Annotated in this window: 54 protein-coding genes, 1 tRNA gene, 3 pseudogenes and 1 other annotated feature (1 of these 59 running past the window's edge); of the genes and pseudogenes, 49 read left to right on the forward strand and 9 right to left on the reverse strand. The window is 40.4% G+C overall.

Features of this window, described 5'->3' with window-relative positions; genetic code table 11:
- Positions 1 to 833: 833 nt before the first annotated feature.
- Positions 834 to 1340: pseudogene (locus ACFPZG_RS11495) on the forward strand (group II intron reverse transcriptase/maturase); the annotation flags it as partial.
- Here ACFPZG_RS11495 and ACFPZG_RS11500 read toward each other — a convergent pair.
- The 3 genes and pseudogenes from ACFPZG_RS11500 to ACFPZG_RS11510 form a co-directional block, all read right to left on the reverse strand.
- Positions 1334 to 1582 (reverse strand): annotated as a pseudogene (locus tag ACFPZG_RS11500) (DDE-type integrase/transposase/recombinase); the annotation flags it as partial. The pseudogenes ACFPZG_RS11495 and ACFPZG_RS11500 overlap by 7 nt on opposite strands.
- 239 nt (positions 1583 to 1821) lie before the next feature.
- Positions 1822 to 2766: a hypothetical protein gene (locus ACFPZG_RS11505; protein WP_283732352.1), complete on the reverse strand. Its 945-nt coding sequence runs from the start codon at positions 2764 to 2766 to the stop codon at positions 1822 to 1824.
- 68 nt (positions 2767 to 2834) lie between these two features.
- A complete protein-coding gene (locus tag ACFPZG_RS11510; protein ID WP_283732351.1) occupies positions 2835 to 3392 on the reverse strand; it encodes a hypothetical protein in 558 nt (185 codons plus the stop codon).
- A gap of 1143 nt (positions 3393 to 4535) precedes the next feature.
- Here ACFPZG_RS11510 and ACFPZG_RS11515 point away from each other — a divergent pair.
- Positions 4536 to 5246: a M23 family metallopeptidase gene (locus tag ACFPZG_RS11515; RefSeq protein ID WP_283732350.1), complete on the forward strand. Its 711-nt coding sequence runs from the start codon at positions 4536 to 4538 to the stop codon at positions 5244 to 5246.
- Positions 5247 to 5594: 348 nt separating this feature from the next.
- Here the strand turns inward: ACFPZG_RS11515 and ACFPZG_RS11520 are convergent, their stop codons facing one another.
- The 3 genes from ACFPZG_RS11520 to ACFPZG_RS11530 form a co-directional block, all read right to left on the reverse strand.
- Complete coding sequence (locus tag ACFPZG_RS11520) at positions 5595 to 6767, reverse strand: hypothetical protein (protein ID WP_283732349.1); 1173 nt, start codon at positions 6765 to 6767, stop codon at positions 5595 to 5597.
- On the reverse strand, positions 6760 to 7275 hold the full coding sequence (locus ACFPZG_RS11525; RefSeq protein WP_317941133.1) for a sigma-70 family RNA polymerase sigma factor: 516 nt from the start codon (positions 7273 to 7275) through the stop codon (positions 6760 to 6762). The genes ACFPZG_RS11520 and ACFPZG_RS11525 overlap by 8 nt, the downstream gene beginning before the upstream one ends.
- A gap of 118 nt (positions 7276 to 7393) precedes the next feature.
- On the reverse strand, positions 7394 to 7660 hold the full coding sequence (locus tag ACFPZG_RS11530; RefSeq protein WP_283732347.1) for a hypothetical protein: 267 nt from the start codon (positions 7658 to 7660) through the stop codon (positions 7394 to 7396).
- Between the two features lie 108 nt (positions 7661 to 7768).
- On the opposite strand from ACFPZG_RS11530, the gene ACFPZG_RS11535 reads away from it, so the two are divergent.
- From ACFPZG_RS11535 to uvrC, 4 genes are all read left to right on the forward strand, one after another.
- Positions 7769 to 8203 (forward strand): S41 family peptidase, encoded by a 435-nt coding sequence (locus tag ACFPZG_RS11535; protein WP_283732346.1) that lies wholly within the window; start codon positions 7769 to 7771, stop codon positions 8201 to 8203.
- 12 nt (positions 8204 to 8215) lie between these two features.
- Positions 8216 to 8533, forward strand: coding sequence for a S41 family peptidase (locus ACFPZG_RS11540; RefSeq protein ID WP_317941132.1), 318 nt, complete (start codon positions 8216 to 8218; stop codon positions 8531 to 8533).
- A gap of 595 nt (positions 8534 to 9128) precedes the next feature.
- Positions 9129 to 9443, forward strand: a complete 315-nt coding sequence (gene trxA, locus ACFPZG_RS11545) for a thioredoxin (RefSeq protein WP_283732344.1) — start codon at positions 9129 to 9131, stop codon at positions 9441 to 9443.
- Positions 9444 to 9500: 57 nt separating this feature from the next.
- The gene (gene uvrC / locus ACFPZG_RS11550; RefSeq protein ID WP_283732343.1) at positions 9501 to 11279 is read left to right on the forward strand and encodes an excinuclease ABC subunit UvrC; all 1779 of its coding nucleotides are present in this window, start codon (positions 9501 to 9503) and stop codon (positions 11277 to 11279) included.
- 37 nt (positions 11280 to 11316) lie between these two features.
- On the opposite strand, the gene ACFPZG_RS11555 is transcribed toward uvrC, so the two are convergent.
- Complete coding sequence (locus ACFPZG_RS11555; protein WP_283732342.1) at positions 11317 to 11733, reverse strand: YslB family protein; 417 nt, start codon at positions 11731 to 11733, stop codon at positions 11317 to 11319.
- 213 nt (positions 11734 to 11946) lie between these two features.
- Between ACFPZG_RS11555 and ACFPZG_RS11560 the strand changes: the two genes are divergently transcribed.
- From ACFPZG_RS11560 to ACFPZG_RS11705, 30 genes and pseudogenes are all read left to right on the forward strand, one after another.
- Complete coding sequence (locus ACFPZG_RS11560) at positions 11947 to 12558, forward strand: succinate dehydrogenase cytochrome b558 subunit (protein ID WP_283732341.1); 612 nt, start codon at positions 11947 to 11949, stop codon at positions 12556 to 12558.
- 58 nt (positions 12559 to 12616) lie between these two features.
- Positions 12617 to 14371, forward strand: coding sequence for a succinate dehydrogenase flavoprotein subunit (sdhA, locus tag ACFPZG_RS11565; protein WP_317941131.1), 1755 nt, complete (start codon positions 12617 to 12619; stop codon positions 14369 to 14371).
- Positions 14372 to 14376: 5 nt separating this feature from the next.
- Entirely contained in the window at positions 14377 to 15174 is a 798-nt protein-coding gene (gene sdhB, locus ACFPZG_RS11570; protein ID WP_283732340.1) for a succinate dehydrogenase iron-sulfur subunit, read from the forward strand.
- A gap of 431 nt (positions 15175 to 15605) precedes the next feature.
- Positions 15606 to 16049: an acyl-CoA thioesterase gene (locus ACFPZG_RS11575; protein ID WP_283732339.1), complete on the forward strand. Its 444-nt coding sequence runs from the start codon at positions 15606 to 15608 to the stop codon at positions 16047 to 16049.
- Between the two features lie 88 nt (positions 16050 to 16137).
- Positions 16138 to 16350 carry a helix-turn-helix domain-containing protein gene (locus ACFPZG_RS11580; RefSeq protein ID WP_283734667.1) on the forward strand — a complete coding sequence of 71 codons (213 nt, stop codon included), beginning with the start codon at positions 16138 to 16140 and terminating at the stop codon, positions 16348 to 16350.
- Positions 16351 to 16582: 232 nt separating this feature from the next.
- A complete protein-coding gene (locus ACFPZG_RS11585) occupies positions 16583 to 16990 on the forward strand; it encodes a MarR family winged helix-turn-helix transcriptional regulator (RefSeq protein WP_283734666.1) in 408 nt (135 codons plus the stop codon).
- The gene (racE, locus tag ACFPZG_RS11590; protein WP_317941130.1) at positions 16987 to 17793 is read left to right on the forward strand and encodes a glutamate racemase; all 807 of its coding nucleotides are present in this window, start codon (positions 16987 to 16989) and stop codon (positions 17791 to 17793) included. The genes ACFPZG_RS11585 and racE overlap by 4 nt, the downstream gene beginning before the upstream one ends.
- A 94-nt stretch (positions 17794 to 17887) precedes the next feature.
- Complete coding sequence (gene rph / locus ACFPZG_RS11595) at positions 17888 to 18640, forward strand: ribonuclease PH (RefSeq protein WP_283732338.1); 753 nt, start codon at positions 17888 to 17890, stop codon at positions 18638 to 18640.
- 4 nt (positions 18641 to 18644) lie between these two features.
- The gene (locus ACFPZG_RS11600; protein ID WP_283732337.1) at positions 18645 to 19259 is read left to right on the forward strand and encodes an XTP/dITP diphosphatase; all 615 of its coding nucleotides are present in this window, start codon (positions 18645 to 18647) and stop codon (positions 19257 to 19259) included.
- Entirely contained in the window at positions 19256 to 19756 is a 501-nt protein-coding gene (locus ACFPZG_RS11605; RefSeq protein ID WP_283732336.1) for a metallophosphoesterase, read from the forward strand. Before ACFPZG_RS11600 ends, ACFPZG_RS11605 begins: the two co-directional genes overlap by 4 nt.
- A gap of 75 nt (positions 19757 to 19831) precedes the next feature.
- Positions 19832 to 19905: transfer RNA gene (locus ACFPZG_RS11610), tRNA-Arg, on the forward strand.
- A 449-nt stretch (positions 19906 to 20354) separates the two neighbouring features.
- Positions 20355 to 21020 carry a MerR family transcriptional regulator gene (locus ACFPZG_RS11615; protein ID WP_283732335.1) on the forward strand — a complete coding sequence of 222 codons (666 nt, stop codon included), beginning with the start codon at positions 20355 to 20357 and terminating at the stop codon, positions 21018 to 21020.
- A 332-nt stretch (positions 21021 to 21352) separates the two neighbouring features.
- On the forward strand, positions 21353 to 22462 hold the full coding sequence (locus ACFPZG_RS11620) for a hypothetical protein (protein WP_283732334.1): 1110 nt from the start codon (positions 21353 to 21355) through the stop codon (positions 22460 to 22462).
- 562 nt (positions 22463 to 23024) lie between these two features.
- Positions 23025 to 23846 (forward strand): cupin domain-containing protein, encoded by an 822-nt coding sequence (locus ACFPZG_RS11625; RefSeq protein ID WP_283732333.1) that lies wholly within the window; start codon positions 23025 to 23027, stop codon positions 23844 to 23846.
- Between the two features lie 730 nt (positions 23847 to 24576).
- Positions 24577 to 25059: pseudogene (locus ACFPZG_RS11630) on the forward strand (thiamine pyrophosphate-dependent enzyme); the annotation flags it as partial.
- 169 nt (positions 25060 to 25228) lie between these two features.
- Entirely contained in the window at positions 25229 to 25489 is a 261-nt protein-coding gene (locus ACFPZG_RS11635) for an AbrB/MazE/SpoVT family DNA-binding domain-containing protein (protein WP_283732331.1), read from the forward strand.
- Positions 25486 to 25827, forward strand: a complete 342-nt coding sequence (locus ACFPZG_RS11640) for a type II toxin-antitoxin system PemK/MazF family toxin (protein WP_283732330.1) — start codon at positions 25486 to 25488, stop codon at positions 25825 to 25827. Before ACFPZG_RS11635 ends, ACFPZG_RS11640 begins: the two co-directional genes overlap by 4 nt.
- 509 nt (positions 25828 to 26336) lie before the next feature.
- Positions 26337 to 27320: a tetratricopeptide repeat protein gene (locus tag ACFPZG_RS11645; RefSeq protein WP_317941129.1), complete on the forward strand. Its 984-nt coding sequence runs from the start codon at positions 26337 to 26339 to the stop codon at positions 27318 to 27320.
- Between the two features lie 109 nt (positions 27321 to 27429).
- The gene (gene tig, locus ACFPZG_RS11650; protein WP_317941128.1) at positions 27430 to 28716 is read left to right on the forward strand and encodes a trigger factor; all 1287 of its coding nucleotides are present in this window, start codon (positions 27430 to 27432) and stop codon (positions 28714 to 28716) included.
- Between the two features lie 147 nt (positions 28717 to 28863).
- Positions 28864 to 30132 carry an ATP-dependent protease ATP-binding subunit ClpX gene (gene clpX / locus ACFPZG_RS11655; RefSeq protein ID WP_283732327.1) on the forward strand — a complete coding sequence of 423 codons (1269 nt, stop codon included), beginning with the start codon at positions 28864 to 28866 and terminating at the stop codon, positions 30130 to 30132.
- A gap of 120 nt (positions 30133 to 30252) precedes the next feature.
- Positions 30253 to 32577 (forward strand): endopeptidase La, encoded by a 2325-nt coding sequence (gene lon, locus ACFPZG_RS11660; RefSeq protein ID WP_317941127.1) that lies wholly within the window; start codon positions 30253 to 30255, stop codon positions 32575 to 32577.
- On the forward strand, positions 32574 to 33155 hold the full coding sequence (gene yihA / locus ACFPZG_RS11665) for a ribosome biogenesis GTP-binding protein YihA/YsxC (RefSeq protein WP_283732326.1): 582 nt from the start codon (positions 32574 to 32576) through the stop codon (positions 33153 to 33155). Before lon ends, yihA begins: the two co-directional genes overlap by 4 nt.
- A gap of 157 nt (positions 33156 to 33312) precedes the next feature.
- Complete coding sequence (gene hemA / locus ACFPZG_RS11670) at positions 33313 to 34674, forward strand: glutamyl-tRNA reductase (RefSeq protein ID WP_283732325.1); 1362 nt, start codon at positions 33313 to 33315, stop codon at positions 34672 to 34674.
- A 3-nt stretch (positions 34675 to 34677) separates the two neighbouring features.
- Positions 34678 to 35508, forward strand: coding sequence for a cytochrome c biogenesis protein CcsA (gene ccsA / locus ACFPZG_RS11675; RefSeq protein WP_283732324.1), 831 nt, complete (start codon positions 34678 to 34680; stop codon positions 35506 to 35508).
- A gap of 36 nt (positions 35509 to 35544) precedes the next feature.
- Positions 35545 to 36474 (forward strand): hydroxymethylbilane synthase, encoded by a 930-nt coding sequence (gene hemC, locus ACFPZG_RS11680; protein WP_283732322.1) that lies wholly within the window; start codon positions 35545 to 35547, stop codon positions 36472 to 36474.
- Positions 36467 to 37228: a uroporphyrinogen-III synthase gene (locus ACFPZG_RS11685; protein ID WP_283732321.1), complete on the forward strand. Its 762-nt coding sequence runs from the start codon at positions 36467 to 36469 to the stop codon at positions 37226 to 37228. Before hemC ends, ACFPZG_RS11685 begins: the two co-directional genes overlap by 8 nt.
- Positions 37225 to 38205 carry a porphobilinogen synthase gene (gene hemB / locus ACFPZG_RS11690; protein WP_283732320.1) on the forward strand — a complete coding sequence of 327 codons (981 nt, stop codon included), beginning with the start codon at positions 37225 to 37227 and terminating at the stop codon, positions 38203 to 38205. Before ACFPZG_RS11685 ends, hemB begins: the two co-directional genes overlap by 4 nt.
- Positions 38206 to 39498, forward strand: coding sequence for a glutamate-1-semialdehyde 2,1-aminomutase (gene hemL, locus ACFPZG_RS11695; protein WP_283732319.1), 1293 nt, complete (start codon positions 38206 to 38208; stop codon positions 39496 to 39498).
- 123 nt (positions 39499 to 39621) lie between these two features.
- Positions 39622 to 40431, forward strand: coding sequence for a hypothetical protein (locus ACFPZG_RS11700; RefSeq protein WP_283732318.1), 810 nt, complete (start codon positions 39622 to 39624; stop codon positions 40429 to 40431).
- A gap of 235 nt (positions 40432 to 40666) precedes the next feature.
- Positions 40667 to 40886, forward strand: a binding site (T-box leader).
- Between the two features lie 71 nt (positions 40887 to 40957).
- Positions 40958 to 43603, forward strand: a complete 2646-nt coding sequence (locus tag ACFPZG_RS11705) for a valine--tRNA ligase (RefSeq protein WP_317941126.1) — start codon at positions 40958 to 40960, stop codon at positions 43601 to 43603.
- Positions 43604 to 43655: 52 nt separating this feature from the next.
- Here the strand turns inward: ACFPZG_RS11705 and ACFPZG_RS11710 are convergent, their stop codons facing one another.
- Positions 43656 to 44447, reverse strand: coding sequence for an ATP-grasp domain-containing protein (locus ACFPZG_RS11710; protein WP_283732316.1), 792 nt, complete (start codon positions 44445 to 44447; stop codon positions 43656 to 43658).
- The gene (locus tag ACFPZG_RS11715; RefSeq protein ID WP_317941125.1) at positions 44444 to 45310 is read right to left on the reverse strand and encodes an ATP-grasp domain-containing protein; all 867 of its coding nucleotides are present in this window, start codon (positions 45308 to 45310) and stop codon (positions 44444 to 44446) included. The genes ACFPZG_RS11710 and ACFPZG_RS11715 overlap by 4 nt, the downstream gene beginning before the upstream one ends.
- Before the next feature lie 62 nt (positions 45311 to 45372).
- Here ACFPZG_RS11715 and ACFPZG_RS11720 point away from each other — a divergent pair, with 62 nt between their 5' ends.
- From ACFPZG_RS11720 to ACFPZG_RS11780, 13 genes are all read left to right on the forward strand, one after another.
- Entirely contained in the window at positions 45373 to 46581 is a 1209-nt protein-coding gene (locus ACFPZG_RS11720; RefSeq protein WP_317941124.1) for a bifunctional folylpolyglutamate synthase/dihydrofolate synthase, read from the forward strand.
- 115 nt (positions 46582 to 46696) lie between these two features.
- Positions 46697 to 48403, forward strand: a complete 1707-nt coding sequence (locus ACFPZG_RS11725; RefSeq protein ID WP_317941123.1) for a sensor domain-containing diguanylate cyclase — start codon at positions 46697 to 46699, stop codon at positions 48401 to 48403.
- 18 nt (positions 48404 to 48421) lie between these two features.
- Positions 48422 to 50152 carry a sensor domain-containing diguanylate cyclase gene (locus ACFPZG_RS11730; RefSeq protein ID WP_317941122.1) on the forward strand — a complete coding sequence of 577 codons (1731 nt, stop codon included), beginning with the start codon at positions 48422 to 48424 and terminating at the stop codon, positions 50150 to 50152.
- 48 nt (positions 50153 to 50200) lie between these two features.
- Positions 50201 to 50956 carry a prepilin peptidase gene (locus ACFPZG_RS11735; RefSeq protein ID WP_283732307.1) on the forward strand — a complete coding sequence of 252 codons (756 nt, stop codon included), beginning with the start codon at positions 50201 to 50203 and terminating at the stop codon, positions 50954 to 50956.
- Positions 50957 to 51045: 89 nt separating this feature from the next.
- Entirely contained in the window at positions 51046 to 51714 is a 669-nt protein-coding gene (locus ACFPZG_RS11740; protein ID WP_317941121.1) for a hypothetical protein, read from the forward strand.
- 75 nt (positions 51715 to 51789) lie between these two features.
- Positions 51790 to 52410 carry a nucleoside triphosphate pyrophosphatase gene (locus ACFPZG_RS11745; RefSeq protein ID WP_381427355.1) on the forward strand — a complete coding sequence of 207 codons (621 nt, stop codon included), beginning with the start codon at positions 51790 to 51792 and terminating at the stop codon, positions 52408 to 52410.
- A gap of 28 nt (positions 52411 to 52438) precedes the next feature.
- Entirely contained in the window at positions 52439 to 53116 is a 678-nt protein-coding gene (radC, locus tag ACFPZG_RS11750; RefSeq protein ID WP_283734662.1) for a RadC family protein, read from the forward strand.
- Positions 53117 to 53354: 238 nt separating this feature from the next.
- Positions 53355 to 54371, forward strand: a complete 1017-nt coding sequence (locus ACFPZG_RS11755) for a rod shape-determining protein (protein ID WP_283732302.1) — start codon at positions 53355 to 53357, stop codon at positions 54369 to 54371.
- Between the two features lie 18 nt (positions 54372 to 54389).
- On the forward strand, positions 54390 to 55301 hold the full coding sequence (mreC, locus tag ACFPZG_RS11760) for a rod shape-determining protein MreC (protein ID WP_317941120.1): 912 nt from the start codon (positions 54390 to 54392) through the stop codon (positions 55299 to 55301).
- Positions 55298 to 55816 carry a rod shape-determining protein MreD gene (gene mreD / locus ACFPZG_RS11765; RefSeq protein WP_283732301.1) on the forward strand — a complete coding sequence of 173 codons (519 nt, stop codon included), beginning with the start codon at positions 55298 to 55300 and terminating at the stop codon, positions 55814 to 55816. The genes mreC and mreD overlap by 4 nt, the downstream gene beginning before the upstream one ends.
- A 26-nt stretch (positions 55817 to 55842) precedes the next feature.
- Complete coding sequence (gene minC / locus ACFPZG_RS11770) at positions 55843 to 56514, forward strand: septum site-determining protein MinC (protein ID WP_283732300.1); 672 nt, start codon at positions 55843 to 55845, stop codon at positions 56512 to 56514.
- A gap of 1 nt (position 56515) precedes the next feature.
- Positions 56516 to 57313 carry a septum site-determining protein MinD gene (minD, locus tag ACFPZG_RS11775; RefSeq protein ID WP_283732299.1) on the forward strand — a complete coding sequence of 266 codons (798 nt, stop codon included), beginning with the start codon at positions 56516 to 56518 and terminating at the stop codon, positions 57311 to 57313.
- A 126-nt stretch (positions 57314 to 57439) separates the two neighbouring features.
- A protein-coding gene (locus ACFPZG_RS11780) for a M23 family metallopeptidase (RefSeq protein WP_283732298.1) crosses the window boundary here: on the forward strand, positions 57440 to 57671 show its 5' end (the start). It continues 320 nt past the right edge of the window; the window shows 232 of its 552 coding nt (coding positions 1-232); the start codon lies at positions 57440 to 57442; the stop codon falls past the right edge of the window.

The following is a 57671-nucleotide window of genomic DNA, read 5'->3' on the forward strand; positions in this document are numbered from 1 at the left end:
GAGGGTTAATGAATTTTCCTATATTCCGAAACGGGCGCAATTGTCGTTTATTTAACTAACGGGTGCTTTAGTTCGTGCGAAATGTTCCTGGCTCAAATGAAATGTGGTCACACAATTTCGGTAAAGGTCAGGCAGTTTTTAGATTTCTAAAATTGAAGGGTTATATCGAGGAGTCGAATGATGAGGTAACGCTCTGAAAGGCTCCCCCTGCGTCGAATAGCACGCTGCTTAGTAAGGAACAGCGTGTTATAAGCTCGGCTAATAGGCGTGAGAATTTACCGTAACAGTTCGGCTGACGAAATCCTACCCGATGGGGTGGTGTAAATCATGGTGCTTGGGTTGAACAGATATGGTGAGAATGCAATGTAAATACAATAAGATACTGTATTGCTGACGAACTTCTGAATGTACGGGTCTACAAGCACATTATATAGAAATGTATTTACTACCAAATGTAGGGTTAGCTGTGGATGAGTAAGAATTGACTATATAAAAATCCATCTTGTGTTATAGGCACATGTGATGCTAACAGGCTCATAGGAAGCACCTAAGTTTGTTCCATAATAGATGTAACTCAACGTTGTAAGCCGATAACGTGGAGAGCTTACTCTCGGTGAAGCGTTGGAAAGGAAAATAGTCGTGAGAATAGCGACTATATAACTTTTCTTCATATCGGTGAAAGTGGTGGCACAGTACCATTGAAGCGTGTAATGAACGTGGAGGGATAGCCACTAGACTATTAAAAGATTCATTCACCATGCAAGACAGTTCTTCAACGATTAATGAGGTTCTTGTGAGACTAATAGAGGTTCAGCTCCGAAGGAGCCACCGACTTGTTAAAACGAAAGAAACTGAGGCACAACGAGTATTATGATATGCAGTTCCATTTTGATTCTTTATATGCTCAAAGTGCTAATGGTCAAAATTTTTATGGATTAATCGATTTAATGCAATCCGATGAAAACATTCGATTAGCTTATCGTAATATTAAACGAAATACCGGCAGTAGTACGGCAGGGTATGATGAATTAACGATTGAAGATATAAGTCAATTGTCCGTGGTGGAAGTTGTATCGACGATACAACGAATGTTTGAACGTTATGTACCCAAAGCTGTTCGACGGGTTTATATCCCGAAGACAAACGGAAAAACACGTCCTTTAGGGATTCCGACTATTTGGGACAGATTGTTCCAACAATGTATTCTCCAAGTGCTTGAGCCAATCTGTGAAGCAAGGTTTTATAAGCACAGCTATGGCTTTAGATCAATTCGCAGTACACATCATGCGAAAGCCAGGTTCGAGACTCTCATTAATCGGGCGTGTTTATATCACTTCATTTTGGAGAACATACCGTCCAATGCTCTTATCGCCGAAAGGGTATCCCGATTAGGAGATGTCCGATAGGACAGAATAACCTTCTTCGCTGCGTCAAAGAAGAAAAAGAGATAGTGCCAACGGCCGTTCACGCGGATGTAGGTCTCATCTCCACAGAATTGGTCTGACAACGCATAAGGAAAATGGTCAATGTAAGGCTTTACTGTTAATGCAACTCTGTTCATGTAATTGAGCACGCTTTGATAAACATACTTTTGCCAAATGAAGTGTTAAAAATGATACAGTTTTTAGATTTTAGAGTATTTGATAATTAATTTATTTACTTAATGAAACCCCTAATTCAACATAAGAACTAGGGGTTTTTAGCAAGATGATCAGTTTTTTTCTAAATAGCTCCCCTTTATTTGTACAGTTTGCGCCTCTTCATGCGCTTATACTAAACAGCGAAAGCACTTATACAAGCTGAACTGTTTGAAGTTACCCTTTATTTAATGGGTATACGCATAGAATTGTGCATTAATCTAACTGGAAACGGAGTATCTGGTTTTTCTGTTGGTTCCCCTAATAATATAAATCTAATACTTTCTTTTGCTTTATGATTTTCTAGATTCACCGGGAGTACCGCTTTGGAATTGGCTGGTACTAGAATTTGTTCCAATTTTTCCGCATTATAATCTGAAAATAAATATAAATGCCCTTTCAATTCGAATTCCAGATAATTATTAATCAGTAAATAATATTTTTTTTCCTCGATAGAACTAACTTCGGTTGACAACTCCTGATCTTTGTATAAAAACAAAGAAATCATATCACCTTCATGAGATTCTTCAATTTTTGTAACGGGTTTAAAACTATCTTCAAATTTAGCTAAATTATTATTATTATTATTATTTTGTACATATAGTGAGAAATAACTATGTGCAAATATCTTTTGTGATTGTACCTTTTCTAATTCATCGAAAGTTTTATTATCAATATACTTTTCACTATATATATACACAACGTGCTTCCCTTTTGGCAATCCTGATAAAGTAAAATCTACTTTGACTTCGCCTTGTTTTGGAACTGTAAATATATGATACCTGGTTTTTTCACCATTAATCTCCATCATAAGTGGTGAAATATCTTCCTCAATTATTGCATACATTATTCTTTTTTCTTCTTTTTGTACATTATTGGTTAATATATATGTAGCTTGCAGCTGTCCCTCTTTATTTGTTTCAAAAGCTAATTGATCACGATCTATTTCAAACCTTTCGTCTATATTCACTTCAACTCTTCGTTCCTCAACTGTTCGTTCTACAGTAGTTATATTTGGTTCTTTATTCATAGAATCCCTCTTAATTTCTTTCTCTTGAAAGACCATATATAGGGTTATGATTAGAGATATAGCTACTATAAAAACAAAAAAATATTTTTTGTTTTTCACTTGAATTCATCCCTTCTTAATATTAAATATAAAAAACCATAAAGAAAAACTCTTTATGGTTAATAAAACTATTTCACTACAAGTTTATCAGTGGTTACTTTAGTCTCGGAGATTAATGGCATATTGATATAATGTACTCCTTCAGTAAGCATTGTAGTTCCAACAGGCTGACTTGGAGATGTAGTTTCAGCTACAACCATTCCTTTTGTATAAGATTTGGATTCAGAAGCTATATCTATAATAGTTAATCCCGTAGAACCTTTTGGTTGTTTATATAAAGTGCCGATAACTTGAAACAATACAACGATTGTATCAGCGTAAGTAGCGTTTATTGCATAGTAACCTGAACCTTCGTTCATTATATACGAAGAACCAGTTCCCCCAACCAAAGCTGTTTCACCTAAAGTGCTAATTTCATCAAGGTTTTTAAGTTGAAATTCTACTTTTGAAGGCGGTAAGTTTTCTAAATCAGGATTATTCGGATTAATTCTGTCAGCAGTCCAATACCAATCCGGTAAATTTTCCTGAAATTCTTTAACTCCATCCAAATCTTCCGCAAAAACTGTTGAAAATGATGTAGTAGTAGCAAGTATTACAGATGCTGCAAAAATTTTTAGTGACTTCATTTTTTTCCTCCTTTTATATTTACTACCTATATTTGTTAAATATTACAAATACATAATACCACATAAATAAAATAAAAGATACAGAATATTCAACTCGCATTGAATACCGATCTCGTGACGAATAAAAAGAAAAACTTAATTTTTATGTAGCAATTACTGCGACGTTTGTTTGCGTTACCGTTAATATACACTTTAGGGCTTCCTTCATTTGATGTTGTTCTGACAGCGTTGTTTGGAAAGGGAAGTAGTTTAGCAGTTATTCTGTCTGTAATATTGATTGCAGCAGTCCTTTTCGGAGTAGGAAAATCTCTTAAAGTACGCACATAACAAACGGGCGCGATTGTTGAAAAAAATAATTAAAGGGGTGGCAATCGCCGCCTCTTTTTAATTGGGCTAGTGCAATCCCTGTAGTGAGCAAGGAAAAAGGGTTCTTAATTTTCCCATTTCTGGTTAGTTGCAACTTCCGTTTCAATAGCAATAACAAAAAAACACCCAAAACCCATATACATCAAGGGTTTCAGGCGTTTGGTCGTTTGTCATTTAGTAGGGTTAGTCTGAATTTAGCTTATACTTAAAAACAGAATAAAAATGAAAGAAAAGTTCCCCTTCCGTGTATAAGGACACCAAAGCCCGAACTATTTGGACATCAAAGTTCGGACTGTTACTATCTTTTAAATTTCCCCCATATATAATTTTTCATTTAAACTTCCAATTTATCTTTACTTTTATTCAGCTTTTAAACATTCTGGTTACTTATAAATTTTTGCAGTCAAGCGCTATTGATCAAAAAATAACGCAATCCTTATCTCAGGTATGCGCTCTATATTCGTAAAGTCCACTGACTCTAGATAAGCATCGCTTAGATTAGCACTTAAATATCTTGCCATTCCAGTTTTGGCCTTTTTCAAACCGAGATTTTGATAAAACTCTTCATTCCCAGTTGTTGCTACCAAATGTACACAAGACACATTGCTTAGTGCTATTCCTTTTCTTTGATAATCCTGATAACTACATAAATTAGTTCAGGCATATAGACCAAGCTATATCTGCATAGTAGATTGATATTTAAATATTTGTAAAATAGAAATATTATAATATAGTTTGAATTGGATACCAATAAAAACCAAAATTGGAGGTCGTAAAATGAAGAAAGTGCTTTTTAGCGTTTTAGGGCTGTTTTTGTTTTTTTCAATTTGTAGTACCGTTTTTGCTTCTACAATCTATTGGCCTACCACATCTAAGGAAATTAATTCAGGGTTCGGAATGCGGATTCACCCTATATCTGGGGAATTAACAATGCACAATGGTATTGATATTGCTGCGTTAAAGAAAGATAGTCAGGGTAAAGGAATTGCAGGCGATCCAGTTAGAGCAATGCATAATGGAGTAATTTCACGGGCAGGTTTAATGTCAGGCTATGGACTTGTTGTGATGATTGACCACGTTGGTTCACATCAAATAAATTATAAAAATGTTCAAAGTGTTTATGCTCACTTAGATAGCCTAAACGCTAACACTAGAACTGGAGAAACAGTAAGTGGTGGGACAACTATTGGAACTATGGGGAAAAGCGGGGACGTAACTGGAGTACATTTACATTTTGAAACTAGAGACTGTGCTACTCCTGAATGCGTTTTTTCCAAATCTATTCCCCATAACCCTATGAGCTGGTATAGTGGTGGCATTACTACATTAATAGAGGAGAATCATGAATTATTAGATGAAAATTATGGGTTATATGATGTCGAATTAATTTTTGAGAAACCTTATTTTTATCCAATAGAAGAACTAGAAAAAATGACGCCTGAAGAGTTAATTGAAATAGGTTATCCAAACCCTTATGAATTTCAATAATTAAGCACAAAAAGGAAGGTATCCATTATTTTAAATTCACCCTATAGAATAGACACTTAAAAAAAGTGCTATCTATAGGGTGCTTTTTGTGTAATGTGAAAATCAACCGAGATTATGTAGAGATGAAGAACCATGAACAAAAAATAATTTGTACAACAGGGATTGAAAGAAATTTTACCACAAAAAACCAATGGTGCTTGTCCCAATTTTGAATGCCAACTTTTTGGAAATCATCGGAAAAGATGTTTCCTATACAATACAGAAATCATCTTTTCCGGGTAGCTTAGGCCTTTATTAAAGTGTCATTTACAAAGGGTACATAATAATTTGGAGTGTCTTCCTTTTACATTAATTATCGTTATACTCTTTCCAGATATTAGGGATGTTTTTCATTTCTGGATTATCCCATAATTCTGGACCAGGATAACTTATATATAAATAAAGGTCGCTATTAGGAACATGGGTTGTTGCTTTTATACCTTGAGCCGTTTTCTCTGAATAGATAATACGATCGTAATAATCTTCAGGCCCTGAAGAAATAAATTTAAATCCATCGTATTGGGTAAACAATTCTTCAAAGTAGTCTTTATCTACTTTTATTAATACAATCGAACTTAATTTATTATTATAAAAATGGAACCTCGCTACCCCATCATAATTTATGAGGAAATCAGATGCAAATCCTCCATCCGTTTGACCTATTATATAGTTAACACTTAATCGTTCAATTACTTTTAATGGTGAGTCGCCTAATGTTACTCCTTGAATATATAAGTAGCCTTCTTCTTCCTTGAATGTAGGTTTGGCTAAATCTACATTCAAGTCGGTTGTAGAAGTTTGTTGACTTTTAATCTCCTGGTCCGTCTTATATAGATATTCTGCCTTTTTTTCCAAATGCGGTTCCGCAAAGGATAGTGTTACGATAAGATTTTCTTTAACAGGCTCCGTTGAAGCCTGTATTATTTGATTGGTCTCAATAGAGTAGAAAAAACGATCGTCATTAATGTGCAAAAATTCAAATTTAAATCCCGCATAATCTTTAAATAGTTCATCAAAGTAGGCTTCATTTACATTGACATAAACTATCGAATTTAATTTATCTTCAATAAAAGAGAATTTCGCCTGGCCATCATAATCCATTACAAAGTCTGCATCACTGCCATCCTCTTGCACTATTATAAAATTGTCGCCTAACGCTTCGATTACTTTTGATTGGGAGTCACCTAACGTTACGCGGTCAAGATAAAGTAAGCCTTGTTCTTCGGAGATTGTTGGTTTTGATAAATCTATGTCTAGTTCCGTTGGAGACGGTTGTTCGGCTACAGAAGGTTCATTTTCAGTCAATACTTCGTTTAAGACAAAAAACATTGCACTCATTGTTAATACAGCAGTAATTACTCCATATCTCCAATTACGTCTTGGTTTTTGTGGTCTGTTTTGAATATCATTTAAAACATTTCGCATAACCTTTTTTTTACTCTCAGTTAAATCCTTCACTTCAGAAGGAATGAATTTATTCATTTAACAGAACCTCCCATTCAATTCCTTTTAGTTGATTTCTTAAAATCTCTTTCCCACGCCTTAATCTGCTTTTAACTGTACTTTCTGGAATGGATAAAAGACTTGCTACTGCAACAATCGTCATTTCATGAAAATAATAGTATATGAGGACCTCGCGTTGTTTCAATGGCAATTCAAGGATTGCATCTGCGATTATTGTTTGTTCGTCTATCCTAACTAATTCATCATGTATTATTTCAAATGCTGATAGAAACAATTTGTTTTGCAATTGGATTTTTCTATAAGCCCAGCTTTTTAAATAATCTTTACTTTTATTAACAGTCATTTTTGTTAGAAAAGCCTTTAATTCACCTCGATTTTCATACTTACTTTTATTGTTATAAAACTTTATGAAGACTTCCTGTACAATATCTTCTGCAACTTGAAGATCCTTCACGTAATAATAAGCAAGCCGAATTAGAAACTCCAAGTTTTGAAACATTACTTCTTCTATTTTTTTAGTGTTCACAGCTTCAACTCCTTTCGTTACATAGTAAACGATTCTCAACACTACAAAGTTTATATTTTTCGAAAATAAAACTCAGTTCGGACTTTGGTGTCCTTCTACATCCCTTGTTCGTTAACTATCAGACAAAAATATTAGTTATAAAATGTCGAATAGAAACTAATAAAAAGAGCCCAAAAAGCAAACCGAAAGTGAAGGTAGCAGTTGTTATTATATTCACACGTGAGCGATTAACACTTAATATTGAAACTGGTATGCTTATTAAAAGGGTAATAGCAACTATTACTTTTATCATTTCGGTTCCCAACAAGTATACCGGAATTAAAATTACACCAATAAGAAAATAAAAAAATGGGTCACTTCTTTTCGCGTTTTTTATTGCCTTCAAATCTAAACCTCCTATTCATCATCCATTGAAATAGAGGATGAGAACGGAGAACTTTTAAAGTTCGATTTGAAGGATTACGAACCCGCCTCCAAAAAGCTAGCACCCTCGATGGAGGAAGTTGATAAGGAGACGTTACGGATCACTTTACCAAGCTTCGTCAAAGTTGACGGGACTCTGGACTTCGTGAAGAACTATGAAGAAAAGCTGAAAGCATGTACAAATCTGATCATCGACGTACGAAACAATCATGGAGGAAACGGAAAATCTTTTTCGAACTTATTGCCATACATTTTCCCACCAGATGAACACCCGAGCACGGACGGTGAGTTGAAGGAGTTAAATTATACCGATCGAAACTCGGAGCTGTTCATCCAGCTCTGCCAGCAGCTGAGAAAAAACATCACTGATGAAGAGACACTGAAATTCTTTGACTCGATTGAAGAAGAATGTGAAAAATATCGCGGTCAAGGTTTTGTGACAATGGACTTTTCGGATGAATTGGAGGCGGAAGCCTTAAAGTTTGAAGGTACTGATTCCCCTTAGAACGTAATCGTGATGACGGATGTCTATTGCGCAAGTGCCGCTGAATACTTTGTGGAGATCTGCATGGAGTCTTCCAAAACTACCGTAATCGGACGCGCCACAATGGGCGTCAATGACTATAGCGATTTGCTCATCAAAGAATGGGATGACATGTACTCACTCTACTACCCGATGTCCCGCCGCGTCCACAAGACGTCGAACGATCCGTTGCACGGAAAAGGGGTTCGACCTGATCATTATATCCCTTGGACACCTAAGCATATAGATGACGATTTGGATCTTTTGTATGCGATGGACATGATAAGAGAAAGCAAGATGGCGGAAGGATGATTTGCAGGCGTTTCTAAGCGGATTGGGCGCGGGTTTTTTGGGCTTTATATCACTATGCTGATGTTTATAGATGGAATGGCAATACTACGAAAAAAACTATGAATTTCATTTTTCAGAAAAGACAAGAACGAATTTACAGGTGAGTAATTTCCACAAATGGGCGCGATTGTTGAACAAAATAATTAAAGGGATGGCGCCATCTCTTTTTTATTTGGCCAGTGTAATCCTTGTACCAAGAACGGATGCGTCTTTCTTTCCCCATTTTAGGTTAGTTGCACTTTCCGATAGGAGGTCCACCGCGTTCTATGGGAAGTCCCGCCACTCCTATAGGAAGTCCGCCGAGTTCTATGGGAAGTCGAGGCACCTCAATGGGAAGTCCACCGCGTTCTATGGGAAGTCGAGGCACTTCAATGGGAAGTCCACCGCGTTCTATGGGGAGTCAATGCACTTCAATGGGAAGTCCACCGTGTTCTATGGGAAGTCGGGGCACTTCCATGGGAACAGTCTTATAATAGTAGAAGCAGATATTTCGCTCGCATTTCACCGTCATGCTATAATGCAGACATAGTTGATTTACTAAAGGAGGAAGATTTTAATGGCTATAGTTCACGCGACTGACCAAGATTTTAAAGATCAAACAAAAGAAGGACTTGTACTTGTTGACTTTTGGGCAACATGGTGCGGACCTTGTAAAATGATCGCTCCAGTATTGGAAGAGCTTGACGGCGACCTTAACGGAAAAGCAACTATCGTTAAAGTTGACGTTGACGAAAACCAAGCTACTGCAGGCGAATACGGAATCATGTCGATTCCAACTCTTGTTCTTTTCAAGGACGGAGAAATCGTCGATAAAGTTGTAGGTTTCCAACCGAAAGAGCAACTTGCATCATTGATCGAAAAACACGCGTAAGACTTTATTTAAACCGGGAACCTTTACAGGAACCCGGTTTTTTAGTAGGTGAGAACTATGAATGAAATAATTGAGAATAAACTGTCCTTATTGCCAGATTTACCCGGCTGTTACTTGATGAAGGATCGTCAAGGCACAATCATTTATGTGGGTAAAGCAAAAATCCTGAAAAACAGGGTCCGTAGCTATTTCACCGGAACCCATGATGCCAAGACACAACGGCTTGTCGGGGAAATCGAGGATTTTGAATATATCGTTACTGGATCCAATATAGAAGCACTTATACTTGAGCTAAATATGATCAAACAATATGATCCGAAATATAACATCATGTTAAAAGATGATAAAACATACCCTTATTTGAAAATAACCTCAGAACGTCACCCGAAGTTAATTGTAACAAGACAATTGAAAAAGGATAAAGGGAAGTATTTCGGCCCTTACCCGAATGCGACCGCGGCCCATGAAACAAAAAAACTATTAGATCGGCTATATCCCTATCGAAAATGTCATCAATTACCGGATAGAGTATGCCTCTATTATCATTTGGGACAATGCCTTGCCCCTTGTGTCAACGAAGTTTCTGAGGAAACGTATAAGGAAATGGTTGATGATATTAGCAAATTCCTAAATGGCGGCTATAAAAATGTGAAAAATGATTTGACTGAAAAGATGTCAGCCGCCGCGGAAAATTTAGAGTTTGAGCGGGCAAAGGAATTTCGGGACCAGATTGCAAATATAGAAGCCGTCATGGAAAAACAGACAATGATGATGAATGACTTCACTGACCGAGATGTTTTTGGATATGCAGTAGAAAAGGGTTGGATGTGCGTCCAAGTATTTTTCGTCCGCCAAGGGAAACTGATTGAAAGGGATGTTTCGATTTTTCCGCTTTATCAGGAGCCGGAGGAGGAAATGCTGACCTTTATCGGGCAGTTTTATGGAAAGTCAGGACATTTGACACCAAGGGAGATTTTATTGCCCGAAGGCATTGATCGGGAAATTGTCCAACAGCTATTAAATGTAAATGTGTTCATACCTCAACGGGGAAAGAAAAAGGATCTCGTGAAACTATCGATAAAAAATGCGGAAATTTCGTTAAGTGAAAAGTTCCAGCTCATCGAACGCCAAGAACAAAGGACAATCGGAGCTTGTGATGACCTCGGGAAGGCGATGCATATTGCCACTCCTCTACGAATTGAAGCATTTGACAACTCCCATACGGGTGGTGTTGACCCGGTATCTGCGATGGTATCTTTCATAGATGGGAAACCAAATCGCAAGGATTATCGGAAATACAAAACGAAGACTGCCGCTGCCCATGATGATTATGGTGCAATGCGCGAAGTGATTAGAAGACGGTATGTAAGAGTGTTAAGAGATAATCTCCCATTGCCAGATTTGATCATCATTGACGGTGGTAAAGGACAGATGGAGATTGCACGTGAAGTTATTGAGGATGAATTGGGGTTATCGATCCCGATAGCAGGACTTGCTAAAGATGAAAAGCATCAGACGGCACAATTGTTGTATGGGAATCCTATTGAAGTAGTCCCATTGAAACGAACAAGCGAAGCTTTTTATCTGCTTCAGCGAATTCAGGACGAAGTACATCGGTTCGTTATAACGTTCCATAGGCAACGAAGGGATTCGAATACATTGACTTCCGCGTTGGATGGGCTACCGGGTGTGGGTCCGAAAAGGAAAAAGCTTCTATTAAAGCATTTTGGTTCAATGAAAAAAATCCGCGAAGCCTCAGTAAATGAGTTGAATGATGCAGGTCTCCCCCTAAAAATTGCCGAAACCGTGAATCAGTATTTCAAGAAGGACGAGTAAAAGGAGCTACATCGCAAAAGATGAGCTCCTTCTTAATTCAAATTTTCGTTTTTGGATCCCATTTCACTTGAAATCGAATATGATTTTCTTTCGGAACTTTTTCACCATAACATTCAGTGAGGAAGCCGTTAAGCTTCTGGAACTGTTCAGCAATGAACCCAGCCTCAAGTTGATAGGACCTTTTTTCCAATACAGTCCGATCTTCTTGGTTCAATATGAAAATAGCTTCGTCTTTAGATGTTTTACCAGAGAAGGGAGTAAGGGTGCCCCATCCAGCTTCAATAAAGAAATCTGGCAGCTCGTTGACTGAAAAAATCGGGAATTTCCTTGCTACGTCTTTTCCTGCCCAGTAAAGGATGTCATCTTCATGTTTGCCAAGTATTTTGGGAAGGACATGATCTCGTAAGATTTCGTATCCAAGTCGTGTGTGGGTGTCGTATGTAAGATTATCCAAAACATGCAATCCTTTCGGGGAAGTCCAAATATTTGATGAACTTTTGAAGATGTCGATAAAAGTTCACATCGCCTTGACCTCCTCAAAAGCGAGGAGTACAATGGACATGTTATCATATTGTACCATGAAGAGACATGCCGTAACCGTTCCTCATTTGTACAAAAAGTGAAGACTTTTCCGGTCATATCTCATTCAAAAGGGAGGGTAAAAGACTTGTCGAGAGAATCAGATTTTTACTTGCGCCGACTGCATTCTTTGCTCGGAGTTATTCCGGTTGGGTTATTCGTAGCTCAGCACTTGGTTATCAACCATTTTGCAACGCGCGGTGAAGAGGCATTCAATACCGCATCCAACTTCATGGGGAGCTTGCCATTTGTCTTGTTCCTGGAGTGGTTCATTATTTATATTCCGTTAATGTTCCACGGTTTTTATGGGGTGTACATAGCTTTCACTGCGAAAAATAATGTTCAGCGCTACGGAACATTCCGTAACTGGATGTTCTTCTTGCAACGTGTGACAGGTGTATTCTTGGTTATATTCATTGCTTGGCATGTTTATGAAACAAGAATTCAAAAGGCACTTGGTGCAGAAGTGAATTTCGATATGATGGAAAACATTCTATCAAATCCATTCATGCTTGCGTTTTATATCGCTGGTGTATTGGCTGCGACATTCCACTTGGCTAATGGACTTTGGTCTTTCGCTGTCACATGGGGAATCACACAATCTCCACGCTCACAAACGATTGTTACATACATAACAATCCTCGCTTTCTTGGTTCTTTCTGTAATTGGTGTACAAGCTTTATTAGCATTCGTTGTTTGAATAACAGAATAGTATACGATAATTTTTAGAACATGTAAAATTTGAGGAGTGAAATATAATGGCAAAAGGCAGATTGATTGTCGTCGGCGGCGGACTTGCGGGCTTGATGGCAACTATCAAAGCTGCGGAAGAAGGAGTCGGGGTTGACTTATTCTCACTCGTTCCGGTTAAACGCTCCCACTCCGTTTGTGCACAAGGCGGCATTAACGGCGCAGTGAATACAAAAGGTGAAGGTGACTCTCCAGCAATCCACTTTGACGACTCAGTTTACGGCGGAGACTTCCTTGCGAACCAACCACCTGTTAAAGCGATGGCTGAAGCTGCACCAGGAATTATTCACTTGATGGACCGAATGGGTGTTATGTTCAACCGTACACCTGAAGGCTTACTAGATTTCCGCCGCTTTGGTGGTACGTTACATCACCGAACGGCTTTTGCTGGCGCAACGACTGGCCAACAGCTCTTATACGCATTGGATGAGCAAGTTCGCCGTCATGAAGTCGCTGGACTTGTTCAGAAATACGAACACTGGGAATTCCTCGGAATTATTATGGATGATGAAGGAATTTGCCGTGGGATCAAAGCACAAAATCTAAAAACTATGGAAATCAAAGCATTCCCTGGTGATGCGGTCATCATGGCTACAGGCGGACCTGGAATTATCTTTGGTAAATCTACGAACTCAGTCATCAACACTGGTTCAGCGGCTTCCATCGTTTATCAGCAAGGTGCTAAATATGCAAATGGTGAATTCATTCAAATCCACCCGACTGCAATTCCTGGGGACGATAAACTTCGTCTGATGAGTGAATCAGCACGTGGTGAAGGTGGACGAATTTGGACATATAAAGACGGTAAACCTTGGTACTTCCTTGAAGAAAAATATCCTGATTACGGAAACCTCGTTCCGCGTGATATTGCGACGCGTGAGATTTTCGATGTGTGTGTCAATCAAAAATTGGGTGTTAACGGGGAAAACATGGTATACCTCGACCTTTCCCATAAGGATCCACACGAGCTTGATATCAAGCTTGGAGGAATCATCGAGATTTATGAGAAGTTTACAGGTGATGACCCACGCAAGTTGCCGATGAAAATCTTCCCGGCTGTTCACTATTCAATGGGTGGACTATGGGTCGACTACGAACAACATACAAGCATTCCTGGACTGTTTGCAGCTGGAGAATGTGACTACTCTCAACACGGCGCGAACCGTCTCGGGGCTAACTCACTTCTTTCCGCTATTTATGGTGGAATGGTTGCGGGGCCGGAAGCTGTTAAATATATGCGCGGCGTAAAACGTACTGCTGACGAATTGCCATCCACAATTTTCGATACTGCTATTAAGGATGAGCAACAGAAGTGGGAAGCAACGTTGAAGATGGATGGAACCGAGAATGCTTATATGCTTCATAGAGAACTTGGCGAAATCATGACTGACAATGTAACGGTTGTTCGTTATAACGACAAGCTTCAACAAACGGATGATAAAATCCAAGAGCTTCTTGAGCGTTATGAAAATATTAGTGTTACAGATACACAACAATGGTCGAACCAAGGTGCAACTTTCACACGTCAATTGAAAAACATGCTGTACTTGGCTCGTGTTATCACTCTCGGAGCGCTTAACCGTAATGAAAGCCGTGGCGCGCATTACAAACCTGAGTTCCCGGAACGTGATGATGAAAACTTCTTGAAAACGACAATTGCAGAGTTTGACGGGAAATCTGCGCCGATCCTTTCTTATGAAGAAGTAGATGTTTCCTTGATTCCACCTCGTAAACGTGACTATTCTGCGAAGAAGGAGGATTGACACAAATGAGTGAGCAAACAGCTGTCTTAGATCAGCAAGTTGCAAGTAAAACAGTTAAGTTTGAAATTCAACGTCAAGATACACCTGATTCAAAACCATACTGGGAAAGTTTTGAAATCCCTTATAGACCTAATATGAACGTAATTTCCGCGTTGATGGAAATTCGTCGTAACCCAGTCAACGCAAAAGGGGACAAGACGACTCCCGTAAACTGGGACATGAACTGCCTTGAAGAAGTATGTGGTGCATGTTCAATGGTTATTAACGGGCGTCCGCGTCAATCATGTACAGCTTTAGTTGACCAGTTGACACAACCGATCAAACTTGAGCCTATGAGAACATTCCCTGTTGTCCGTGACCTTATTGTCGATCGTGAATTCATGTTCGACTCATTGAAACGGATCAAAGCGTGGGTTCCAATTGACGGAACGTATGACCTTGGTGAAGGTCCACGTATGCCTGAACGCAAGCGTCAATGGGCATATGAATTGTCTAAATGTATGACATGCGGTGTTTGTCTTGAAGCATGTCCAAACGTTAATGATAAGTCTAACTTCATCGGTCCTGCATTAATGTCACAAGTTCGTCTATTCAATGCGCATCCAACAGGCGCGATGAATAAAGACGAAAGACTTGCGACAATCATGTCAGACGGCGGTATCACTGAATGTGGTAACTCACAAAACTGTGTTGTCGCATGTCCGAAAGGCATTCCATTGACAACTTCAATCGCTGCGATGAACCGCGCGACAACTGTACAAATGTTTAAAAACTTCTTCGGAAGCGACCATATGGTTGATTGATTAGAAACTAAAACTGCCACAGAAAGTTGAAAACAACTTTCTGTGGCGGTTTTTTTTATTACAAAAGGCTCGCGCGTCCAAAGCGAGCCGCCCTGCGTCCAAAGCGGATCCCCGCGCGCTCAATACTTACGTTCCGCGCCCAAGAAGTGCCCGCGCGCGCTCAAGAAATCCGTTCCGCGCTCAAGAAGTGCCTCCGCGCGCTCAGGATTACGTTCCGCGCCCAAGAAGTGCCTCCGCACGCTCAAGAACTCCGTTCCGCGCCCAAGAAAGTCCCCCACGCGCTCATGAAGCCCCTTCGCACACCTGAACCCAATCACGGTCGTAGAAAATGAAATCCGTTAGCCGGGTTTGGTATTCTATTGGATACTACCCAACTATTTGATATAATAAAAGAATGAATGTTCATTCATTTAAAAGGGGGAGCAGTAACGATGAGGATTTCATATATTGAGGATATGGAGAAATGGATTGAAGAATTTACATTTTCAGTACCGGTATCTGTTCGTTTTTCGGAAACGGATATGTACGGGCATTTAAATAATACAGTGACATTCACTTATTTTGAATATGCCCGAATCGAATTTTTAAAGGAAGTCGGGCGTATGGCGGATTGGCTTGATCCAAAAGGAACGACTATTCCTGTCGTTGCGGATTTACAATGCTATTATATGAAACAAGTCTTTTTTGATGAAAAATTGTCGATTTTTGTTAAAGCAGCTTCAGTTGGTAATAGTTCGGTAGATATTCATTATATGGCGAAAAACAATAACAATGAATTGGTTTTTACAGGTAGAGGAACACTCGTACAAATTGATCGGAAAACTGGCAAATCAGTTCCTTGGGAAAGTCAGCAAAAAACTGCATTTTCCTTGTAGTTTTGGTACTCAAGCCGGCACAGCCTAAACCATCTTCACATATTGTAAAGTGAACGTGGATAGGAGGGGGCGCGTCTTGACAGGAGAAATGAAAAACCGTTCGTTGCTGACAGCAAGGGAGCGAGAAATCTTTCATCTATTAGTAGATGATCACACGACGAAAGAAATCGCGGGACGGCTCGGCATTAGCGAAAAAACCGTCCGGAATCATATTTCTAATACCATTCAGAAATTAGGAGTATCCGGAAGGGCACAAGCGATTGTCGAATTGTTGCGATTAGGGGAACTATCACTGAATTAAACCATTGTCTTGTTGTTCGATTTAATATGAACACCAAGTTGAAGCCAAGAGTATACCAAAATTGTTGAAATCCCCTGGTAATTTAAGTAAATACTACCGAATCTCTGTAAAACAGTTGCGTTATATGTAGAAAAAGGTGACAATGAGTAGATAGTAATTCGTTTTCAGGGAGCTGGTATACGTGGCAGAAAACAATGGAGTTAGTATTGACGGTGCCAATAATATTGCCCGGATGGAAAAGGAACTTCGATATATATCAGGGATAATTAAACAACAAGGCCGTAAAATCTTAAGTAATTATACAATTACCACTCCTCAATTCATTGCGCTGCAATGGTTATTTGAGCATGGTGATATGACCATTGGTGACCTATCCAATAAGATGTATCTTGCGTTCAGTACGACGACTGACTTGGTCGATCGAATGGAAAACAATAACCTTGTTAAGCGAGTTCGTGATGAACAGGATCGACGTGTTGTGCGCATCCACTTATTGGTTGAAGGTGAGCGTGTGATTGAGGAAGTAATTGACAAACGTAGACACTACTTGAATAACGTGTTAGAAGATTTTTCCGAAGTAGAAATCATCGAGTTCTCCCGATTGTTAACTAAATTGCATAAAGAGATGATCAAGGATTGAATATCTCGAATAATGCTCCAATCGGGGTTATCGATTCCGGTGTTGGCGGTTTAACCGTCGTAAAGGAAATGATGAGTTTTTTACCTGAGGAAAAAATAATTTATATTGGCGATGATGCGCGGTGTCCGTACGGGCCACGTTCAGTTGAAGAAGTGAAAAGATTCACAATGGAGATGGCTTTGGCACTTTCTGATATGGGGATTAAGATGCTCGTTGTTGCATGCAATACTGCAACCGCAGTTGCACTGGACGATTTGCGAAATCGGTTCCCTTTTCCTGTATTAGGTGTTATCGAACCGGGAGCAAGGGCTGCTTCTCAAGTTTCGCCAACCCGAAGAATAGTTGTTTTAGGAACGGTTGGAACCATTAAAAGCAGGGCATATGAACATGCAATCTCTGCAATCTCTGCAGAAACAGTAGTCTACCCCCTCGCTTGTCCAGAATTTGTTCCTCTTGTTGAAAGTGGTCAATATAAACAAACCGATATTCGCCCGATCATGAAAAAAACCTTGGAGCCAATCGCTCATTTGGATTTTGATACGGCGATTTTGGGATGCACGCATTATCCTCTTCTGCATAATCATATTCAAGAGCAATTACCAAGCGGGGTGACAATTGTATCCTCGGCTAATGAAACAGTCAAGGATGTCAAGAGGACTTTGTCCGAGCTTGGTATTGCAAACAACCTTGTTGAACATAAAAAACCAATCTTCTATACTACAGGAGGATTGGGAGAGTTTATCGAAATTACTTCCGATTGGCTTAAAATTGAAAATCCCGATGTAAGACATTTAATACTATAAAACCCGGAAGCCTAAAATGGCGACCGGGTTTTTGCTTTGGTGAAATTGTCTATGATAAGATGGATTCTGAATTCAACTAGTGGAGGTATTCAATATGAGACAAGATGGAAGAACTGCAGATATGGGAAGGCCGGTAACGATTGAAAGGGACTATTTGATCCATCCGGAAGGTTCGGTATTGATTTCAGTCGGGAACACAAAGGTGATTTGTACGGCTACCATTGAGGAAAGGGTCCCACCATTTCTAAGAGGAAGTGGACAAGGGTGGGTGACGGCAGAATATTCCATGCTTCCAAGGGCCACCGGTCAAAGGACTCAAAGGGAATCCTCAAGAGGTAAAGTGGGCGGAAGAACAATGGAAATCCAACGCCTAATTGGACGTGCAATGCGTGCTGTGGTGGATTTGGAAGCGCTTGGTGAGCGGACAGTATGGATTGACTGCGATGTTATTCAGGCAGATGGCGGTACACGAACAGCATCGATTACTGGGGCATTTGTTGCCATGTCTATAGCAGTTTCGAAATTAACATCAAAGAAGGAATTGAAGAAGTTCCCGATTCGTGACTATTTGGCGGCAATCAGCGTTGGGAAAACGGAAGAAGGAGTGCTTATCCTGGATCTTGACTACCCAGAAGATTCCGCGGCGGCTGTCGATATGAATGTCGTCATGACTGGTGCAGGTGAATTTGTGGAGTTACAAGGTACGGGTGAGGAAGCAACGTTCACAAGACAGGAAATGAATGATCTCGTTGAACTGGCAGAGTCTGGTATCCAGCGCCTGATTGGAATTCAAAGGGAAGTTTTAGCTGATGTCGGAACACAGATCGGTCGAAAGGAAGGCGAATAATACCATGAAAAAGATTTTGATCGCAACGAACAACAAAGGGAAGGCTAAGGATTTTGAAGCACTTTTCAATCCTTATAATATAGAAGTTCTCACTTTAAATGATTTAGAGCAGGACATTGATGTGGAAGAGACGGGTGTCACTTTTGAAGAGAATGCAATTCTTAAGGCTGAGACAGTATCCAAGCTTTTGGGAATCACAGTCATTTCGGACGACAGTGGACTTGAGATCGATAAGCTGAACGGCGCTCCAGGCGTCTATTCTGCTCGTTACGCAGGTGCAGTGAAGAGTGACGAGGCAAATATCGAAAAAGTCCTCACAGAGCTTCAGGGAGTGCCTGAGGCGAAACGTACGGCACGCTTCCGTTGTGTTCTTGCTGTCGCAGGTCCGGGTCAGGAGACTGTTACATTTTCAGGTAGCTGTGAAGGGGTTATTTTGGAAGAGAAACGAGGAACTAACGGTTTTGGTTATGATCCAATCTTTTTCAACCCGGAAATGGACCGGTCCATGGCGGAATTGTCCCCCGAGGAAAAAGGTCGTATATCACATCGTGGCGCAGCGCTAAGACAATTAGAGGAGCATTTGCCGCAGTTGTTAGACTCGATCGGTGAACAACAATGAAAATCGTTGTAATGAGCGATTCGCATGGTGATAAGGAAACGGTGTCTGCCGTTTCCGCATTGTCTGCGGATGCTAAATTCCATTGCGGAGATAGTGAGTTGTCTGCAGAAGATCCATTGCTGAGTAAAATGCATATAGTAAGAGGAAATTGTGATAGTGATTTAAGGTTTCAAAAGTCGCTTATAATTGAAATAGGCAACAAACGGATTTTAACGGTGCATGGTCACGAGCATGATTGCAAACGGACGTTATTGCCTTTATTTTATTCCGCGAAGGAACACGAGGCGGACATTGTCCTTTTTGGTCACTCCCATTTGTATGGTGCAGAACTGCAAGATGGGATCCTATTCGTTAATCCAGGAAGCACATTGCTTCCAAGGGCAGGCAAGGAGCCGACATTCGCAGAAATTGAATGGGATGATGTAGGTGGCTGCAAGGTTTCATTCAAAAATATGGATTTTGAGATAGTTGATTCGGTTGAATTAATAAATATCTAAAAAAAGCGTTGACTTTTTTTGCAAGCCTGCCTATAATAAGATTTGTCGTTGGCAAACGTTGGTTGTTAACAGCATGTCTCAGTAGCTCAGCTGGATAGAGCAATGCCCTTCTAAGGCATCGGTCGGGGGTTCGAATCCCTCCTGGGACGTTTTTAAACGCACGAAACCTTAAGAAATAGGTTTCGGGCGTTTTTTATTATAGAAGGATTTCAAATTTGGGATTTATGCGTGATTTAGCAGATTTATGAGTTTTTTAGGATGTTTATGCGTATGTCAGTTAGTTTATGAGCATTTGAAGTGATTTATGCTTGTTTAGTGCTGTGTATGCGTGTTTCGAGGATTTTATGGGCTTTGAGCAATTAATCTTATGCGATAGCTGTTTGTAACTGTCTAAAGCGGGTATGTGTTATTGAAATAAGCAAGATGACTGTAGTGCGTCCTATCCATCAATCGGATAAGGCGCTTTTTTTGATTTATGTATAATTTTTAATCTCCGGGAATAGAATGCAGAAAATATGCTTTTAGTTGCTTGCAGTTACTTGCAGTTCACTTGCAGTTAGAATAGAATGGGGTGTAAGAGGTGAAGATCATGCTAACGATGTATGAAAAAATGGCCTTCGATGAGAGAGCGGAAAAAATAACGGAACGAATATTTGAGGATAAAAGTGAAAGCATTTTATTTTTCAAAGTCTTGGTAAACTATTTAGACATGACTTCAAAAAACAAATTGGGATTGGACAAGTTGTCTGAATCTGTTCTTGAAAATTCAACAGAGATGAAAAGCTATTTCTCTAAAACCTTAAAAGTTATGGCTGATATTGCCGTACAAGCGGATGAAATTTTACCTGTATATACAACAGGGCAGCTATCTAAATTTTTCGGAGTTTCAATCACAACCATCAATAATTGGATAAATGAAGGAAAATTTATTGGAGTAGAGAGAAGCGAAAGGAATAGCCAAGCCCGAATCAGTGCGGATACCTTGTGGATGGCTAAAACAGGTAAACTTTACTCTGTAGCCCAAATCGTAAACGAATGGGAAGAAGAACAAGATGCATTAGGCAACAATAGATACGACAGCGAAGAAAAGAATTTTTTAGTCGATCAAATGGCTTTATATGAGAAAAAATACGGGGGAGATTTCGAGAGTACATTGGGAATGAAAGATGGTTTGTCTCCTGAAGAAGAGACAGATGCTGCTGCTTGGTCCTATTTTAGAAGAAAGTTTGACGCCATACGCGATGACAAATCTGCCGCCAACTAATTATTCTATATTAGAAAAGTAATTTGATGAAATAATTGAAATTCGAAATGGTGCTAATGGCTTTCCCTCCGCAACATCTTCCCATTGCATTCTCAATTATTTTTAGAACCTGTAGCCGGAGCCCCACCCGGTAGGACGCTTTCCGCAAAAGTAGCATCAGAAATAGCGAATATCTATGCACAAATCGATTCTCTATCGGGCCATATTATTTAGTTTAGCTTAATAATTAAACTGGATTCTTTAAACAAGATTGTCATAATAGAGATATTGTAATATATTTATAGAATAAGACTTTTAGGTTAGGAGAAAAGACATTAAGAAAATTTTATATTATGTTTCTATTACTGACTGCACTTGTACTAAATGCATGTAGTCAAACTGAAGAAAAAACAAGTAATTCGGCTGTACCTGAAGAAAACTCAGAATTAGGTGTTACAGATTCTGACACTACTAAATCGGAAGAAGTGGAAGAAGTTCAGTCTGTTGATTCAGATGTGTTATTTTTAGCAGATCAAAATGAGCAATTGGGTGGAGAAGCTTTTAGTGATAGTGGATTAAATGAAAAATCTCAAATTGTTGATAAAGATGGGTATACATACATTCTAACACCTTCTATAGACACGCGAAGTGAATCTGGTACTTTATACGTTTCTATATTAAAAGGTGATGAATTTATCGTTAAGGAAAAAGTTATAGATATTGAAATGCCTTCAAAAGATAGTGATGATAGGTATAGATATACAAAGACTGCTTTTTATGAAAATACACTTTTAATCGTTTCAAGAGATTCCACTAAGTACAGATCCCCTAATCAATTTATCTTTACTACTGTAACGGTTAATGAAAAAGGAGAGGCAGAAACGAAAGAAGTTAGAAGAAGCGTATCCGATGATAATAACTTGGAAGATTCATTGATTTCTGGATTAAAGGGATATTATTACTTTGAAAAAACAGATAGTAATCATGCAAATATAGTTGATAAGGATGGAAAATTATTATATAGCTTCAGCATGGATGGTACATATCCGGTGAATTCGGATGTAGTATTTCTTGACGAAGAAAATGGAAGAATCTATTTCTATGGTTCAGATGGAAATATAGCTTTCGATTTGAACCATAGCGAAATGATTTGGGATGCAAATGGCTCAGAAATGTTATATGATTTTCCAGCAGGGTATAGAGTAAGTCGTTTAGCGAGTAATAATGGAATGTATATTTTGCGATATAATAGCTCAACCCAAAACGCTTTATATTTTTATGAAATAAATAATGGTGAGCCTGCACTTGCTAGTAATGGGATTATGGAATCTGCTTTAGAAGCGAAATATGAATATAGCGACATCCTGTCTATAGATGATAAATTCGTAAATGTTTATAAAATCGTTATCTATAAAGGTGAACCAACTATTCAAAAATTCTCATTTACACGTGTTGACCTATAAATATAAGATGAAATTAGATGATCTTGGCGAAATGTCGAGGTCATCTTCTTAATTAGAAAAAGAGTATCTAAACCATTTATTAATTCCTTCAATTTGTTAAGTCGGAGTTCGTATGTAGATAGATTCCGCTAATACACCAACTTGAGAAATAACTTAATAATATGATGCCACTTAATATTTGTCAGACGTGTTTGTTATTCACTTAAATTCCCGAAGAAAGTTTGTTTACAAGAACAACACATCGTAGTGTTTGATTTCATCATTTCTAATTTATAGAGTTCTGTTTTTAATCCCGGCCTTTGGAGCCAGATTTGCTAATATCTCATAGCAATAAATAGCACGATATTCTCCATTGAGTGCTTTCGAAAGATCATTGATGATTTTCATGTTTGTAGAAGGTTGCCTGGAGTTACGGTTCATTAAATTTTCACCTCCAGTTTTTTGTAAGCCGAACTTTGTATTCGGCTTTTTATTTTGCCTGAACCCGAAATCTATAACTGGAAAGCACATTGTTAAAAAGTAGCATATAATAGTATATTATTTTGCGAAAGGGTTGAAAAGAATGTATTATCCTACATATGGGTATCCATATCAACACCCATATTACAGTAACGCATCGATGTATTATTATGGTGGGAACACAAATCAGTGGAACCCTCAAGGTCCTGTTCTTGTAAATCAACTTGATTCATATCAAGTATTAAATGGTAATAATAGTTTGGCAATCAGAGATTACGGAAGAAGTCCTTTTGTTATAAATATTAATGAGGCAACTAAACAAAATAATACGTATCGTACCGCTTTGTGGACTGGAAATCACCTGCAGACTACGTTAATGAGCTTGAATCCAGGAGAAGATATCGGTTTAGAAATGCATCCTGACGTTGATCAGTTTTTACGTATAGAACAAGGTCAAGGTGTTACACAAATGGGTAAAAATCAAAATCATTTAGACTTTAGAAGAAGTGTAGAGGATGATTCGGCTATTTTTGTACCTGCTGGAACATGGCACAACTTAAGGAATACCGGTAATGTTCCGTTAAAGCTATATTCTATCTATGCACCACCTAACCATCCATTTGGAACGATCCACTCAACAAAAGCAGATGCAATGTCTGCAGAGAAAGGGAACGCTCATCATAATGGAAGTCCCCTCATTGATGGTAAAACACCAGATGAATGGATACGATACACGGAGTTTTTAGTCAACGAAGGGTTAGAAGATGTTAAAAAAGGAATAAATGCTTTACACATTCTACAAGAATTTATACTTATGGGGGTTCTTGTAGGGAAAGGATATGCTCCTGAAAAAGCATATGAACTGGTGGAAGAATGGGAAAGAACAGGGGTATCGAAACTACTGCAACAAAGCAAAAATATGTAGAAGTAGAGAAAAATATGAAAAAGAATACATTTTAAGATAGCGTAATGGGTGTGTAGAGTTTGTTTGTAAAAGAAAATGCGTACACAAACTCTACACACAACTTTCAAAACCCCGTAATATCAACGTCCCAGTTAAAACTTATAAGTACTCCAGGGACGTACCTAAACGTGCGAAACCTTGAAAATTAGGTTTTGGGCTTTTTTTATTTTTACCTGCTGCTATTATGCGGGATTATAGACGTTTATGAGCGTTTAACGTGATTTATGCTTGTATAGAGCTATTTATGCGTGTTTAGGGAATTTTATGAGGGATTTGTGCTGTTTTATGGCCAGGGGAACGTATGAATCAATAGGCGACCATGTTCAAGAGATTATAACTTTTCCAAACGGGTATATGATGAAATAAATAAGTTAGATGACTGTAGCGCGTCCTATCCTTGAATTGGATAGGACGCACTTTTTGATTTAATTAACAATGGTTCTTGAACCCTCTCGACAATTTTGGTATAACGATATTTGCATTTGGTCTTATGAAAAATATTCCAACTTACACTATTTTAATATAACTAATAAAATAGGAACATTCTACATTATGTATGGTCCTATTTAATCAGTCCAAATTACGCAGATGAAAAGCGTTATCTTGATTAAGTGAATGGGAGGTAAGGGAATGAACAGATTTCGAAAAAAATTACGAGATAAGAAAAGCAGCCCTTACAGCATGGATACGCGTACGGCTTCCCACGGGGGCAGAATATATTTGCCAGCAGGGCTGGCAAAGCATCGGTTATGCAACGCCAGCCACGTTAGGTGCAAGCATTGCGGCACCACATAGACGTGTGCTTCTATTTACCGGGGAAGGCTCCTTGCAAGTGACATTCCAAGAAATCAGCACTTTGCTGGACAATGGCTGTCGTCCAATTCTGTTTATCCTTAACAATAGCGGCTACACAATTGAAAAATATTTGAACGTCAAGACATCAAATCAGAGATACAATCAAATTCCTGCCTGGCACTATACGCAACTGGCCGAAGCCTTCGGAGGCAAGGCATTCGCTGTTAAGGTGCGTACCAACCAGGAACTGGATGAGGCGATTGAGATGGCGGTGAAAGCGCAGATGGGTGAACTATGCGTAATTGAGATGATTGTCAACGATCCTCTGGACTCACCGGAATATTTGATCCGGCTCCGTAACCAATTGGAGAAGCAGTAGGAAATGTCGGGTGGTATGTAACCCCATCGATCGTTGATTTTTGGTGTGCCCATTGCATTCAGAATTGGTTAGAACCTGGCACCTAACACTTATTTTTGTGATGTCAGTAATAGTCTCTTCCCTGTATGTATATACTGTGACTATACGACGCGGAAAGGGGTATGGTACAATGAATCCAATACGAGGAGGGGTTGTTGTGAAGGTACAAAAATGGGGTAATAGTCTTGGTTTACGTATCCCGGCTACTATTGCACAACAAGTAAATATCTCAGAGGGGACTGAGGTTGTATTGAGCGTTGATACTAACCAAACACTTGTCGTAAAGCCGTTAAAAAAGAAACCTACTCTTGAAGAGTTATTAGCAAAAATCACACCCGAAAACAAGCATCATGAAATCGATTTTGGGACTGAGGGGAATGAACATATTTGACACAAGTACCTAATCGTGGGGATTTGGTGTATTTAAACTTCTCCCCCCAATCAGGGCATGAACAACGTGGCCGTCGCCCGGCCATCGTTTTATCCCCAAAGTCCTTTAACGATCTAACAGGATTTTCCGTTGTCTGCCCTATAACAACTCAACAAAAAGGCTACCCTTTTGAAGTTGAAATACCATATGGATTGGCAATAAACGGAGTTATATTAACGGATCAAGTAAAAAGCCTTGATTGGCGTTCAAGAGGATTGAACATCGAAGGCCAAGCCCCGGAAGAAACAATAATTGAATGCCTAAACTTGATTAGTACATTTTTACTTATAGAAGAGTAAGATCTACCGTAAGACTTCAAAGGAAATGTGGGGTGAACATTTAGGTGTTGGTATTTAAAGAATTATTTAAATGAAAACCGCTTCAGTCAAGTGTGACGGTAGCGTTTTTTTGCGTGGGGATTTTTCCGCAGGCAAGATATCGGTCAATCGGCACGAGTTATCGGTCACTTTCGCGAAGTTATCGGTCAAATTTCAATAGATATCGTCGTTTCGTTACTTTAGTCCCAACTGGGTCACGACGTCATAATAAATAATTAAGGATTAATCTCCTTAAATGTGGAACTTTCTTTTTCTTGCATGGCAGTTTATTTCTAAGTCATAAAGGAAATCTTATATAGAAGGAATTTTATTTAACGTAATTCAAATTAAAAACAATCTCCTAGGATTGCAGCGGAAAGCGTCCGCCTGAAGCGTAAATCCGTGATTAAACGTTTACCAAGTACGATTATTTCATTTCCAGTTAGAAAATCCTATGTGATATATTGGAAGGACGAAAGAAGGTGAGACCCGTGAGAAACAGACATAGATATGGAAAGCTTTTAAAAAAGGATAACGTCGTCATGTTCCCTGGTGCCCTGGAACAACTGATTGATAAAGGATTGGATGCCGTTGAAGACACCGACTTCAAAGGAGCAGTGGAAGCGTTTGAACAAGTATATCATTTCGATCCTGAAAACCCACGGCTACTTGCACCATACGCAATAGCCTTATACGAATCACAGAATTTCGATAGAGCTAAAAAAGTTGCCACCCAATTACTTCATAGCGGAACAACAGAATATCTCTACGCTATGGAATTATACCTGGCAATCAGCATTCAATTACAGCACTATGAAGAAGTTGAAATGACAATCGAAGCACTCCTTGATGAAGAAATTGTGCCGCCAGAAATGGTGAAGAAATTCAATTATTTACGAGAGCTGAACAGAAGACTTTCCCATAGATACGTCGACCATGACGAATCAGGAGACATCAACGAACACTTTACCATAGAGCAATTCATGGACTTATCAGTAGATGAACAACAAGAATTGCTTGTTGCATTTGAAAATGGTTCGTTCGATAATTCAATAAAAAAAGTTCTTGCAGAGGTTGTCCAAAAGGATGAAATACATCCAATCGTCATTACGTATGCCCTTGTCCTACTTTACGAATCCGGATATGACGAAGAAGTGTCCGTCAAAAAATTTGGGAACACTAAAAAAGTCATTCCTTCTAAGCTCAATCTTCCCGGACAGGATGAGCGTTCAATTGAGGTGGTTAATCGTATAGGTGAAATAGCGGAGAAGGACCCGTCAAGGATGCAGATGGCGATCGATGCGAGTCAGCGCTATGGAATAATCGCATATCCATTTAACTGGGATGGCTATTCAACGGAAGAAGTCGCAAACGCTTATACACAATACATAGAAAGCATGTTTTTAGGGGAGCCTATGCCAGCCGCGGAATTGAATTCGTTGATAAAAAAAATCGATGAGCAGACAGATAGATAACGCATTAAATCTGTTGAAAGATAGAAAGACTATGATATACTGTAAGGGTTGAAAATGGCGTATTCAATAACGAAAATATATTGGTCATAATGATTCGGAGGTTTTTTTAATGTCTGTTAAATGGGAAAAAGAAGAAGGTAATAAAGGTACACTAACAGTTGAGGTGCCTGCTGAAAAAGTGGACGCTGCAATTGATGAAGCATTCAAGAAGGTTGTAAAAACGGTTCAAGCACCAGGATTCCGTAAAGGGAAAATGCCACGTAAAATGTTCGAAAGAATGTACGGTGTGGAAGCACTTTACAATGACGCGCTTGACATCATCCTTCCGGAAGCATATTCAAACGCACTTGACGAATCAGGCGTAGAGCCGATTGCACAACCAGAAATCGAAATTGACGAAATGGAAAAAGGCAAAGCGCTTATCTTCAAAGCACATGTTACTTTGAAGCCAGAAGTTAAACTTGGTGACTATAAAGGCCTTGAAGTGAAACGTCAAGAAATTGAAGTTACTGACGAAGAAATCGAAGAGCAACTAAAAGAACGTCAACAAACATTTGCTGAAATGGTTATCAAAGAAGACGGCGCTGTAGAAAACGGCGACACAGTAAACCTTGATTTTGAAGGATTCGTTGATGGCGAAGCTTTTGAAGGCGGTAAAGCTGAAGGATATGACCTTGAAATCGGTTCAGGTTCATTCATTCCAGGATTTGAAGAGCAACTTGTTGGTTTAAAAGTAGGCGAAGAAAAAGACGTTGAGGTTTCTTTCCCAGAAGAATATCACGCTGCTGAATTAGCTGGAAAACCTGCTGTATTCAAAGTGAAAATTCACGAAATCAAATCAAAAGAAATTCCTGCACTTGACGATGATCTTGCAAAAGAAATCGACGAAGAAGTTGAAAGCCTTGAAGCTCTTCGTACAAAATTAAAAGAACAAAGTGCTGAAGAGAAAAAAGGTGCTTCTGAAACAGCATTGCGTGATGATCTTGTAGAAGCTGCTGCAAGAAACGCTGAAATCGATATTCCAGAAGTAATGATCGATTCTGAAGTCGACCGTATGGTAGATGAGTTCGGTCAACGCCTTCAAATGCAAGGCATGAACCTTGAACTTTACTTCCAATTCTCTGGTCAAGACGAAGCGGCTTTACGTGGCCAAATGAGAGACGATGCACTTAATCGTGTTCGTGTTTCATTAACACTTGAGGCAATCGGTGCGGCTGAAAACCTTGAAGTAACTGAAGAGGAAATCAACGCTGAACTTGAAAAAATGGCTGAACAGTTTAAGATGGAAATTGATCAAATCAAACAAACTTTAGGCGGTACAAGAGTTCTTGAAAATGATTTGAAATTCAATAAAGCCGTTGAATTCTTAGTAGCAAACGCTAAAATCACTGAATAATTGTAGTTGAATAATACAAGGTGCGGTTTTCCGTACCTTGTTTTTCATAGCTAAAATTATCCCTTTTGGTAAATGATGAGCAGTTCGAATTAGTTGCTTAAAACGAGGGAATCTTGTAAGATTGTCACTTGAATAGGGGTGAGCTTGATGTTCAAATTTAATGATGAAAAAGATAATCTAAGCTGTTCTTTCTGTGGTAAAACCCAAGACCAAGTTAGAAAATTAGTTGCAGGTCAGGGTGTCTATATTTGTGATGAATGTGTTGAACTATGCGCGGAAATCGTTGAGGAGGAAGTAGGCCTCGATGAACATTTCGAGCTAAAAGACGTTCCAAAACCACGTGAAATCCAAGGCATTTTAGATGAATATATTATTGGCCAGGATCGTGCTAAAAAGTCATTAGCCGTTGCTGTATACAATCACTACAAACGTATCAACACGAATAGCAAGGTTGATGATGTTGAGATCGCTAAATCGAATATTGTTTTGATCGGTCCAACTGGTAGCGGTAAAACTCTATTGGCACAAACTTTGGCGCGTATATTGGATGTGCCTTTTGCAATCGCTGATGCTACTTCACTAACTGAAGCGGGATATGTCGGCGAGGATGTTGAGAATATTCTTTTGAAACTTATTCAAGCTGCGGATTTTGATATTGAGCGTGCTGAAAAAGGTATCATTTACATCGATGAAATCGATAAGGTCGCACGTAAATCGGAAAATGCATCCATTACTCGTGATGTCTCCGGTGAAGGGGTTCAGCAGGCGTTGCTGAAAATTCTTGAAGGTACGGTTGCGAGTGTTCCACCTCAAGGAGGACGTAAGCATCCACATCAAGAATTCCTTCAAATCGACACGACGAATATCTTATTCATCGTTGGCGGAGCATTCGATGGAATGGAAGAAATCATTAAGCGTCGTACTGGGCAAAAAGTGATTGGATTTGGAACGAATACGGAAGAAACTCCGACAGAAGAAGCTTCTTTGCTTTCGAAGCTAATTCCTGAAGATTTACAGCGTTTTGGCCTTATTCCAGAATTCATCGGCCGTTTGCCTGTAATTGCAACGCTTGAACAGTTAGATGAGCAGACGCTTTACCAAATCCTCACAGTCCCTAAAAATGCCATTGTAAAGCAATATCAAAAAATGGTTGAACTTGACGGGGTTGAATTGAAGTTTGAAGAGGATGCACTTTTAGAAATTGCTAAAGAAGCGATTGAACGGAAAACGGGTGCACGTGGCTTGCGTTCAATAATTGAAAACATAATGTTGGATATCATGTATGAACTTCCATCGCTTGATGAAGTTACAGAATGTATCATTACGAAAGAATCCGTCCTAAAGAAATCAAGCCCGATTCTTTATCGAGAAGATGGTACAATATTCGATCTCGATCAAGAGAAAAATACGGCATGATATTTGGAGGAATCAAGCTGACTCCGGCGATGCGATCTTTTCGCTCTTCGGTTGTCGGCTTTTTCCACCTTATATGACTGGCCAAATTGGATATACATATCTTATGGAGGTGACTTCCGCATGCCAAAGAAAAAAAAGCTACAAGTGCCTTTGTTGCCTTTGCGCGGGATGTTGGTTTACCCGACGATGGTTTTACATATTGACGTCGGGAGAGAGCGCTCCGTATTTGCGGTGGAGCATGCAATTGCAAATGGTAATCTAATCATGCTTGCTTCACAAAAAGATACAAGCGTTGAAAGCCCCGACGCGGATGACCTATATAAAATTGGTCTATTAGCTCACGTCAAATCATTGACTGAACTGAATAATGGAACATACCGGTTATATATCGAAGGCATTGAACGTGCAAAATGGACGAATTATGAGGAAGCCGATTTATATCCAGTTGTTGATATAGAAAGGATTCCAGAAGATACAGAAGCTGGCCCAGAAAGCATTGCGCTTATGCGTACATTGCTTCCGTATTTCAAGAACTTCGCCACTTATTCGGCGAAGGTGTCACAAGAGACGTTCGATTCAATCGCTACCATCGAAGAACCCGGAAGGCTTGCGGATATGATTGCTTCACATTTACCATTGAAGGTTTCCGCAAAACAGGAGATTCTTGAAATCATCGATGTGAAAGAGCGTCTAGAATTCCTTATTAATAAGCTACATAATGAACAGGAAATTCTTGAATTGGAACGGAAGATCAACAACCGTGTAAAAGAAGCAATGGAACGGACACAAAAAGAATTTTATCTGCGCGAACAGATGAAGGCTATTCAAAAAGAACTTGGGGACAAAGATGGAAAAAGCATCGAGGTTGTCGAGTTAACTGAGAAAATCGAAAATGCAGGAATGCCCGATCATGTTAAAGAAGCTGCATTCAGAGAACTTGATCGTTATGAAAAAATCCATTCAGCATCAGCTGAAAGCGGGGTTATCCGGAATTACATCGATTGGTTGATTGCTTTACCTTGGTCAGATGCATCGGATGATCAGTTGGACATTAAACGTTCGGAAACAATCTTAAATCGCGACCATGAAGGGTTGGAATCTGTTAAGGAACGAATTTTGGAATATTTAGCCGTCCGTCAAATGACCAATTCATTGCGTGGTCCAATTCTTTGTCTTGACGGTCCTCCGGGTGTAGGGAAGACATCTCTTGCCCGTTCGATTGCGGAATCGTTAGGACGGACTTTTGTCAGAATTTCACTCGGTGGTGTAAGGGATGAATCCGAAATAAGAGGGCATCGTCGCACTTATGTCGGTGCAATGCCAGGACGGATCATACAAGGTATGAAAAAAGCAGGTAAGGTAAATCCGGTATTTCTGCTTGATGAGATTGATAAAATGTCTAACGACTTTAGGGGAGACCCTTCTGCTGCAATGCTTGAGGTTTTGGATCCAGAGCAAAACTCCACCTTCAGCGACCATTACATTGAGGAGCCGTATGATCTATCAAATGTCCTGTTCATCGCCACTTCGAATGATTTAGGCTCGATACCAGGTCCATTAAGGGATCGAATGGAAGTTATTTCAATTCCAGGCTATACAGAAATAGAGAAACAGGCAATTGCTAAAAATCATCTGATTCCAAAACAGTTAAAAGAACATGGCCTTACAAAGTCCCAAGTGCGTATAAATGATGAAGCAATCAAAAATATTGTTCGTTATTACACAAGGGAAGCAGGCGTCCGCGGTTTGGAACGTGAAATTGCGAGGATTTGCAGAAGAGCCGCAAAACAAATTGTTACTGGGGAAAAGAAAAGTGTTACCGTCAGTGCAAAGACCCTCGAAACACTTTTAGGCAAGAAAAAGCATAGCTATGGTCAGGCTGAAAAGAAAAACCAGATTGGTGTAGCGACAGGTCTTGCCTATACGACGGTTGGTGGGGATACTTTACAAATAGAGGTTTCACTGTCACCAGGCAAAGGGAAATTGATACTGACTGGAAAATTAGGGGATGTCATGAAAGAATCCGCCCAAACAGCACTTTCCTACGTTAGATCCAAGGCGGAGGAGTTCAAGATTGACCCCGAATTCCATGAAAAAAGCGACATTCACATCCACGTACCGGAAGGCGCAGTCCCTAAAGATGGCCCTTCTGCGGGTGTAACGATTGCAACTGCTTTAGTTTCGTCATTGACAAAGCGGCCAATCCGTCGGGAAGTTGGAATGACTGGTGAAATCACACTTCGGGGCAGAGTGTTGCCGATTGGCGGAGTGAAAGAGAAATCGTTGAGCGCTCATCGGGCGGGATTGACAACGATTATTTTGCCAGAAGCGAATGAACGTGATATTGAAGATATACCTGAAAGTGTACGTAGTGAGCTGACATTCAAGCTTGTTTCGGATGCTGAAGAAGTATTAGCAATTGCATTAGAGGAGGCATCCGAATGAAGGTCAACCAAGTTGAGATGATAATGAGTGCAGTAAAACCAGAACAATATCCAGATGATGGATTCCCGGAGTTTGCTTTAGCGGGACGTTCGAATGTAGGAAAGTCGTCATTTATCAATAAAATGATCGGCCGAAAAAGTTTAGCGAGGACTTCCTCCAAACCAGGTAAGACTCAGACCTTGAATTTTTATAAAATCGAGGAAAAGTTATTCTTTGTGGACGTACCCGGTTATGGGTATGCGAAGGTCGCGAAATCTGAACGTGAAGCATGGGGTGGTATGATTGATCGATATTTGACAGGCAGGGAACAGTTGCGTGCCGTTGTGCAAATCGTGGATTTGCGTCATCCGCCAAGTAAAGACGATTGCATTATGTATGATTTCCTTGGTCATTATAATATCCCAACAATTATCATCGCGACGAAAGCGGATAAAATACCTAAAGGTAAATGGGAGAAGCATAAGAAAATCATCCGAGATGAATTGTATTTGCGAGCTGGTGATCCGATAATTGTTTTTTCATCTGAAAAAGGGATTGGAATGGACGAGGCATGGCGTGAAATCGAAAAAAGAATGTAATGAAAATCCGGATGACGTATCATCCGGATTTTTTACCTATAGAGTCCTTCCTAAACCGTAGATTCTTCAATGTTTAGTCACATTATAAACCGATTAAAATAATGGAATATGTTATAATCGGATATGTAAAAATGAACGGGAGAGGTGTGGGCACCTTATGAATACAATCGTGGTCGGTGTTAACTACCGAACAGCTCCAGTTGAATTAAGGGAAAAATTATCTTTTGTGGAGGCAGAATTGCCGAAAGCTATGCAAGCACTGCAAAAGGAAAAAAGCATATTGGAGAACACAATCATTTCAACGTGCAATCGGACTGAAATTTATGCAGTTGCCGACCAAATTCACACTGGACGCTATTATGTTAAACGGTTTTTAGCCGATTGGTTCAATATGGATATAGAGGAATTATCTCCTCATTTACTTATATACGAAAATGATGCAGCGATTGAACATTTAATGAGAGTAACTGCCGGAATCGATTCTATGGTCCTTGGCGAAACACAGATTTTAGGACAAGTTAGGGACAGTTTCTTAAAGGCTCAGGAAATCGGTACGACAGGTACAGTCTTTAATGAATTGTTTAAACAGGCGGTAACGCTTGCGAAGCGGGCTCATTCTGAAACGGCGATTGCTGATAATGCAGTCTCTGTATCCTACGCTGCAGTAGAGCTTGGAAAGAAGATCTTCGGTTCATTGAAAGATAAACATATCGCAATCCTTGGAGCAGGTAAGATGGGTGAATTGGCGATTAAGAATCTTCATGGTAGCGGCGCAGGAAAGGTCACTGTAATAAATCGAACTTTGTCGAAGGCAGAAGAAATGGCGCGCCAATTCGGCGGAAATGCCAAATCAATGCAGGAATTGCAATGCACCTTGTTGGAAGCTGATATTTTAATTAGTTCTACAGGAGCAACAGATTTTGTCATCGATTTTGAATTGATGCAATTTGTTGAGAAACTTCGTAAAGGAAAGCCGATTTTCATGGTGGACATTGCCGTTCCACGTGACTTGGATCCAAGAATCGGTGATTTGCCTAACGTCTTCCTCTACGATATCGATGATTTACAAGGTATCGTTGAAGCAAATTTGGCAGAACGTAAACGTGCAGCTGAAGAGATCGGTTTGATGATTGAAGAGGAAATCGTCACCTTTAAAGAATGGATTGCAACCCTTGGCGTAGTTCCACTTATAGCGCAATTACGTGAAAAGGCACATCACATCCAATCTGAGACAATGGCCAGCATTGAAAACAAATTGCCAAGCCTAACAGAACGCGAAAAGAAAGTATTGAACAAACATACAAAGTCAATCATCAATCAATTATTAAAAGAACCAATCCTTCAGGCAAAGGAATTGGCCATGGACGACAACGCAGCAGAAAAATTAGCCTTGTTCAAACAAATCTTTGGGCTTGCAAATGAAGACGAGGCAGAGCAAATTGAATCACAAGCAACTAATCAGCAAAAGAAGCCTGTTAACATTGCAAAAAAGATTGCCCAGCCTGATTTATCATTTTAAAATATGGCTGAAATGACTATGGCAAGATTCCATGAAATAATAATAATCCTGTACGCGGTAAGTCTTGTATTTTACTTCATCGACTATTTGAATACGAATAAATTCGCACACCGCAGCGCATTTTGGATTTTATCACTTGTCTATATCATGCAAACAGGCTTCCTTATCGCTACCGTATTAGAAAAGAAACAATTTCCGATCCTTTCACTATACGAAGGGATTTATTTCTATGCGTGGCTACTCATCTCGTTATCAATGGTTTTACAGGTATTCTCAAAAGTCGGGTTTGCCGTATTCTTTTTAAACGTAATCGGCTTTATTTTCATGTCTATATACGCATTTGCACCAATGCAAATTGAACAATCACCGATTGGTGAGTCTTTACTCTCGGAGTTGCTATTTATCCATATAACGTTCGCTATTCTTTCTTATGCAGCATTCGCAATGTCCCTTGTATCTGCCATACTTTATCTACTTGTATATAAATTGCTGAAGGAAAAGAAATGGACAAAACAGTTTGGTCGATTACCTTCGCTTCATCAAACATTGACAGGTATGAAAGTATCAATCTATACAGGAATACCTGTTTTGTTAGTAAGCCTTATTTTAGGGATACAGTGGGCGTTTGTCGCGTTAGATGATTGGTTGTTAACCGATATGAAAATCATCGGGTCGTTTCTTATAATTATTCTTTATAGTTTAGTATTGTTTTTACAAAGAAGAGGAAAACTGACAGCGAACGATTTTGCTTGGGCGAACGTCTTCGCTTTTCTTTTTGTCATCATTAACTTTTTTCTTGGAAGCAGATTATCACAATTCCATTTTTGGATTTGAACCTGAAGAATATTTAACAGCGGAAGGAAGATTGTATTGAGGAAAATCATAGTTGGTTCACGACGGAGTAAACTTGCACTGACACAAACTAACTGGTTTATTGACCAACTGAAAGCAGCTGGAGCACCATTTGAATTTGAAGTGAAAGAAATTGTGACGAAAGGGGATAAAATTCTCGACGTCATGCTTTCAAAGGTAGGGGGCAAAGGTTTATTTGTTAAAGAGATTCAACAAGCCCTTTTCGATAAGGAGATTGACTTTGCTGTTCATAGTATGAAGGATATGCCAGCAGTTCTTCCGGAAGGATTAACGATTGGATGTATTCCTCCACGTGTAGATCCACGCGATGCCTTTATATCCAAGGATCATATTAAATTCATGGACTTGCCTGTTGGCGCAGTAGTTGGTACGTCAAGCTTACGTAGGAGTTCTCAACTACTTCTATTACGTCCAGATCTTGAAATTAAATGGATCCGAGGTAATATCGACACAAGACTGAAAAAAATGCAAGATGGCGAATATGATGCGATTCTCCTTGCTGCTGCTGGATTGAAGCGAATGGGATGGAGCGAGGATGTCGTTACTGAATATATGTCCATCGAAGACTGCATTCCCGCGGTTGGTCAAGGGGCACTTTCTATTGAATGCAGAAGCGAAGATGAAGAATTATTGGCGGAGCTTGCAAAAGTTTCTGATCCAAAGACATGGAAAGAAGTAGATGCGGAGCGGACGTTCCTTTCCGAAATGGATGGATCATGCCAAGTTCCGATTGCCGGATTTGCAGAATCAGTCGGAGATGAAGTCGAATTGACCGGATATATTGCTTCTCCTGATGCTAAGCAAGTATTTAAAAAGACGATACGCGGTAAAGATGCAATTGCAGTCGGAAAAGAAGTGGCGACCGCATTGCAGGCAGAAGGAGCTTCTGAAGTGATTGAGAAAGTGAAGGCGGAAATGGATGCCTGAACATGGGTCACTGCTTGGAGAAACCGTGATTTTCACAGGGACGCTCAAGACGCTTGAGGTTTTTGACCTTGTCCGGCACTATGGGGGCGTTCCTGTTTCCATTCCTCTTATCCAAGTGAATGAAGTTGAAGAGCAGACGGATGAAACAAAGATGAAAAACTGTGCAAACTTTGATTGGCTTATTTTCACAAGTCAAAATGCAGTAAGGGCATTCCAATCCAAAATGGAACGCTTTGCTATATCTGTGAATGAAATTCCTTCGAAGATTGCGGCTGTAGGCACACGTACTGCAGCAGCACTAGAGAAAATCGGATTTTCCGTTGAATTCATTCCATCTGTATTTAGTGCGGATGTATTTGTGAAGCAATTTAAGCCTACTAATGGAGAATTGAATGTACTTTTCCTGAAAGGAACTCTTGCAGGAAGTATAATTCGCGAAGAATTGCCATTCGAAGTCAAGGAATGGACGGTTTATGAAACCGGAGCAAAACGTGATTCGATCGATTCTCTTGTAGATTTATTGAAAAACAAGAGAAATTGTAGTGTTCTGTTTGCAAGCCCATCTGCTGTCCGAGTTTTTAAGGAAGATGCTGTACCTATCATCGGTTGGGAAGGCTATACAATTGGTGCGATAGGGCATATAACCGAAAGGGCGCTGATTGAGGCTGGAGCGACAGTGGATGTTAAGCCAGAAATTTATACTCTTAAAGAACTTGTTAAATCTTTGTCTAAAAGAAAGGATGAATTCCGATGACCCAATTACATTTCCGACGTAATCGCCGTTTGCGTACTTCTAATACGTTACGCTCGATGGTGAGGGAAACTATTTTGACGAAAGAAGATTTCATTTATCCCATTTTCGTAATTGAAGGGGAAAATGTGAAAAATGAAATCAGTTCGATGCCAGGCATATATCAATTATCAATTGATCGATTAATGGATGAGGTGGATGAAGTTGTTTCTCTTGGAATCCCATCGGTCATTCTTTTTGGAATTCCTGCAACGAAAGATTCAACCGGAACAGGGGCTTATGATGAGCAAGGGATTGTCCAGAAAGCGACAAGATTGATAAAAGAAAAGCATCCTGAACTTGTTGTTGTGGCGGACACTTGTCTATGTGAATATACGGATCACGGCCATTGCGGTGTTGTACATGGAGAGAAAGTATTGAACGATCCTTCATTGGATCTACTCGCGAAGACTGCGGTCAGCCAAGCTGAAGCAGGCGCCGATATCATTGCGCCTTCCAATATGATGGACGGTTTCGTTATTGCGATTCGCCAAGCATTGGATGAAGCTGGTTTCGAAGATATTCCAATCATGTCTTACTCGGTGAAATATTCTTCTGCTTACTACGGTCCATTCCGTGATGCGGCTGATTCAGCCCCACAATTTGGGGATAGAAAGACGTACCAAATGGATCCGGCTAACCGGATGGAAGCCCTTCGTGAAGCAGAGTCTGATGTTTTGGAAGGGGCTGACTTCCTTATCGTTAAGCCTGCACTTTCGTATTTGGACATTATGCGCGATGTGAAAAACAGTGTGCTGCTTCCTGTTGTTGCCTATAACGTTAGCGGAGAGTATTCAATGGTAAAGGCGGCCGCGCAAAATGGATGGATCAATGAAAAGGAAATCGTTTTGGAAACTTTGACAAGTATGAAACGCGCGGGTGCAGACCTCATTATGACATACCATGCAAAAGACGCTGCGCGTTGGCTGGAGGGAAAATAAATGGGAAGAAATTTTGAAAAGTCTAAGCAAGCGTTTGCGGAAGCAGTGAATTTAATGCCAGGAGGAGTTAACTCTCCCGTCCGTGCATTCAAATCGGTTAATATGGATCCGATTTTCATGGCTAGTGGGAAGGGCCCGATCATTACTGATATCGATGGTAATGATTATATTGACTACGTTCTGTCATGGGGACCCCTAATTTTGGGACATGCAGACCCGGATGTTGTAGAGGCTATCAAAAATGTAGCTGAAACTGGAACAAGCTTTGGGGCACCGACATTGTTGGAAAATGAATTGGCGAAAATCGTTATCGATCGTGTACCGTCTATCGAGGTTATCCGGATGGTTTCTTCAGGGACCGAAGCGACAATGAGCGCATTGCGTTTGGCACGTGGCTATACGGGGCGCAATAAGATTTTGAAGTTCGAAGGATGTTACCACGGTCATGGTGATTCATTGCTCATTAAAGCGGGTTCTGGGGTTGCTACACTTGGCTTGCCAGACAGCCCTGGTGTTCCGGAAGGTATTGCGAAGAACACGATTACAGTGCCTTATAATGATTTGGAAAGCGTCCGGGTCGCATTCGAACAATTCGGAGATGACCTTGCATGTGTAATCGTTGAACCTGTTGCCGGCAATATGGGTGTTGTTCCGCCGGAGCCTAAGTTCCTCGAAGGATTGCGTGAATTGACCGAGAAAAACGGCACATTACTGATCTTTGACGAAGTGATGACTGGTTTTCGTGTCGATTATAATTGTGCCCAAGGTTATTTCGGCATCACACCGGATTTGACTTGTCTTGGAAAGGTTATCGGAGGAGGACTTCCTGTCGGTGCCTACGGCGGAAAACGTGAAATTATGCAGCATATTGCACCTGCCGGGACTGTATATCAAGCAGGTACGCTATCCGGAAACCCATTGGCAATGACTGCGGGTATCTCAACGTTGAAAAAATTGACACCTGCTTCATATGATCATTTCAAGAAACTTGGTGATCAATTAGAGGCTGGATTCCGCGAAGCAGCAGAGAAATACAATATTCCACATACTGTAAATCGTGCTGGATCAATGATTGGCTTCTTCTTCACGAATGAAAAAGTGGTCAATTATGATAAAGCAAAGTCATCCGACCTACAATTGTTTGCTGAATATTTCCGTTTAATGGCGGAAGAGGGAATCTTCCTGCCACCTTCCCAATTTGAGGGCATGTTCCTTTCAGCAACACACACAGAAGAACATATCGCTCGAACTGTAGAAGCATTCCATAAAGTATTCTCTCAACTCGCACGCTAAATTTATCAAACCATCCATTGTCATTAAGCCGACGATGGATGGTTTTTTGTGAATTAATCCTTTTTCTTCTACCTTTCGGGCTTGTTGCATATAATGCCAAGAGAATTGAGGGAGGGAAAAAGTATGACAAAATTACAATGGGATATGAAAGAGGTATTCTATTTCCCTACGGATGTTGGGGTACCAAGTTCTGCACGCGTTGTTAAAGTAAAAGCAGGATTTACAGAAAAACGTTCAGAAGATGCAGTGCGACTTTCAGGCATTTATCATATAGCTGCCAAAGTCGAATTTGGGGAAGGTCAGAGGGCTGAAATGATTCCTCAGGAAGTGGTTTATGTAGATGATGTAGAAATGGATGGTCAAGTAGGTTATTTCGAATATGCAGTCCCGCTGAATATCGATTTGCCTCCTGAAGTTGAGCATCCATTGCGTGTAGAAGCGTCAGATGTTAATGCCCACTTTGACGGACAAGGTGCGTTGACCATCGCATGGAATGTAAATTGTGCTCATGGTGCCTCGAATAATGAAGCTGCGGTAGAAAATACAAAAGCCGAAGAAACCGCAAGTGTTCAGGCAAGCGAAGTAGTTGCGGAAGTTAAACAGGATAATGCTACAGCCCAATCTGTGCCTGAGGAAACTATTAGCAAGGCCAAGCAGGCGGTCGCCGAATTGGAACCTCAACAAGCAACGGCACAGGCTGAAGAAACTCAACAAGTACTAATAACCGAGGAGAAACTGGCGGTTGCACATGTCAGCGAATCCCATCAAGAAACAACTTCGCAACAACAAGCCACTGCGAAGCTTGTACCAGAAGTAACAGCAACGTACGACAGCAGCTCATCGAATGGTGATGATATACTGTCCTACATTGCAGAGTTGCCGGATGGATGGTCAACGACAAGTTTCCGTTCAAATGATGTTTTTGTAGAGTAGGAAAGCGATTCCGCAAAGCAAGCAAAATAAGAGGAAATCGCCTGTCGTAGGGACGATTAAAAGTCTGATCAGTTGAAAAACAGTGATCGGTATGATGATGCCCTTACAATAAAATCTGCATTTTCGTAACCAAGGCGGCAATAAATAGGGGTTGTATCCTTTTCTCATACTACCTTCCTTTCGTAATGTACTTGACAAAGTCTCCTTCTGTAGCATACAATGCTCATAACTATATAATGATGCATTGAACGGGAGAGTACGCAGATATCATTTATTCAAGAGAGGGCGCCATTGGTGGGAGGGCCTATAAATGAGTTGCGGAAAGTCACCCGGGAGCAGTTTCCGTGAATTAGAGTAGCGGAAGCCGGTTTGAAACCGTTATTTGTTATGAGGCATATACGCAATCTGTATATGCGAATAAAGGTGGTACCACGAATAACTCCTTCGTCCTTTTTGGCGAATGGAGTTTTTTTGTTTTCTGCTTTTATTCAAAATCTTAAATTGGAAGTACAGAGGAGGAGTTCATATGTCAACAGAAAACCTATCAATGCCAACGAAATATGAACCGCAATCGATTGAAGCGGGTCGTTATGAATGGTGGCTGAAAGGCAAATATTTTGAAGCTCAACCGGATAGCGGGAAAGACCCGTATACAATTGTCATTCCACCGCCGAATGTGACAGGTAAGCTTCACTTAGGGCATGCTTGGGATACGACGTTGCAGGATATCCTGATCCGTATGAAAAGAATGCAGGGCTACGATGCACTATGGCTACCAGGAATGGACCATGCTGGTATTGCGACACAGGCAAAGGTTGAAGAAAAGCTTCGGGCTGACGGAAAATCCCGATATGATCTGGGCCGTGAAAAATTCGTCGAAGAGACATGGAAATGGAAAGATGAGTATGCAGGCCATATCCGTGCGCAATGGGCTAAGCTTGGTCTGGCACTTGATTATTCCAGAGAGCGCTTCACATTGGATGAAGGATTATCCAAGGCGGTCCGCGAGGTATTTGTAAAACTGTATGAAAAAGAGCTTATCTACCGCGGCGAATATATTATTAACTGGGATCCGGCGACGAAAACTGCATTATCGGATATTGAGGTTATCCATAAAGATATTCAGGGTGCATTCTATCATATGCGCTATCCACTCGCAGACGGAACGGACAGCATCGAAATTGCTACAACACGCCCTGAAACGATGTTAGGGGATACGGCGGTAGCGGTTCATCCGGAGGACGACCGGTATAAGCATTTGATCGGAAAAACAGTTAAATTACCAATTACTGGCCGTGAAATCCCGATAATTGCAGATGATTATGTCGATATGGAATTCGGAAGCGGTGCAGTTAAGATTACACCTGCACATGACCCTAACGATTTTGAAATCGGAAACCGTCATGATCTTCCTCGTGTTCTTGTCATGAATGAAGATGGCAGCATGAATAAGCTTGCTGGCAAGTATGAAGGAATGGACCGGTTTGAATGCCGTAAGACAATCGTTAAAGATTTGCAGGAAATGGGCGTTTTATTCAAAATCGAGGATCATTTGCACTCGGTTGGCCACTCGGAACGTAGCGGAGCAGTTGTTGAACCGTATCTGTCAACACAATGGTTCGTAAAAATGGCGCCTTTAGCGGAAGAAGCGATTAAACTTCAACAAAGTGAAGGGAAGGTCAACTTCGTTCCGGAACGCTTTGAAAAGACGTATTTGAACTGGATGGAAAATATCCACGATTGGTGTATTTCCCGTCAGCTATGGTGGGGACATCGGATTCCAGCTTGGTATCATAAAGAGACAGGTGAAGTCTTTGTAGGACATGAAGGGCCTGAGGACATTGAAAACTGGAACCAGGATAACGATGTTCTTGATACATGGTTCTCATCTGCGTTATGGCCATTTTCAACAATGGGCTGGCCGGATCTTGATAACGAGGAGTTCAAACGTTATTATCCGACAGATGCGCTTGTTACAGGATATGATATCATTTTCTTCTGGGTTTCTCGGATGATTTTCCAAGCCCTTGAATTTACGGATCAACGTCCGTTCAAAGACGTATTAATCCATGGTCTTGTTCGTGCTGAAGACGGCCGCAAGATGTCGAAGTCGCTCGGCAACGGTATCGATCCTATGGAAGTAATTGATAAATACGGTGCGGATGCATTGCGCTACTTCTTAGCTACTGGTTCTTCACCTGGTCAGGACCTTCGCTATTCGACAGAAAAGGTTGAAGCGGTTTGGAACTTCGCGAATAAAATCTGGAATGCTTCCCGTTTCGCTTTAATGAATATGGATGGCATGAAGTATGATGAAATCGATTTAACAGGTGAAAAATCTGTAGCTGATGCATGGATACTTACTCGCTTGAATGAAACGATTGAACAAGTAACGAAGCTCTCTGATAAGTATGAGTTCGGTGAAGTCGGCCGTGCATTATACAACTTCATCTGGGATGATTTCTGCGATTGGTATATTGAGATGGCGAAATTGCCGTTGTACGGAGAAGACGAAGCAGCGAAGAAAACGACACGTTCGGTTCTTGCTTACGTACTCGACAATACAATGCGTTTACTGCACCCATTAATGCCGTTCATCACAGAAGAAATTTGGCAGAACCTTCCGCATGATGGAGAGTCGATTACAGTGGCGGCATGGCCGGTTGCAGATTCGACACTAACCGATTCTGCAAAGGCATCTGATATGAAGCTATTGGTTGACCTCATTCATGCAGTTCGTAACATCCGCGCTGAAGTGAACACGCCAATGAGCAAAAAGGTTCCTTTATACATTGCTGCGAAAGATGAAGCTACAGTTCAAGTATTGGAATCAAATCGCAACTACATTGAACGCTTCTGTAACCCGGAAACTCTTGAAATCGGAGTTGGTATTTCAGCACCGGGCAAATCGATGTCAGCTGTTATTACAGGCGCAGAACTATTCTTGCCACTTGAAGGTTTGTTGAATATCGATGAGGAAATTGAGCGTTTGAAGAAGGAGCTTTCTAAATGGGAAGGCGAAGTGAAACGCGTCCAAGGCAAGCTGTCCAATGAGCGTTTTGTTTCGAAGGCTCCTGAGGCAGTCGTTGAAGAGGAACGTGCGAAAGAGAAGGATTATTTGGAGAAGAAGGCGGCAGTTGAGCGCCGGATTGAAGAATTGAATGAGATTTAATGAATAGAAAAGAGTTGGGACGCCCGAGAAAAGGGGTCCCAACTCTTTTTATTTAAGCATTGCGCTCGTTTATTCTTTCCATCAGCTTCTGAGCGACTGAAAAATCATGTGTCGCATATAATGATCTGGCGCCGACGGGATCTTCAATTTCATTTAACAGCCAACTGCCGTCCGGTAATAAAAGAAAATCGATTCCGATATAATCACTTTTTAATGCGCGTGCTATTTTTCGTACTTCTTTCTCCTGCGAGGAAGAAAGTATGTATTTCTCCACGGATCCGCCAAGCGTATAATTCGATTTGAAACCGTCGTTACCTATACGCTTGACAGCACCTAAAACTTCATCTCCAAGCATGAAAACACGAATGTCGGTTGCATTGGATTCAATGTAAGGCTGGACGATTAATTGACGACTAAGATATTGATTCAAAAACTGCTCCGCCTCATTTACCGTATGACATAGATATACTTCAGTTCCTCCATGGCCATCGACTGTTTTCAAAATGACTGGGTAGGCAGCAATACCGTCAACTGACTTCAATCGCTTCGTAGGTACCGCCGGAATTCCTAATAGCGTCGCGAATTCAAATGTCTTCAATTTATTATTTGCAATCCGGTTCACTTCTGAACGATTGATTACATGAAGTCCTGCTGATTCCCATTTAGCCGATAAATCAAAATTTCGATCACGGAATAATATGAAATCCGCATCGGAGTCAGGTTCTTCATTGTCGACTAGTAAATTCATTGTTAGATCAAGCTGTGCTGCATGCACCATCAAATCATCGATAAACCCGTGATTGCGCTTTGCTTCCTTCGATGAATAATAAACATGCCCTTTCATGAGAGCTTACCTAAAATGTATTCAATCATCTTGTCGGCTACATTAATGCCGGTCACGTTATAAATGTTGCGGATATGGGCAGCGGCGTTCACTTCACAAACAAGTGGTTTTTCATTATCACCATATAATAAATCAACTCCAGCAAATTCAGCCCCGACTGCTTCTGCAGCACGAATTGCAAGCTCTTTCTGTTCAGCAGTCAACTCGATTATGCTTGCAACCCCTCCATTCGTAATGTTCGCCCTGAAATCAGTTTCAGAAGAACGATGCATGGCGGCAACAATTTCTCCACCGACGATATTCACGCGGATATCCCGTCCTCTGCTTGTTTCGATAAATTCCTGAAATACATAATCGACTCCGCGTAATTCATCAACTTTCGTAAAGAATGCCTCTTCAGTTTCGATTAAATACACCTTCATGCCAAATGACCCGTGGCCTTCTTTAATGATCATAGGCAAGCCTAACTTTTCATGAACTCCCTCATAATACCCGGATCCTTCAATTGTAAATTTCGGATAGACTTTCGGCGCAATAATTGTTAAAGGCATTGCAACTTCATTCTTCGCAAGCTGGATATATTGCTTCGCTTTATTATCGCAAGTCTCAATCACTTCCGGATCATTGAAAACAGGGATTCCTGCATTTTTCAAATACGTTGCGAGCAAGATGTCTTTGTCCAGGAAAACGACGAAATCCGGACGCTCTGTAAGATTTTCATTCAAATTCATCATCACTTCGTAATTTCTTTTAAGTTCCGCACGAACACCAGCCCGCTCAGCAGCATCTGCCAAAAGCTCCGCTTGGTCGCGGAATTTATCACTCGTTAAACTTCCGTTGTAAATGACCCAACAACTTTTCATATCGTTCCCTCCGGCCGTGATATACTCTACCTATGCTGATTCTATCATAAGGAGAGAGTGTTTTGATTCCGAAATTTAATGAGTATAAAGAACGATTTGAACTATATAGCGATGATGCGATTAAGCCTGGGTTAGATAGCGTTATTGCAGCTCTGATGAAAGTGGGGAATCCCGAAAAGCAGTTGAATGTCATTCATGTGGCTGGGACGAATGGGAAAGGTTCAACAATTGCATTTATGGAGTCCATCTTGAAAGAACATGGATATTCAACTGGGGTATTTTCATCTCCTGCATTGGTCGATGTTCATGATCAGATTCGTCTTAACGGCTTGCCGATCAATCAGGAAGAAATGGACAAGTCGTTTATCCAGATGAAAGAAGCCGGACTAAGCGGAATGCTGACGGATTTTGAATTACTTACTGTGGCCGCCTTCCTGACCTTCAAAAGGAATGCGCCTGATTACATACTTTTAGAATGCGGTATGGGGGGCAAATTAGATAGTACAAACGTCGTGACACCACTTGTTTCAGTTATCACATCGATAGCGCACGACCATGTCGGATTTCTTGGAGCTACCCTAAAAGAAATAACTGAACAGAAGGCGGGGATTATTAAGGAGAATATACCTGTCGTGATTGGCTTGTTACCGGTAGTTGCTAACAATGTTATTCGAAATAAGGCGTTGGAAATGAACAGCGAGTTAATGATATACGGTAAAGATTTTAAAATGATGCCTGGCGAAGTATTTGAAGGGAAGATTCAAGTTTCTATTCCAAAAAGAAAGATGAAAGGCCCACATCAGGCGATAAATGCAGCAATAGCTATTGAGGCGTTATGGAAAGCGGGTGTAAACTTACAAGAAGAAGTTGTAGCAAAAGGAGTTGCCAACACTTCGTTACTTTATCGGTTTCAAGAGATTGCGCCAGGGGTCTTTGTGGATGGTGCTCATAATCCCGCAGCTGCGAAGATGTTAGCTGAAACGATTCGTAATGAATTTCCCAATGAAAAAGTGGATTTTGTAATCGGTATGTTGAAAACAAAAGACATTCGTAGAACATTGGATGAATTGATACCTGTTGCTCACTCGTTTACCTTTGTCGATTTCGACCATCCACAAGCTGCCACTGCTTTGGAATTAATGGAAAGTTGTCTATATAATAAAAAAAGGATGACAAATCTCATTAATGATACTATAATACTAAGTAAGGAAAATAATAGAAAGCGAATAGTCGCAGGCTCGCTTTATTTACTGAATAGACTTTTGACCTAATGTTATACTGGAAAACTAAGTGTAATCATTATGGAACCGGTTACAAAAGGGTCCGCTGATTGAAAACTTGTTGAAAATTTGTATATTCTGATTGAGTTGGTAGGGGGTAAGTGGGTTGTCTGATAAGAATTGGTCTACAGCATCTCAGTTTATCATCTGGTTCCTTATAGTTCCTCCGGGTATGTTTTATTTCCTTTCAAACCAAATGCCCGAAGAACTTAATATATCGTATCTCTTTTTATTTATCATTTTTAGTATGTTGACGACTTTATTCCCTATTAAGCTAAAAGGGGACCCTATAACTTTAGTCATGTGGGTGACGATACCTGCATTTCTTCTATACGGTATTGCCATTGAAATGATCATTATGCAATTTGCTGCAATTGCAATCCTTTTTGTTTCAAAGGGTACTATACAAAATAAAATCCAACGCTTTTTAATTAATTCGTTGATGATGTTCTTGCTGTCAATCGTTAGTGCTGGGGCTTTCTATTTAGTCGGTGGTCAAGTAGGTTCTACGGACTTTTGGTCTCTTCTTATAGGGGTTTCGGTTTATAGGCTTATTCACACAGCTGCAAATATAGGGTTTATTAAATTTTATTTGCAGATTCGAGGTATGAAAAGCCTATACACGAAAAAAGACATTGGGTATGAGTTTTCAAGTATCGTATTGATATTGCCATTAGCTTTAACGTTTTATTTCCTATTAAATTTAGTTGGTGCACCATCATTTTTACTAATGGGAGTACCGTTTTTCTTAACGATATTTTTCATACGGCAATATGGCCGATCTGAGAAAGTAAATGAGTATATCAAAAGTGTAGGAGAGATTGGGAGTAGCCTATCTGTATTGACTGATGTGGACCAAGTGACTGAAAAATTCATAATGAAAAGTCAAGAGTTATTCAATGCCGATATTGTTTTTCTGTTTAACAATCATAATCAATGGTTGGAACTCGATAAGGCTTATGATAAACCCCATTTACTTCCTAAGGATACACATTCAATTCGGTTAGGCGAAGGCATTGCGAGGATGGTGCTTTCGACCAATGAACCTGTCATCTATACAAAAAGTAATGATTTTAAACAATTCTCGATCTCCTCTGTTCCTGACGAAATCGAAAGTGTCCTCTGTATACCGATGACTCATAATAATCAGACTGGTGGAATTCTTCTATTAGGATCAAATCGGAAATCTGCATTTAAAGATTACCATTTGAAGATATTGGAATTACTTGGTTCTTATTACATTGTAGCGCTTGAAAAGGCCCGTTACGTGACAGAGGCCTTGCTTAAAAGTGAAAGATGTGCATTGACTAGTCTTTACAACTATAGATATTTAGAAGATAGACTACATTATGAAATGGAACGCATGCAGAAAAAGGATATTGAAGATCTGTCCGTAATCATGCTTGATATTGATCGTTTCAAAGTAGTAAACGATACGTACGGGCATCAAAGTGGAAACGACATATTAAAGGAATTGGCGAAAGTTCTTAAGGGTGTTTTACCTGAAGATGGAACTGTAGGACGGTATGGGGGGGAAGAATTTATCTACCTTTTACCGGGGTTCTCTAAATCGGAAGCTTTGGAATTTGCAGAAAAACTTAGAGAAACGATTAGACAGCATACATTTTCAATCATCCCGGACTTGAGCTCGGATAAACGGAAAATCGAAGTGAATATCACAACAAGTATTGGGGTAACAAGTGCGCCTTTTGATACAGATGAGGCGATGGCCTTGCTTCGAAATGCCGATCGGGCATTATATATAGGAGCGAAGCAGGCTGGGCGTGATCGGGTCGCGGTGTACGTGAAATAAAGGGTGGAGGGACAGGGAATGAATGTTACTGCTGCAAATAAAAGAAATATATATGTATTGTGGCTATTAATCGTTCCTTTTGCCTTTTATGCCGCTCTGAATTTCTTTCCATCTAATAGTTATGATTATTTAAATATGATCATTTATCTGTTGTTTTTGATAGCAATCATGATGATTTCAATTCCAGTGGATAGAGTTTCTATTACTCTTGAGAGATGGATCATTTTCTCACTGTTCTTCCAGTATGGTGTCTTATCGGAAATGGTTTTTATGCAAATTGCAATGTTCGTCTTATTATTCACGTTAAAATCTTCTACCCCTAAGACATTTAGATTTGCTTTCAACTCAATTGTTTTTTCTGTAGTTTCACTTGTGGGAGGCTATGTTTTTTATGCATTCGGTGGTTCTTTGCAAAATATGTCTTTGGCTAATTTCTTTATAGCAGGTTTCATATATGCGTCGGTCTATTCATTGGTCAATAGCGCATTGCTCATCCTAATCTTTAAAATGTTGAAGCAAAAAAATGCGGTCACGAAAAAAGCCGTGTTATGGGATTTTGTCGTGACAATCCTGTTATTGCCGTTTGCCATTATCTTCACCCTTCTGTTTCAACAAATTAGCGGAAAGGCTTTCTTGCTAATAGGGGTGCCTTTCATATTAGTTTTGTTAGTTACAAGTAAATATCTGAAGTCCGATATATTGAATGATTTACTTTCTTCAGCAGCTGTAATCGGCCATCATCTCGCTGAAAGTCTTCGTGTGGATGACGTCTTACGTACATTTGTCGAGAAGATTAAAAATGTCATCCCTTACGAAAGTGCGTATATCATCGATTTGCGTGTTGGGGGAAATTTGATCATGTTATCCTGTGTGGAAGGTGAATTTCAGCGCAAAGAAGCTATGAACTTTTCATTCCCAAGTAAAAATAACGTGAAGGACGGACTTGATGTCGAGATGACAAAAATGTATCTGACAAGGAAAAGTCTATCTGCATTGAATGGTTTTACATTTGCCCCCTCAGTTGAAAGTGTACTGGCGGCCCCTGTAAAAAGAGATGGTAAAACGGAAGGATTTCTCATCTTGACTTCAAATCAGAAATACGCTTTTGATGAAGTGCAAACGAAAATGGTGGATCTATTGACTAGCTATTTTGCGACGGCAATGGTGAAGGCGAGGTATTATGAAAAAACAGTGGAAAAGAGTACTCGATGTGCATTAACAGGAATACACAACTACCACTATCTTGAACAAAAACTGGATGAGGAAATTGTTCATTTCCATACAGGAGAAGTTCAAAGTCTGTCTGCCATTATGCTGGATATTGACCATTTCAAGTCCATTAATGATACATATGGACATCAAAGCGGCAATGATTTGCTTGTTTCACTTGCGAATCTCCTTTCGAAGTTTCAGCATAAAGGGATGACATTGGCCCGATATGGAGGAGAGGAATTCACAATTATCCTACCAAACTTTTCAAAGGATGAAGCTATTAAACTTGCAGAGTTGATTCGCAAGGACGTCGAAAAATCAAAGTTTGAAATCATCCCGGACTTATCCGACAATAATGAACCGATTAATGTCCAAATGACAATTAGCCTCGGAGTTGCCACTATGCCGGAAGATGCAAAGGACGGGAAGGATCTCTTAAGAAACGCCGATCGTGCTCTTTATATTGGTGGCAAACAGGCGGGACGCAACCGTGTCGGAATATATGAGGAGAATAGTGGTATGAAAGTGACAAATTAAGGGGAAACAGAATACTACCATACAATAATGCTGGAAATGAGTGATTGAATGGAGATTGTCTGGTTAGCCTTATTTTTCATATATGGCTGTGTTTTTGGTTCTTTTTTCAATGTGGTTGGACTTCGGGTGCCGAAAAAGGAATCAGTTGTTAGACCGCCATCCCATTGCACAACATGTGGTCGGAAACTAAGGCTTTTTGATCTAATCCCTGTTCTCTCATATGTCGTCCTCCGAGGGAAATGCAAAGGGTGCGGACAAAAAATAAATGCGATTTATCCCTTCATTGAGCTTATTACTGGCGTCTTGTTTGCCTATGCCTTTTTTCAACTTGGCTTCAGTAAGGATTTGATCATCGGGATTCTGTTTGTTTCGTTGCTTGTCATCATAACCGTATCCGATATTTCTTATATGATCATCCCTGATAAAGTGCTTCTCCCTTTCGCTATTTCGTTTCTGATCCTTAGATGGCTAATACCTATGTCTCCATGGTGGGACAGTTTTTTAGGGGCGGCAATCGGTTTCAGTGTGCTATTTATTATAGCCATCGTGTCGAAAGGTGGAATGGGAGGCGGAGATATAAAGCTATTTTTCGTCATTGGTCTTGTTTTAGGCACTATAAACACATTATTGACGCTGTTTCTTGCTTCAATTATTGGTTCGATCGCGGGCGTTTTTGTCTTGAAGAAGACTGGTAAAGGGAAGAAGACTCCTGTCCCATTCGGACCGTCCATAGCACTTGCTGCTATCATTTCTTACTTTTACGGAAAAGATTTTGTCGAATGGTATCAGCAATTATTCTTTTAAGTCGATAAATTTTTTAGGACAAGGCGACATACGTCTTGTTCTTTTTCATGTCTTTTCTGATACGGTTACTAAAAACGGGGTGGTCTGGCATGAACTTCAAAAAAAAGTATTCTAAGGTGACAGTAGCGGCGGCTATGCTTCACGGTGTCATAGTCGGTATTGCGGCTGTTGCGATTGTTGGTTTTTTAATCGTAGGAATGAATGGAAAAGGGAAAGAAAAAGCAGTGGAGAACGAGGTGGTAACGAACAATCCGCAAGAGACAGTCGAAACGACTCCGACATCCGGGCCGGCTATCATCTCAAACGAAGCACCCTTGAAATTATACGCAAAGCAGCATGGGGTTTTCTCCTCGGCAGAGTCAGCCAGACAACTCTTTGCGGATGATCCGGCTCTTGGAAAGGCCGCCATCATAGAAGTGGGGGGGCAATATTATGTGTGGAGCGCTATTGGCGTCGTCGAGGAAGAAATCGATGTTAGTGAGTATGAAGGAACTTTCCGTAAGCCGTTCTTCGTGAACACAAACTCCTGTAATACGGTTGGAGCAGGGAAATTAAGGAAGGCATTGGTAGAGACGGAATTATCACAAATTAAAACTTTGACCGTTACCTCGGAAAGTGAAAATGAGGATCCGAAAGTTGCTGACTTCCGAAAGAATATTGTTGCTGTGACCGTGTTTACAAACGATTTAAGGGTTATTCGTCTACATCTTTTAAACCATTATTCCCATAACAATGGCTGTGCGGTTATAAATTTTTAACGTTGAAATACGGGCCGAAATGGAATTTCTGCGGTTTTATGAAAATTTTCAATTACCTCCTTCTCAAGTATGATAATGAAAAAGGAGGTAGAAGAAATGCAATTCATTTCGGAGAGACAAATTATTTTGGCGTCAGGTTCGCCAAGGAGACGGGAACTTTTAGGCGTTTTAGGGCTTCCCATTAAAGTGTTGCCAAGCAATGTCGAGGAAAATGTTGAATTGATTGATAAGGACTTTAATGATTATGTCCAAAAACTTGCGGTCAAAAAAGCTGCAGCTGTTGCGAATATGAAGCCCGATGCGGTAGTTATTGCTGCTGATACAATCGTTGTTTTTAAGGATGAAGTCTACCCTAAACCGGCAACAAAAGAGCAAGCTGAAACATTTTTGAAGACATTCTCTGGAAAGGCACATTCGGTTTTCACGGGAGTGAGCATTCTTGGCGGTGGAAAGGAAATTGTTTTTTCTGAAGAAACGAAAGTGGTATTCAAGGAACTTGATGACAAGCTGATAAAGGCATATGTCGATTCTGGGGACCCGATGGACAAGGCTGGTGGCTATGGCATTCAAACTGCTGGCGTCTTGTTAGTTGATAAAATAGAAGGCGACTATTCGAATGTAGTAGGCCTCCCACTCGCTAAATTGGTAGAAATTTTACGCAGGGAACGTATCATCCAACTGAAGGAGGGTGAATGATTCCTTGACTGCGGACCTAAAAGATAAAATGATGATCCGGGATGTACATATCGCGGACAGACCTCGTGAAAGGCTTATCCGCCAAGGTGCAGCAAGTTTGTCGAACCAGGAGTTGGTCGCTATTCTGCTAAGGACAGGTACGAAGGAAGAATCCGTATTATTACTTGCGAATAGAATCTTGAACTCATTCGATAAGATACAGGACTTGAAAAATGCAACTGTTGAGGAAATGATGGCGGTAAAGGGGGTTGGACAGGCAAAGGCCGTCCAACTACTTGCAGCAGCGGAAATTGGAAAAAGGATTCACCGTAGGCATTCTGAAGGACGGTATGTCATAAAGTCACCTGAAGATGCAGCTGCCTATTTAATGACGGACATGTCCTCGCTGCTGCAGGAGCATTTTGTCGTCCTTTTTATGAACGTTAAGAACGAAGTATTGCATAAACAGACGATTTTTATCGGCAGCTTAAATTCATCCATCGTACATCCTCGCGAAATTTTCCGTGAAGCCGTGAAACGATCGGCGGCTTCGATTATTGTTTCACATAACCATCCTTCTGGAAATCCATCGCCATCACCTGAGGATATCGAAGTAACAAAAAGGTTGGTAGAAGCCGGGTCTATTATGGGAATCGAGCTGCTCGATCATATCATTATCGGCGATCATCGTTTTATTAGCCTAAAGGAAAAAGGCTTTATGGGTTAGTAAGTTACTCCTTGTTTAGTAAAATGTGTAAGTGTAATTGACTAACTTTAATGGCTCAACTTACCGTCGTTGATGGGTTAATTGCTTTTATTACAAAAATATGAAAAAACAAGGCGTAAGTATCAAAACTTTGCTTATTTCTCTTGAGGCTGTGAATTTGTTCCCCAATCCGTTATAATGTGGTGTATGATTTCAAGAAGACCATTTTTAAACGGTCGAATAGAAAGGAAGAACAAATTTGTTTGGATTTGGAACGAGAGATGTCGGGATTGACCTCGGCACAGCAAATACATTAGTTTTTATAAAAGGAAAAGGGATTGTTCTACGCGAACCATCCGTCGTTGCGAAAAATACAGTTACGAATGAAATTGTTGCGGTCGGTTCGGCGGCTAAAAATATGATTGGACGTACACCGGGATCTATAGTGGCAACGCGCCCGATGAAAGACGGAGTCATTGCGGATTTTGAAATTACAACAGCGATGATTGAACATTATATGAAAGAAGCGACTAAAGCTGCAGGAGGCAATTGGAAGAAGCCGAATGTCATGGTTTGTGTTCCTTTCGGTATCACATCAGTCGAACAGCGCGCAGTGATAGACGCAGCGAGACAAGCGGGTGCAAAAGATGCGTTTACAATCGAGGAACCGTTTGCTGCAGCAATCGGTGCGAATTTACCTGTTTGGGAACCTACAGGCAGCATGGTCGTCGATATAGGTGGCGGTACTACAGAAGTTGCTGTTATTTCTTTAGGCGGAATCGTGACAAGCGAATCGATTCGCGTCGGAGGTGACTCAATGGATGGCGCAATCATCAGCTATATTCGTAAAGTCTATAATCTGACAATCGGTGAACGTACTGCAGAAGCCATCAAGATTGAAATTGGCTCAGCGAGAGTATCTAGTAAGCCAGAAAAAATGGAAATCAGAGGCCGTGATCTTTTAACAGGTCTACCAAAAACATTAGAAGTTTCCTCTGATGAAATTGTTGAAGCACTTCGTGAATCCATTACACAAATTATTGAAGGCGTTAAGAAAACATTGGAAGCTACACCACCGGAACTTTCCGCCGACGTTATGGAGCGCGGAATTGTATTGACGGGTGGCGGAGCACTTCTTGAAAACTTGGACAAGGTCATTTCGGATGAAACGAATATGCCTGTCTTCATAGCAGAGGACCCTCTTGATTGCGTAGCAATTGGAACGGGGAAAGCGCTGGATAATTTTGATGTGATTAAAAAGATGCAAGCTAGGTAATGAGGGAGGATTTTGGCAATGCCGCGATTTTTTACGAATAAACGGTTGATATTATTGCTAGTAGGCGTCATCGTCCTTGTGGCATTGATTTCATTCACATTAAAAGACAGGCAAAATGCCACCCTTCCAGAACAAATCGTAAAAGATGTCGTCGGTTTCGGGCAATCACTTTTCTCGAAACCGGCACATTATATTACCGGCACGTTGGATAAAATCGATGGAATCTTGAATACATATGAAGAAAACATACATTTGAAAGCAAGATTAAAAGAATATGCTTCCACGCAGGCTGAACTCGCAGATGTGAGGGCTGATAATGAGAAGTTACGTCAAATCATCGGCAAGGAAGAAAGTCTTCGTGATTATTCTCCAATCCATGCAACTGTCATTTCTCGAAATCCCGATCAATGGGAAGAGAAAATCATCATTGATAAAGGGACAGTGGAAGGTGTTAAGTTGAATATGGCTGTAATGACCTCAAGCGGTTTAATCGGAAAAGTAGTCCTTGTCACCCCATTCAGGTCGACAGTTGAACTGCTTTCGACAGAAAACCGTAATTTTCGGGTTGCAGCAGTCATTCCTGGTAAAGAATCTATTTTCGGTTTGATAGAAGGATATGATCGGACTCGTGGAGAATTAATCATGAAGAGGATTGATTCCGATTTCGATGTGAAGGAAGGGCAATTGGTTCAGTCTTCTGGTCTTGGCGGAATTTTTCCAAAGGGACTGCTAATTGGTGAAGTAACAGAAGTGTCTACGGATGACTTTGGATTGACAAAATTGGCGTATATCCGTCCTGCTGCAGATTTTGGCATGTTGGATCATGTAATGGTGGCAAAAAGATCATCCGTTATTGTCTCTGGTACGGATGGAGATGTGGCTGAGGAAGAAGATGTAGCCGTGGAAGAAGAGGGGGAGAATGGATCGTGATCAGGTTCATAATCCCTCTTATTGCCGTCATATTATTTTTCCTCGAACCGGTTTTCAGCCTCTTCTCACCCGTGACAATCGGGGATGGACAATACACACTTGTACCGCGATTTGTCATTGTTTATCTGATTTTTATCGCCGTTTATTATAGTAGGCAACGTGCAATCATCTATGGAATCGTACTTGGACTCTTGTATGATATGTATCACATTGATATTATTGGAGTATATACTTTTTTATATCCGGCGATTTGCTATTTAGCAACATTGATTATTCGCCAAGTGTATCGTCATATTATTACTGTGATGCTCTTATCGCTAATAATGGTTGCGCTGCTTGAAATCTTATCATACTTTTTCGCGAGTCTAATTGCTCTTACAGCAATCGGGTTCGAGGATTTCCTGATGAGCAGGCTTTCGCCAACAATGATTGCCAATTCCATCTTCGTTTGCATGTTTGGCTATTTCTTTAAGCAACTTATCGATAAAAGAGGATTGGAAAAGGCCGGATTATAAACCTTGAAAAAATGTGAGGGACGCAAATGACGAAACAGCACTATGTAACAATAAAAGGGACAAAAGACGGACTTGTCCTCCGACTTGACGACAAATGCGCTTATTCGGACATGATTGCAGAACTCCGCAATAAAGTCAGCGAAAACAGTCTTGAAGGGCTGGCAGAAGTAAAAGTCCATATCGGAAGTCGATATTGTAATGAAGAAGAACTTAAAGAAATTATGAATATCGTCCATGAATCACCACATTTACGAGTTTCGAAGATTCAAAGCGAAGTGATTACTCTTGAAGAATGCAATCGAAGGATCTTAGAAAACCAGTCTGAAACCTATATCGGAATTGTCCGTTCGGGACAGGTCGTGAAAGCTGATGGAGATCTTGTCGTAATCGGTGATGTCAATCCGAACGGCAGGGTTGTGGCGGCGGGTAGCATATATATTTTAGGAAGATTGAAAGGGATCGCACATGCGGGGGCGACTGGTAATGAAGAGGCGGTCATTGCAGCCTCATGGCTGGAAGCCACGCATTTGATGATAGCGGATAAGATGGAAACGATGACGGATGAACTGACGATACTGTCGGATCAACCCGAGATGGAATGTGCATACATACATCCGAATGGTTTCATAGCCATCGACCGTTTACAGGAGCTTCGGATTCTCCGGCCCAATCTGTCAACATTTAAAGGAGGGAGCTAGTGTGGGAGAGGCAATTGTAATTACGTCTGGAAAAGGTGGAGTCGGTAAAACGACAACATCTGCGAATCTTGGGACAGCATTGGCTCTACAAGGTAAAAAAGTCTGTTTAGTGGATACGGATATTGGTCTTCGTAACCTTGACGTCATCCTTGGTCTTGAAAACCGTATCATCTATGACCTCGTAGATGTAATTTCAGGCCGATGCAAAATTCATCAAGCACTTGTCAAGGACAAACGTTTTGAAGATGGACTATTTTTGCTTCCAGCAGCACAAACGACGGATAAAAATGCTGTCAATCCGGAAGAAATGAAAGAACTCATTACCGAATTAAAAAGGGACTATGATTATATTTTAATCGACTGTCCCGCAGGTATTGAACAAGGTTATAAAAATGCCGTAGCCGGAGCGGATCGAGCAATTGTAGTGACGACACCTGAAATTTCAGCAGTACGGGACGCTGACCGAATCATTGGACTTCTTGAACAGGAAGATATTGAACCTCCAAAGCTCATTATCAATCGTATTAAGAGCCGACTTGTGAACAGCGGCGATGCACTTGACGTCAATGAGATTACAATGCATTTATCTATCGATCTTCTTGGAATTGTGCTGGATGATGAAAACGTTATCTCCTCCTCAAATAGAGGGGAGCCAGTTGTAATGGACCCTTCGAATCCGGCGGCTATCGGCTACAGAAACATCGCCCGCCGAATTTTAGGCGAATCTGTTCCACTTATGTCCCTTGACGAAGGAAGACCTGGATTTTTCGGCAAACTTAAATCATTATTTGCAAAATAATCAACTCTTGGCTTAATCGCCAGGGGTTTTTTTTATGTAATTCTTGTAAATGATCCAAATTAGACATTTGCCCATAATATTCATAGTACGACCGTCATATACTGAGAAAAAAGGTGGTGTGGCGGGGTGAAATGGAAAACAAAGTGGGTGCTTGCAATTATCGTAGCAATTAGCGTATTCAGCTTTGCCAAATTGGAGGAATTAGGCGTCATAAACAAACCAGTTACCCAATATATAACGACGGGTAAAGACTTTATTGTCATGAAAAAATGGGTCTCTTCTTTCTTTAGCGATCCAGAAGAAGACAGAATCACTGTCTCCTCTGATAACACTGAAGAGCTTCCTTTTGCTGCATATG

It is taken from the genome of Sporosarcina thermotolerans (genome assembly GCF_042658975.1).
Taxonomy (GTDB): Bacteria; Bacillota; Bacilli; order Bacillales_A; family Planococcaceae; genus Sporosarcina; species Sporosarcina thermotolerans.

Coding starts and splice junctions, on each gene's coding strand:
- ACFPZG_RS11510 (WP_283732351.1), bottom strand. CDS start 3,392: ATGAAGTCACTAAAAATTTTTGCAGCATCTGTAATACTTGCTACTACT.
- ACFPZG_RS11515 (WP_283732350.1), top strand. CDS start 4,536: ATGAAGAAAGTGCTTTTTAGCGTTTTAGGGCTGTTTTTGTTTTTTTCA.
- ACFPZG_RS11520 (WP_283732349.1), bottom strand. CDS start 6,767: ATGAATAAATTCATTCCTTCTGAAGTGAAGGATTTAACTGAGAGTAAA.
- ACFPZG_RS11535 (WP_283732346.1), top strand. CDS start 7,769: ATGGAGGAAGTTGATAAGGAGACGTTACGGATCACTTTACCAAGCTTC.
- ACFPZG_RS11540 (WP_317941132.1), top strand. CDS start 8,216: ATGACGGATGTCTATTGCGCAAGTGCCGCTGAATACTTTGTGGAGATC.
- trxA (WP_283732344.1), top strand. CDS start 9,129: ATGGCTATAGTTCACGCGACTGACCAAGATTTTAAAGATCAAACAAAA.
- uvrC (WP_283732343.1), top strand. CDS start 9,501: ATGAATGAAATAATTGAGAATAAACTGTCCTTATTGCCAGATTTACCC.
- sdhA (WP_317941131.1), top strand. CDS start 12,617: ATGGCAAAAGGCAGATTGATTGTCGTCGGCGGCGGACTTGCGGGCTTG.
- sdhB (WP_283732340.1), top strand. CDS start 14,377: ATGAGTGAGCAAACAGCTGTCTTAGATCAGCAAGTTGCAAGTAAAACA.
- ACFPZG_RS11575 (WP_283732339.1), top strand. CDS start 15,606: ATGAGGATTTCATATATTGAGGATATGGAGAAATGGATTGAAGAATTT.
- ACFPZG_RS11580 (WP_283734667.1), top strand. CDS start 16,138: ATGAAAAACCGTTCGTTGCTGACAGCAAGGGAGCGAGAAATCTTTCAT.
- ACFPZG_RS11585 (WP_283734666.1), top strand. CDS start 16,583: ATGGAAAAGGAACTTCGATATATATCAGGGATAATTAAACAACAAGGC.
- rph (WP_283732338.1), top strand. CDS start 17,888: ATGAGACAAGATGGAAGAACTGCAGATATGGGAAGGCCGGTAACGATT.
- ACFPZG_RS11600 (WP_283732337.1), top strand. CDS start 18,645: ATGAAAAAGATTTTGATCGCAACGAACAACAAAGGGAAGGCTAAGGAT.
- ACFPZG_RS11605 (WP_283732336.1), top strand. CDS start 19,256: ATGAAAATCGTTGTAATGAGCGATTCGCATGGTGATAAGGAAACGGTG.
- ACFPZG_RS11615 (WP_283732335.1), top strand. CDS start 20,355: ATGTATGAAAAAATGGCCTTCGATGAGAGAGCGGAAAAAATAACGGAA.
- ACFPZG_RS11620 (WP_283732334.1), top strand. CDS start 21,353: ATGTTTCTATTACTGACTGCACTTGTACTAAATGCATGTAGTCAAACT.
- ACFPZG_RS11625 (WP_283732333.1), top strand. CDS start 23,025: ATGTATTATCCTACATATGGGTATCCATATCAACACCCATATTACAGT.
- ACFPZG_RS11635 (WP_283732331.1), top strand. CDS start 25,229: ATGAATCCAATACGAGGAGGGGTTGTTGTGAAGGTACAAAAATGGGGT.
- tig (WP_317941128.1), top strand. CDS start 27,430: ATGTCTGTTAAATGGGAAAAAGAAGAAGGTAATAAAGGTACACTAACA.
- clpX (WP_283732327.1), top strand. CDS start 28,864: ATGTTCAAATTTAATGATGAAAAAGATAATCTAAGCTGTTCTTTCTGT.
- lon (WP_317941127.1), top strand. CDS start 30,253: ATGCCAAAGAAAAAAAAGCTACAAGTGCCTTTGTTGCCTTTGCGCGGG.
- yihA (WP_283732326.1), top strand. CDS start 32,574: ATGAAGGTCAACCAAGTTGAGATGATAATGAGTGCAGTAAAACCAGAA.
- hemA (WP_283732325.1), top strand. CDS start 33,313: ATGAATACAATCGTGGTCGGTGTTAACTACCGAACAGCTCCAGTTGAA.
- ccsA (WP_283732324.1), top strand. CDS start 34,678: ATGGCTGAAATGACTATGGCAAGATTCCATGAAATAATAATAATCCTG.
- ACFPZG_RS11685 (WP_283732321.1), top strand. CDS start 36,467: ATGCCTGAACATGGGTCACTGCTTGGAGAAACCGTGATTTTCACAGGG.
- hemB (WP_283732320.1), top strand. CDS start 37,225: ATGACCCAATTACATTTCCGACGTAATCGCCGTTTGCGTACTTCTAAT.
- hemL (WP_283732319.1), top strand. CDS start 38,206: ATGGGAAGAAATTTTGAAAAGTCTAAGCAAGCGTTTGCGGAAGCAGTG.
- ACFPZG_RS11700 (WP_283732318.1), top strand. CDS start 39,622: ATGACAAAATTACAATGGGATATGAAAGAGGTATTCTATTTCCCTACG.
- ACFPZG_RS11705 (WP_317941126.1), top strand. CDS start 40,958: ATGTCAACAGAAAACCTATCAATGCCAACGAAATATGAACCGCAATCG.
- ACFPZG_RS11710 (WP_283732316.1), bottom strand. CDS start 44,447: ATGAAAGGGCATGTTTATTATTCATCGAAGGAAGCAAAGCGCAATCAC.
- ACFPZG_RS11715 (WP_317941125.1), bottom strand. CDS start 45,310: ATGAAAAGTTGTTGGGTCATTTACAACGGAAGTTTAACGAGTGATAAA.
- ACFPZG_RS11730 (WP_317941122.1), top strand. CDS start 48,422: ATGAATGTTACTGCTGCAAATAAAAGAAATATATATGTATTGTGGCTA.
- ACFPZG_RS11735 (WP_283732307.1), top strand. CDS start 50,201: ATGGAGATTGTCTGGTTAGCCTTATTTTTCATATATGGCTGTGTTTTT.
- ACFPZG_RS11740 (WP_317941121.1), top strand. CDS start 51,046: ATGAACTTCAAAAAAAAGTATTCTAAGGTGACAGTAGCGGCGGCTATG.
- ACFPZG_RS11745 (WP_381427355.1), top strand. CDS start 51,790: ATGAAAAAGGAGGTAGAAGAAATGCAATTCATTTCGGAGAGACAAATT.
- radC (WP_283734662.1), top strand. CDS start 52,439: ATGATGATCCGGGATGTACATATCGCGGACAGACCTCGTGAAAGGCTT.
- mreC (WP_317941120.1), top strand. CDS start 54,390: ATGCCGCGATTTTTTACGAATAAACGGTTGATATTATTGCTAGTAGGC.
- minC (WP_283732300.1), top strand. CDS start 55,843: ATGACGAAACAGCACTATGTAACAATAAAAGGGACAAAAGACGGACTT.